General features: G+C 62.1%; 45 protein-coding genes and 3 pseudogenes. 12 read left to right on the plus strand and 36 right to left on the minus strand.

The window, feature by feature from the left end; translation table 11 throughout:
- Positions 1-290: pseudogene (locus ACGKZZ_RS15420) on the minus strand (cation transporter); the annotation flags it as partial.
- Between the two features lie 63 nt (positions 291-353).
- Between ACGKZZ_RS15420 and ACGKZZ_RS15425 the strand changes: the two are divergent.
- Positions 354-704, plus strand: a complete 351-nt coding sequence (locus tag ACGKZZ_RS15425; RefSeq protein WP_370284988.1) for an ArsR/SmtB family transcription factor — start codon at positions 354-356, stop codon at positions 702-704.
- Between the two features lie 289 nt (positions 705-993).
- On the opposite strand, the gene ACGKZZ_RS15430 is transcribed toward ACGKZZ_RS15425, so the two are convergent.
- From ACGKZZ_RS15430 to ACGKZZ_RS15470, 9 genes are all read right to left on the minus strand, one after another.
- On the minus strand, positions 994-1,512 hold the full coding sequence (locus ACGKZZ_RS15430; RefSeq protein ID WP_370284989.1) for a type II toxin-antitoxin system YhaV family toxin: 519 nt from the start codon (positions 1,510-1,512) through the stop codon (positions 994-996).
- A complete protein-coding gene (locus ACGKZZ_RS15435) occupies positions 1,509-1,835 on the minus strand; it encodes a type II toxin-antitoxin system PrlF family antitoxin (protein ID WP_005668772.1) in 327 nt (108 codons plus the stop codon). The genes ACGKZZ_RS15430 and ACGKZZ_RS15435 overlap by 4 nt, the downstream gene beginning before the upstream one ends.
- A 124-nt stretch (positions 1,836-1,959) precedes the next feature.
- Entirely contained in the window at positions 1,960-2,613 is a 654-nt protein-coding gene (locus tag ACGKZZ_RS15440; RefSeq protein ID WP_411224479.1) for a DUF6927 domain-containing protein, read from the minus strand.
- Positions 2,613-3,305 (minus strand): regulator, encoded by a 693-nt coding sequence (locus tag ACGKZZ_RS15445; RefSeq protein WP_370284991.1) that lies wholly within the window; start codon positions 3,303-3,305, stop codon positions 2,613-2,615. The genes ACGKZZ_RS15440 and ACGKZZ_RS15445 overlap by 1 nt, the downstream gene beginning before the upstream one ends.
- A 72-nt stretch (positions 3,306-3,377) precedes the next feature.
- The gene (locus tag ACGKZZ_RS15450) at positions 3,378-5,360 is read right to left on the minus strand and encodes a ParB/RepB/Spo0J family partition protein (protein WP_411224480.1); all 1,983 of its coding nucleotides are present in this window, start codon (positions 5,358-5,360) and stop codon (positions 3,378-3,380) included.
- 153 nt (positions 5,361-5,513) lie between these two features.
- On the minus strand, positions 5,514-5,903 hold the full coding sequence (locus tag ACGKZZ_RS15455; protein ID WP_043872247.1) for a DUF3768 domain-containing protein: 390 nt from the start codon (positions 5,901-5,903) through the stop codon (positions 5,514-5,516).
- Between the two features lie 87 nt (positions 5,904-5,990).
- Entirely contained in the window at positions 5,991-6,200 is a 210-nt protein-coding gene (locus ACGKZZ_RS15460) for a DUF6330 family protein (protein ID WP_043872246.1), read from the minus strand.
- Between the two features lie 23 nt (positions 6,201-6,223).
- Positions 6,224-7,162, minus strand: a complete 939-nt coding sequence (locus ACGKZZ_RS15465; protein WP_043872245.1) for an ArdC family protein — start codon at positions 7,160-7,162, stop codon at positions 6,224-6,226.
- A gap of 40 nt (positions 7,163-7,202) precedes the next feature.
- A complete protein-coding gene (locus ACGKZZ_RS15470; protein ID WP_043872244.1) occupies positions 7,203-7,688 on the minus strand; it encodes a hypothetical protein in 486 nt (161 codons plus the stop codon).
- A 337-nt stretch (positions 7,689-8,025) separates the two neighbouring features.
- On the opposite strand from ACGKZZ_RS15470, the gene ACGKZZ_RS15475 reads away from it, so the two are divergent.
- The gene (locus ACGKZZ_RS15475) at positions 8,026-8,322 is read left to right on the plus strand and encodes a hypothetical protein (RefSeq protein WP_043872243.1); all 297 of its coding nucleotides are present in this window, start codon (positions 8,026-8,028) and stop codon (positions 8,320-8,322) included.
- Positions 8,323-8,350: 28 nt separating this feature from the next.
- Here the strand turns inward: ACGKZZ_RS15475 and ACGKZZ_RS15480 are convergent, their stop codons facing one another.
- From ACGKZZ_RS15480 to ACGKZZ_RS15520, 9 genes and pseudogenes are all read right to left on the minus strand, one after another.
- Positions 8,351-8,641: a hypothetical protein gene (locus ACGKZZ_RS15480; protein ID WP_245629305.1), complete on the minus strand. Its 291-nt coding sequence runs from the start codon at positions 8,639-8,641 to the stop codon at positions 8,351-8,353.
- 5 nt (positions 8,642-8,646) lie between these two features.
- Positions 8,647-9,348 carry a VIT family protein gene (locus tag ACGKZZ_RS15485; protein WP_043872242.1) on the minus strand — a complete coding sequence of 234 codons (702 nt, stop codon included), beginning with the start codon at positions 9,346-9,348 and terminating at the stop codon, positions 8,647-8,649.
- A pseudogene (locus ACGKZZ_RS15490) lies at positions 9,345-11,254 on the minus strand (heavy metal translocating P-type ATPase). The gene ACGKZZ_RS15485 and the pseudogene ACGKZZ_RS15490 overlap by 4 nt, the downstream one beginning before the upstream one ends.
- Before the next feature lie 5 nt (positions 11,255-11,259).
- The gene (locus tag ACGKZZ_RS15495; protein ID WP_043872240.1) at positions 11,260-12,240 is read right to left on the minus strand and encodes an FAD:protein FMN transferase; all 981 of its coding nucleotides are present in this window, start codon (positions 12,238-12,240) and stop codon (positions 11,260-11,262) included.
- Positions 12,221-14,428 (minus strand): PepSY domain-containing protein, encoded by a 2,208-nt coding sequence (locus ACGKZZ_RS15500; RefSeq protein WP_043872239.1) that lies wholly within the window; start codon positions 14,426-14,428, stop codon positions 12,221-12,223. Before ACGKZZ_RS15500 ends, ACGKZZ_RS15495 begins: the two co-directional genes overlap by 20 nt.
- 11 nt (positions 14,429-14,439) lie before the next feature.
- Positions 14,440-14,910, minus strand: a complete 471-nt coding sequence (locus tag ACGKZZ_RS15505; RefSeq protein WP_043872238.1) for a DUF2271 domain-containing protein — start codon at positions 14,908-14,910, stop codon at positions 14,440-14,442.
- Positions 14,911-14,945: 35 nt separating this feature from the next.
- Complete coding sequence (locus ACGKZZ_RS15510; RefSeq protein ID WP_009503876.1) at positions 14,946-15,326, minus strand: PepSY domain-containing protein; 381 nt, start codon at positions 15,324-15,326, stop codon at positions 14,946-14,948.
- A 180-nt stretch (positions 15,327-15,506) separates the two neighbouring features.
- Positions 15,507-16,892 carry a ferric reductase-like transmembrane domain-containing protein gene (locus tag ACGKZZ_RS15515; protein WP_043872237.1) on the minus strand — a complete coding sequence of 462 codons (1,386 nt, stop codon included), beginning with the start codon at positions 16,890-16,892 and terminating at the stop codon, positions 15,507-15,509.
- Positions 16,849-17,166 carry a PepSY domain-containing protein gene (locus ACGKZZ_RS15520; protein WP_043872236.1) on the minus strand — a complete coding sequence of 106 codons (318 nt, stop codon included), beginning with the start codon at positions 17,164-17,166 and terminating at the stop codon, positions 16,849-16,851. The genes ACGKZZ_RS15515 and ACGKZZ_RS15520 overlap by 44 nt, the downstream gene beginning before the upstream one ends.
- A gap of 145 nt (positions 17,167-17,311) precedes the next feature.
- Between ACGKZZ_RS15520 and ACGKZZ_RS15525 the strand changes: the two genes are divergently transcribed.
- Entirely contained in the window at positions 17,312-17,971 is a 660-nt protein-coding gene (locus ACGKZZ_RS15525; protein WP_043872235.1) for a response regulator transcription factor, read from the plus strand.
- Positions 17,968-19,329 (plus strand): ATP-binding protein, encoded by a 1,362-nt coding sequence (locus tag ACGKZZ_RS15530; protein ID WP_043872234.1) that lies wholly within the window; start codon positions 17,968-17,970, stop codon positions 19,327-19,329. Before ACGKZZ_RS15525 ends, ACGKZZ_RS15530 begins: the two co-directional genes overlap by 4 nt.
- Positions 19,330-19,539: 210 nt before the next feature.
- Here ACGKZZ_RS15530 and ACGKZZ_RS15535 read toward each other — a convergent pair whose 3' ends face one another.
- From ACGKZZ_RS15535 to ACGKZZ_RS15555, 5 genes are all read right to left on the minus strand, one after another.
- Positions 19,540-21,603, minus strand: a complete 2,064-nt coding sequence (locus ACGKZZ_RS15535) for a ParB/RepB/Spo0J family partition protein (protein ID WP_411224481.1) — start codon at positions 21,601-21,603, stop codon at positions 19,540-19,542.
- 113 nt (positions 21,604-21,716) lie between these two features.
- Positions 21,717-22,850 (minus strand): helix-turn-helix domain-containing protein, encoded by a 1,134-nt coding sequence (locus ACGKZZ_RS15540; protein ID WP_411224482.1) that lies wholly within the window; start codon positions 22,848-22,850, stop codon positions 21,717-21,719.
- A gap of 203 nt (positions 22,851-23,053) precedes the next feature.
- Positions 23,054-23,977, minus strand: a complete 924-nt coding sequence (locus ACGKZZ_RS15545; RefSeq protein WP_411224483.1) for a ParB/RepB/Spo0J family partition protein — start codon at positions 23,975-23,977, stop codon at positions 23,054-23,056.
- Positions 23,967-25,112 (minus strand): plasmid partitioning protein RepA, encoded by a 1,146-nt coding sequence (gene repA, locus ACGKZZ_RS15550; RefSeq protein WP_411224484.1) that lies wholly within the window; start codon positions 25,110-25,112, stop codon positions 23,967-23,969. The genes ACGKZZ_RS15545 and repA overlap by 11 nt, the downstream gene beginning before the upstream one ends.
- Before the next feature lie 293 nt (positions 25,113-25,405).
- On the minus strand, positions 25,406-26,290 hold the full coding sequence (locus ACGKZZ_RS15555; protein ID WP_411224485.1) for a recombinase family protein: 885 nt from the start codon (positions 26,288-26,290) through the stop codon (positions 25,406-25,408).
- A gap of 226 nt (positions 26,291-26,516) precedes the next feature.
- On the opposite strand from ACGKZZ_RS15555, the gene ACGKZZ_RS15560 reads away from it, so the two are divergent.
- On the plus strand, positions 26,517-27,596 hold the full coding sequence (locus ACGKZZ_RS15560; RefSeq protein ID WP_184567950.1) for a hypothetical protein: 1,080 nt from the start codon (positions 26,517-26,519) through the stop codon (positions 27,594-27,596).
- A 280-nt stretch (positions 27,597-27,876) separates the two neighbouring features.
- Here ACGKZZ_RS15560 and ACGKZZ_RS15565 read toward each other — a convergent pair whose 3' ends face one another.
- Complete coding sequence (locus tag ACGKZZ_RS15565) at positions 27,877-28,071, minus strand: hypothetical protein (RefSeq protein ID WP_123618725.1); 195 nt, start codon at positions 28,069-28,071, stop codon at positions 27,877-27,879.
- Between the two features lie 103 nt (positions 28,072-28,174).
- Here ACGKZZ_RS15565 and ACGKZZ_RS15570 point away from each other — a divergent pair, with 103 nt between their 5' ends.
- The gene (locus ACGKZZ_RS15570) at positions 28,175-28,837 is read left to right on the plus strand and encodes a L,D-transpeptidase (RefSeq protein ID WP_027238623.1); all 663 of its coding nucleotides are present in this window, start codon (positions 28,175-28,177) and stop codon (positions 28,835-28,837) included.
- A 48-nt stretch (positions 28,838-28,885) separates the two neighbouring features.
- Here the strand turns inward: ACGKZZ_RS15570 and ACGKZZ_RS15575 are convergent, their stop codons facing one another.
- A complete protein-coding gene (locus ACGKZZ_RS15575; RefSeq protein ID WP_040182668.1) occupies positions 28,886-29,170 on the minus strand; it encodes a hypothetical protein in 285 nt (94 codons plus the stop codon).
- Positions 29,171-29,351: 181 nt separating this feature from the next.
- Between ACGKZZ_RS15575 and ACGKZZ_RS15580 the strand changes: the two genes are divergently transcribed.
- On the plus strand, positions 29,352-31,706 hold the full coding sequence (locus tag ACGKZZ_RS15580; RefSeq protein WP_184567948.1) for a heavy metal translocating P-type ATPase: 2,355 nt from the start codon (positions 29,352-29,354) through the stop codon (positions 31,704-31,706).
- 63 nt (positions 31,707-31,769) lie between these two features.
- Complete coding sequence (locus ACGKZZ_RS15585) at positions 31,770-32,282, plus strand: L,D-transpeptidase family protein (protein ID WP_184567945.1); 513 nt, start codon at positions 31,770-31,772, stop codon at positions 32,280-32,282.
- On the opposite strand, the gene lnt is transcribed toward ACGKZZ_RS15585, so the two are convergent.
- Genes lnt through ACGKZZ_RS15635 form a run of 10 tightly spaced genes read right to left on the minus strand, consistent with a single transcriptional unit; the run spans position 32,263 to position 39,751 of the window.
- Positions 32,263-33,786 carry an apolipoprotein N-acyltransferase gene (gene lnt, locus ACGKZZ_RS15590; protein ID WP_221384984.1) on the minus strand — a complete coding sequence of 508 codons (1,524 nt, stop codon included), beginning with the start codon at positions 33,784-33,786 and terminating at the stop codon, positions 32,263-32,265. The genes ACGKZZ_RS15585 and lnt overlap by 20 nt on opposite strands.
- A gap of 50 nt (positions 33,787-33,836) precedes the next feature.
- A complete protein-coding gene (gene lspA / locus ACGKZZ_RS15595; RefSeq protein WP_221384978.1) occupies positions 33,837-34,340 on the minus strand; it encodes a signal peptidase II in 504 nt (167 codons plus the stop codon).
- Complete coding sequence (locus ACGKZZ_RS15600; protein WP_184567944.1) at positions 34,324-35,106, minus strand: ZIP family metal transporter; 783 nt, start codon at positions 35,104-35,106, stop codon at positions 34,324-34,326. Before ACGKZZ_RS15600 ends, lspA begins: the two co-directional genes overlap by 17 nt.
- Before the next feature lie 12 nt (positions 35,107-35,118).
- Positions 35,119-35,574: a DUF411 domain-containing protein gene (locus ACGKZZ_RS15605; RefSeq protein WP_009807976.1), complete on the minus strand. Its 456-nt coding sequence runs from the start codon at positions 35,572-35,574 to the stop codon at positions 35,119-35,121.
- A gap of 3 nt (positions 35,575-35,577) precedes the next feature.
- Positions 35,578-36,951, minus strand: a complete 1,374-nt coding sequence (locus tag ACGKZZ_RS15610) for a M23 family metallopeptidase (protein WP_050525821.1) — start codon at positions 36,949-36,951, stop codon at positions 35,578-35,580.
- On the minus strand, positions 36,948-37,574 hold the full coding sequence (locus ACGKZZ_RS15615; protein WP_009807978.1) for an SCO family protein: 627 nt from the start codon (positions 37,572-37,574) through the stop codon (positions 36,948-36,950). Before ACGKZZ_RS15615 ends, ACGKZZ_RS15610 begins: the two co-directional genes overlap by 4 nt.
- A complete protein-coding gene (locus tag ACGKZZ_RS15620) occupies positions 37,574-38,041 on the minus strand; it encodes a copper chaperone PCu(A)C (protein ID WP_027238631.1) in 468 nt (155 codons plus the stop codon). The genes ACGKZZ_RS15615 and ACGKZZ_RS15620 overlap by 1 nt, the downstream gene beginning before the upstream one ends.
- A 23-nt stretch (positions 38,042-38,064) precedes the next feature.
- Positions 38,065-38,724 carry a DsbA family protein gene (locus ACGKZZ_RS15625; RefSeq protein ID WP_027238632.1) on the minus strand — a complete coding sequence of 220 codons (660 nt, stop codon included), beginning with the start codon at positions 38,722-38,724 and terminating at the stop codon, positions 38,065-38,067.
- Positions 38,721-39,143 (minus strand): disulfide bond formation protein B, encoded by a 423-nt coding sequence (locus ACGKZZ_RS15630; protein WP_009807981.1) that lies wholly within the window; start codon positions 39,141-39,143, stop codon positions 38,721-38,723. Before ACGKZZ_RS15630 ends, ACGKZZ_RS15625 begins: the two co-directional genes overlap by 4 nt.
- Positions 39,144-39,148: 5 nt before the next feature.
- Entirely contained in the window at positions 39,149-39,751 is a 603-nt protein-coding gene (locus tag ACGKZZ_RS15635; RefSeq protein ID WP_232617642.1) for an SCO family protein, read from the minus strand.
- Between the two features lie 171 nt (positions 39,752-39,922).
- Between ACGKZZ_RS15635 and ACGKZZ_RS15640 the strand changes: the two genes are divergently transcribed.
- The 4 genes and pseudogenes from ACGKZZ_RS15640 to ACGKZZ_RS15655 form a co-directional block, all read left to right on the plus strand.
- Positions 39,923-40,351 carry a MerR family transcriptional regulator gene (locus tag ACGKZZ_RS15640; protein WP_039965742.1) on the plus strand — a complete coding sequence of 143 codons (429 nt, stop codon included), beginning with the start codon at positions 39,923-39,925 and terminating at the stop codon, positions 40,349-40,351.
- Position 40,352: 1 nt separating this feature from the next.
- Complete coding sequence (locus tag ACGKZZ_RS15645; protein WP_056037240.1) at positions 40,353-40,679, plus strand: YnfA family protein; 327 nt, start codon at positions 40,353-40,355, stop codon at positions 40,677-40,679.
- Between the two features lie 189 nt (positions 40,680-40,868).
- On the plus strand, positions 40,869-41,477 hold the full coding sequence (locus ACGKZZ_RS15650; protein WP_369808880.1) for a cation transporter: 609 nt from the start codon (positions 40,869-40,871) through the stop codon (positions 41,475-41,477).
- A gap of 95 nt (positions 41,478-41,572) precedes the next feature.
- Positions 41,573-41,803: pseudogene (locus ACGKZZ_RS15655) on the plus strand (transglutaminase); the annotation flags it as partial.
- Positions 41,804-41,893: the final 90 nt, after the last annotated feature.

The raw sequence follows: 41,893 nt of genomic DNA on the forward strand, positions 1-41,893 counted from the left end.
TAGCTCGGGTCCTTGTAGGCCGGATCGGACGATGTATCGCCGTCCTCGATCTTCTCGAAACCGTAGCCGGTCGCGTCGAGCGCGGGCCGCACTTTCGGCAGATCGCCGTCCGCGATCCGCAATGTCATGATGTGGGTGGCGGCGGACACTTTCACGTCGCCTTCGGCCACGCCCGCAGAACGGGCCGCGCGCTCGATCTCGGCGGCATCTTTCGCGCAGTCCATGCCTTGCACCCGCATTCGGATCGGGGAGGAGGCTGTCGCCAACTTGCTGTTATCGGGCTGGCTCATGTGCGATCCTTTTTGTGGTGGCGGGCGAAAAGGTACGCTGCTAACGTATCAGTGGATAATGATATGACAGCGCAAAACATTCAAGACGATTTTTCGGCACCCGATACACTGGAACTGCGGGCAAAGCTCTTCCGGGGCCTAAGCGATCCCAGCCGTCTGACGATCCTCGATGCGCTGGTGTCGGACGAACGCAACGTGCAGGAAATCGTCGGGCATACGGGTTTGGGTCAGCCCAACGTCTCGAACCATCTGCGCTGTCTGCTGGAATGCGGGCTGGTCAGTCGCCGCAGCAAAGGCCGCTTCGTTCGGTATCGTCTGGCGGACAGGCGGGTCGCCGATCTCATCCGTGATGCAGATCAGCTACTTGCCTCGACAGCCAACGGAGTTGATGCCTGCCAAAGCTATACGGACTAACCGGCGCGACCTGCTGCAATGTCCTATCGGTGCGCCAAACCTGAAGCAGCCATCTGCGCATCCGCAGCGAATGCACCCTTTGTCCGCATCTTATCAGTTCGTACACGATGCAGCGAACGGCAGGTGTACGGATAGGGAGGGACTTCTGAGAATTTCATCGTACCAGCCATATGACACACCAATGTCGCCTATTTCACTTGGCCCAAGTATGACGGCGATTGAAACGCATAATGCCCCCTTACTGGCAGCCTTAGCGTGGGATTCCGCTCCTTCAGGCATTCGACCCCACTTACCGATCGGGCGCCGCTTCAAGGGAAGTTTCGAACCGCTTGCCCGCCGCTGCAGCTTCTTTCAAGAGCGCGTCGAAATTGTCAGGTGGGTTGCCATCTTCCAGCATCCCTTTGAACGTCGCATAGGCATCCGTCTTGCTGCCATAGGCGCGCAGGGTCTTGTCGTCGTTCACCCAGGCCACCACGATGACCTTCGCATCGCTGTTGAACCGATAGAACAACCGGTACTGCTGGAAGAATTTCGCCCGGAACCAGTGCTTGCGGTGATCGCCGAGTGTGCCGCCTTGCCGGAAGGCGGCGGCACCCGGATCTGCCGGTATGGCCTCGGTCACCAGCTTGAAGATGGCGGCCAGCCGTTTCGCGGAATTTTTCTTGCGCCAGGTCTTGGGATCGCGTGCCTTACGCGCCTCGACCTCCAGGGTCAGCCCTTCGAGCTGGTCCAGAAAGAGCGGATGCGCATAAATCGACCATCCGTTTACGACAAGGGGCGCTTGAGCGGGCACGCTATCGCCGCTCATTCATCCTCGAGCGATAGCGGCGCATCGAGATCGACATCAACGTCTCCGACCAGTGCTGCAAGACGGTCATGCAAAGCCCCATCGAACGCCCGAATGCGGTCCGGATGCGCCTTGATATCGGCCTCGACAAAATCGAGAAAGGCGCCGAGCACAGGATCTTCCTCGTCGCTGCGCACGGGCTCAATATAGACCCTGCCACTCGGCTCGGTGCAGTAGCGAATCTGGTCGCCCTTGCCCAGCTTGAGCTGCTTGCGCACACCCGCCGGCACGGTCGTCTGATACCGATCCGTGAGTTTCGAGACATCTTGTGCGAGGGCTGTCATGGCAGTCTCCTGAAGAAAAGGGTCTTTGCTGCTTGCGATAGGTAATGCATTTGCATTGCCATGTCAAGATAAGCCGCAGGATCTGCTGTCGCCGGGCAGGCCGATGAACCGTCCGGCGCAGGACCTAATGTCGCCCCGCGAGATACTCCGCCAGCACCGGGCTAGCCGCACCTTTCGCGGAGCTGAGCAGCTCCGAGCCCGCAAGCGAGGCCTTCGACAGGCGTACGAGCCCACCGGTTTCCTCGATGCGGTAGCAGCGGCGCTTTTGCCGCCCGCGCCTGTAGTGGGTCGCGGTGACAATCTGGCAGGTACTGCCATCGGTGAGCGTCACAGGTGCTGCGAGCTTGATCTTGTCGCCTTCCTCGTAGTCCGGGATCGCAGCCCAGTCCTGGCAGCGCTGGCGCCAGGCATGAGCATAGCTGTCTGGGTCTTTCAGCTCGGACAGCAGGGCCAACAGGCTCAGTGGCGCGCGGGATTCGACCGGTCCCGCGCTTTCCTCCATGTCCTTGTAGCCCCAGCAGCCGTCATCGTATCGGGTGAGGAAGACAGCCCCGAACGTGATGGAGCCATCCACATCGGTCACATAGGTCGCGTCTTCGATAGCGGTGCCGTCGAGATTGGTGACCCTTGCCGCCGCATACCAGGTGGAGCCGACCTTGCAGGCTTTGACCAGTTCGGTTTTGCGCGTGTCGCCCTCGAAAGTGCAGAGCCGGGCGATTTCCGCTTTCTCATCCGCGTAGGTTTTGACGCGGCGGTCGGTGTAGAAGAGCCATCCCATCAGGCCGCCCTCCGATCATTGAGTTCCATCAGCGCATCGAGCGGCACGCGGTAGGGCTGCATGGCGTCGAAATCCTCGCAGCGTTTATGGGAATAAGCTGAAGCACCAATACCCTGCCGCGCTTCGCGCTCTCGGGACATTGGCGCTGCATCATCTTCTTCGAATTCCCAAAACGCCGAATTGCCGCAGTTCTGCACGATCGCGAAGGTGTCGCAGGCATCCTTGAGGATGACCCTGAAGGTGCCACCGAGGCCCGAGGGCACTTCGTAGGTCCCGCCGATGAGATAATCCGAGGCCCGGCGCGCGAAGACACGGATGCTGTGGCCATCGGTGGCGAGCCGGATCGCCCCCTGCCCCCGGTCGATGAGCACCTGCACATCGTCGAGGATGTCGGTGTAGAACTGGCCGGTCAGATCGCGGAACGCAATGCGGCGCTGCGCCATCCAGTCGGTGTCCCGAAACGGGTTCATGCCGTCGGCGAAGGCGAAGGAGGGATCGGCCTTTTCGGTGGTGACGATACGGGTGGTCGTGCCATCGATGCCGTTCGAGCGCAGATGCACGCCATTGCCGACGATGAGGATCAGGGCCGGCCTGTCCACGGGACCGTTCCAGTTGGGCAGGAAGGTTTTGCAGGCGCGCGCATGGGCGATCTGCGCCGCGACAGCGGACGCAGAGAACTTGAGAATAGCCATGAGGATGTCTTTCGGTTGGGTATGGGAGGGTCGACCCGCGCGGGGAATGCCTCGCGCGGGTCGCGTGAGGACTCAGGCCGCTTGCGCGACCTCGCTGTCAGGCTCGGGGGTTTCCGCAGCGGGCTCCGCCTCATCACAGGCGATACCGGCGGTCTGCATCATCGGCGGGCACCAGGCGGCCACGGCAGCGCGCTGCGCGTCCGTGAGTGTGGCGAAGGGTTCGGCGAAGAGCTTGTCGCAGAAGGCGACGATCTCTTTCTTGCTCGACGAGGCGAGCGTCACCGCCTCCTGGGCGAGACCCAGATCCTCGCCGAGGATCTTCAGAAGCCAAGCCTTCTTGAAGCGGTTGAAGAGCGCCGCATTCGGCGTCCAGTGGGCGCGGATGTCGGGCATGATCTCGATCTCGAACGCATGCATCAGGCTGTCGCGCTGGCGGTCCCGCGCGAAGCAGGACTGCGTGGTGCTGGCCGTGGCATAGGCCACGAGCTTGGCCTTCTCGCCGACCTCCAGCGCGCGAAACGCCGCGAACTGATCGGCGGGCGCGCGGGTGTCATCGAGCCACGAAAGGTCAAGCGCATCATGCGCCGCCGCCACCTGCTCGAGCGAGGTCTCGTCGATCTCGTCCATCTTGGCATGGCTGCGGTATTCCTTGCGGGCATCGATCTTGATCGCCTGCGTGACACTCATGCCGCTGGCCAGAACGTCACTGACCAGCTTGAAGAGCGTCAGATCGAGCGTGGCTTCCGGATGCAGCGCCATCGCGGCCCCAAGCGCCATGGCTCGCTCGGTCTTGAGGTCCTCAGCCAGTGAGGCTGGATAAGTGATTTCGCCCGGGTCCGGGGCCTCCTCCCCGGTCGGGCTAGCCGAGGAGCCGCGCGCGCCCTCCTCTTTGATGGTGTCTTCCGGGCGGACGAGACCAACATGGAGCGTGATCTGCCCACCCTGCCACGAGGCGATCACCCCAGACCGTGCGAGGTCCTCGGCGCTGTAGGCCTCCTGCAGGTCGCGGGCTTCCTCTTCCAAGGCGTCCACGCGCTCGTAAAGCGCGTTGTAGGCACCGTCCTCGAGCCCCTCATCCTCCATCTCGAGCTGCAGTTTCTCGAGTTCGGCGGTGATCTCATCGATGCGCTTTTGCGCAGCCTCATCAGGCTCGATCGGGCCGGGATAAACGCGGCCGTAGTCGGCCATGGTCGCGTAATCATAGCGGACCATCGCATCGGCCCAGGCAAAGCCCAGCTTTATGCGGGCCTCTTCGGCAGCGGCACCGAGCTTCTCGAGCAAGATGGTCTCGACCAGCGCCGCATCCTCAAGCACGGAATGCTCTTCAAGAAGGTCAGCCGCGACAGCACCGCCACGCGCCTCGTAGTCTTCGCGCACGAAAGCCCCAATATCATCTTTGACTTGCACCCCGCGGGATTTGAGCGCCTGCCGGACGGTATAGGCCTGCAGATAGCCGCCGTCCTTCGTGAGCGCCTCGAAGACCTCGCGCTGCGCCTCCTGGCTCGGATGCTCGGCAAAGGCCTTCATCGTGTCGAGCGTGATCACCTTGCCCCGGGCCGCGGCGCGGATGTCGGGGTGGATCAGGCCATAGCGCAACCGGCCTTTCACGGCCGCCACCGTGGTGCCGAAGGTCTTTGCGATCGTCTCGGGCGTCTGGCCGTCGACCTCCATCATCCGGGCGAAGGCCTCGAACTCGTCGATGGCATTCATCGGCGCTTGGGTGATGTTCTCGGCGAGCGACAGCGCCGTGGTGACGTCGCAGTCTTCCGGCACGAGGCGGCAGTCGACATTGGTCTTCGCCGTGAACTCCTTGGTGGCCTTGTCCGCGACCAGCTCCTTCAGCGCGGCATGGCGTCGGCCACCGGCGAGCACTGCGTATTTGCCGTCGAGCTTCTGGACCAGGAGAGGCTGCAGGAGACCCAGAACGGCGATGCTGGCCTTCAGATGGGCGATGTTCTCGGGATCATAGGTTTCCGGCGCGTTGCTGCGTACATTGGCGGGATGCGGGACGAGATCGCCGATAGCAACGGTAAGGGGAGCAAAGCTTGTGGTCATGGGATATCCTTCCAGGAGGGTGAGGTGTGGCCCGCGCGCTTGCGCGTGACCAATCCCCGGCTTCAGGGATCACCACGACAAAAGGCCCACTTTGCCTTTTTGAGGGGCAGCGGGCCTTCATCGTCTCAGATGTCAGGGGAGGAGTCCCCTGCCCTACCAGTCGCGCGCCAGCATGATGGTCAGCACGCGGACGGTGGTGGCAGGATTGTCCGGGGTCTCAGCCCCGTAGCGGAAATCCGAGTCTGCTTCATAGAGATCGATTTTCCAGAACACGGTCTCGCCCCGGATCTCGACCGCGCCAAAATCGTGCCAGCCTTCAGGGTCATTCTCGGGCTCGAATGTATCGAACGCACCGGTGGCCTTCACCGCCTCGGCCATGAAGCCGTCATCGGCTTCCATAAGCGCGCGAGTGACATGCATGCGGCCCTGAATGGGCTGCACGGGCGGCACCCCAAGGCACGCGAGCTTGCGAAACGCGTCGTTTTGCGCCGCGATCACGGTCGGATCTGGACGGTCTGGCTGGGGTTGAACGGTCATGGACATGGGGATCTCCTTTGAGAAGTTGAAACACCCTTCCCAAAGCCCGCTTTCACTTTTCTGCTTGGCGAAAGGATCGAAGCAGAAGGCGCCTTACCCGAACAGCCCTCTGGCTCTGTAGTTCGGGTTGGGGATGGTTTCGATCCAGCCGCCTTGGTGCTTGATGCTCTCGAGCGCTGCCGAGAGCGGATAAGCGCCCTCGGACGGGCTCCACCAATAGGCACCGCGCTTGAAGACGATGATCTTGCGGCGGCCGTCGTTGAAGCAGGCCACCCGCAGCGTCTTGGGTTCCTTACGTGACATGCGAGTCTCCGTTCTCTGTGTGGTCAGGCGGCCTCGGCACTGCGCCCTGCCCTGCCCGTCTCCGATCTGGCGATCAGATAGTCGCAGGCGCGCTGCGCATCTGCGGCGTGCTTGAAGATCGCACCCTTGTCCGACCGAAGAACGCGCAACCAGTTGTGGAGATAGGCGGCATTCATCTCGAGCGTATGCGCCGTGAAGCCAAGCGTTTGACCCAGGAACACCGAGGTCAATTCTGCGACGATCTCTTCGCGCGCGTAAGAGGTGTTGCCGAATTTCGAGAGACCGAAATCTCGGTTCAGTCGATGCGGGGCTTTCGTGGCATGGGCCAGCTCATGGGCCCAGACCCCGTAGAAATTGCGCGGGTCCTGGAACCGCGTGATGGACGGCATGTAAACCTTGTCCACGGGCGGCAGGTAGTACGCTTCCGTTCCTGTGAAGACGGTCGTGATGTCGATGGCATCGAAAAACGCCTGCATGTGCGGGATGGGCTCGGACGGCGGATGCTCGGGCACGGGCTCCGGGTCAGGGTAGAAGCTGTCGGGCAAGCCCTCGATCTGGCAGGCATTGAACACACGGTAGGATTTCTGGAAGCGGAAGATACGGGCTTCCTCGGAGTGATCATCCCCGTCGCTGTGATCATGCTCATCGCCGGCGTCTCTCCGGCTTTGACCGTAGTAAACGACGACAGAGGACTTCTCGCCCTTGCGGACCTTTGCGTCCAACGCATTGGCCTGCGGCAGCGTCATCCAGAAGGGAGAGCTGTGGCCCGCCATCACGGTCCGCATCGTCAGCAGAAAGTTGTTCACCCCCTGGTAGGGTTCACCGCCCACGCGCAGGGGACGAGAGCTGCCACCTGCGGTCCAAGGCTTGCGCCACGGCAGGACGCCGCGCTCAATAATACGGATGATTTCGTTTGTGATGACCTCGGAGGCATCGAATTTGGGCGTGCGGGATCGGGCCATGGCTGGCGTCCTTTCGAGTTTTGGTAAGAGGGAGTGGTGACTAGGTTGACCGACAGGGCCGCGGATCGTTGGTGATGCTCGCGCCGAGCTGTTCGACCATGTCGATGTAGGTGGTCAGCGACACGGACCTGCCGGGACCCGAAGGTTCAGGGTCGTCCGATCCGTCCCGCGTCACCCGCGGCAGGTTCGCGAAGGCAATCACATCGGTGACGGGTCGGATATCGATAAACGGGGTCCCTCGTGCTACCGCAAGAGTGGCCAAGGGAAAGCGCTCGATTGGCGCGAAGGTTGAAACGGTGGTCCAACCGAGATGGAGGAATGTCCCACCCTCTCCGCAGATCACATGCGCGTTAGGCAACAGCGCCGCCTGCTTCAGATAACCGAGATCACGTAGGACGGTCTCGCGCTCGCGCCGTTGTGCCTGCCCCGTCTGGCCGGTTCGGCGTAGTTCCTTGTGTCGCCACCACGAGGCAGCGGTCGCGCGCAATACGCGCAAGACACCTGTTTGCATGAGAATGCCCTTCATCAGGAACGGCAGACCGGAATCCGGCCCGGACCCATCCGAGGGACCCCAAAGGCCCTCATCCGTCAGTCACAAAACCCGAAGGACACTTTCACTCTTTGGGGAACTGATGCCGGAGAATGTTGAATGCAAAGCTCATGAGAACCTAGGATCCTGCACTTTCCGGCATCAGACCCCATTGAAGAACAGGGGCAGGCCCGGACACGCTCTTTCGGGCACCTCAAAGGCCTGATCCTCCCCGACCCTCCTCTTCCTCTCAAACCCCATGATTTGCGCAGGCGGCTTGCTTTTGTTCCTGTTATGTTCTATTCTGAAACCAAGCTATGAAGGGAGAGCCCCGATGGAAAGCACCACTTACGCCCTGCCCGCGACGCCAAAGCAGATCGCCTATGCGCGCGCGCTGGCACTGCGCAACCAGACGCTTTTGCCGTGGGAGGTTCAGCAGGACCGCCGGTCCCTGAGCGCCTGGATCGACGCACAAGCCAAGCTCACATCCGCGACAGCGCTGAACAGCCTGCCCTCGTCCAAACAGGTCGCCTTCGCCGAACGCCTCGCCCGGATCAAACGCCGCGCCGTGCCGGATGAGTGTTTCCGCGACAAGGGGCTGATGTCGAAGTGGATCGACGGGAACAAATGAAGCTGGGCTGACCCTGCGGTGATCGAGACTACTTCAGCCGATCAACAACCGATGCCCCGCCCGACTTGGCAAGCGCGATCAGGCTGGACTGGATCCTGGATGTGAAGGCGGAACTGAACGTGCCGATGGGCGTGCGGTCCTCCCAGACATAGGACCGCTCCAGAATATCGGTGTTGATCTCGTCCAGCATGACCCATTTGCGGACATGGGTTTCTAACCCCACGCGCTGCGACTCGATCTTTGGCACCTCGATGATCAGCACGATGTTGACGAGCGTTGCCGCAACAAGCAGCCGGAGCGGGGTTCGGGTACACCCCATTGACTCTAGCCTACGGCGACCCCGAACAGCGCACCGACCCCGGCTGTCGCGGCCATGGCAAGCGCGCCCCATAGCGTGACCCTTGCGGCCCCACGAACGATGCCTGCGCCGCCGGCGGAAGCACCCAATCCGCCAAGAACCGCAAGGCCAAGGATCGTCGATCCCGCCACCAGGGGAGCGATCTGCGCCTCCGGGACCAGCATTACGACGATCAGGGGCAGCACCGCCCCAACGGCGAAGGTCAGTGCGGACACCAGAGCGGCCTGAATAGGGCGGGCGGCAACGGTTTCCGAAATGCCAAGTTCGTCGCGCGCATGCGATCCGAGCGCGTCACGTTCAGTCAGTTGCACGGCAACCTTTTCCGCCAGGTCGCGGTCCAGCCCCCTTTCAACATAAATCCGGGTTAGTTCCTCGAGCTCGGCCTCGGGCGTTTCCTCGAGCTCACGGCTCTCTCGGGCGAGGTCCGCCTGTTCGGCGTCAGTTTGCGAGCTGACCGAGACATACTCCCCCGCCGCCATGGACATCGCGCCAGCCATAAGCCCGGCCAGCCCGGCGATCATGACCTCGGGCTTGCCGGAGCCTGCGGCCGCGACGCCGACGACGAGGCTCGCAGTCGAGACAAGACCATCATTGGCCCCGAGAACGGCGGCCCGCAGCCAGCCGATGCGATGCACCATATGGATTTCAGAATGTGATAGACGGCTCATGGCGTGGCTCCTTGAACGATGTCAGCTTGCTCTGACATGATGGCCTGTGGTTTGCCCGTAGCTGGCTCCTGTGGCGCGATGCGCAGCGCGCGCAGGGCGTTCAGGATAACAGCGACGTCGATGACCTCTTGCAGAAGCGCCCCCTGCACCGGGGTGAGATACCCGAAAGCGGCGGCAATCATGCCGAGAACCGACAGACCGATACCCGCGACCACGCTTTCGACAGCGATCCGGCGCGACGCCCGCGCGATCTCGATCCCGGGCCCAAGCCGGTCGATCCGGTCGACGAGCAGCACCACGTCCGCCGCCTCGGCCGAGGCCGCGGCGCCCCGTGCCCCCATTGCCACGCCTACATCGGCTGCGGCCAGGGCGGGCGCGTCGTTGACACCATCACCCACCATCATCACCGGCCCGTGTTTACGCTCGGAAAGCACCAGTAACACCTTTTGATCCGGCGTCAGACCGGCCCGCAGCCCGTCGAGGCCCAGCCCCTCGGTCACGCGCTCGGCCACGTCCGCGCGGTCGCCAGTAGCCAGAAGGATGCGCGCGATCCCTTGACGGCGCAGACCGTCCAGCATGGTGCCCGCCCCCTCGCGCAGCGGGTCGGACATGACGAGGTGCCCGGCCATGTGACCGTCAACTGCCACTGCGACAAGGACCGATCCGGCGCCCTTGGCGGGGTGATCGCCCACCATCCGCCCGACACGGGACGCCACGAAGCCGTCGCCGCCGACGATCACCTCGCGGTCCTCCACACGACCCAAGACCCCTTCGCCCGGGATCTCAGCCACTTCTGTCGGAACGGGCAGTGTGAAGCCCCGCGCCTTTGCGGCAGCGACGATGGCCTGCGCCACGGGGTGTTTCGATGCCTGATCGAGCGCGGCGGCGAGGCGGAGGATGTCGTCCTCGGTCATGCCATCGTGGCTGTCGATCGAGACGATCTGTGGACGGCCATCCGTCAGCGTCCCCGTTTTGTCGAGGATCAGCGTGCGGATCCGCGCCATCGTCTCGAGCGGCCCTGCGCCCTTGATCAGCACGCCAAAATGCGCCGCACGCGACAGGCCGGCGACCAGTGCGACCGGCACAGCAAGGATCAGCGGACAGGGCGTGGCGACGACCAGAACGGCAACCGCGCGGATCGGATCACCGGTGAACCACCACGCCACGAAGGCGATACTGACGGTGACGACCAGAAAGCCCAGCGACCAGCGGTCGGCCAGCCGGGACATCGGCGCTTTGGACGCCTGCGCCTCCTCCACCAGGCGAACGATCCCGGCATAGGTGCTGTCCTTGGCTTCGCGCGTCGCCGTCAGGTCGAAGGCCTCGCCCGCATTGGTCGAGCCGCTCATGGCGTCGGCCCCGCGCGCCAGCCGGACTGGCAGGGACTCGCCGGTCAGCGCCGAGGTGTCGAGGAAGGCCGTGTCGGAGGCCACTGTGCCGTCTACCGGCACCACGTCGCCCTGCCGGATCAGCAGGCGATCACCGGGGGCGAGTTCGTCGAGCGGCACCTCCTCCAGCGCACCGTTGCGGTGCCGGGTCGCGGTCCGGGGCACGCGGGACAGGAGGTCCTGCATCGACCGACGGGCGCGCGGCCCTCTGCGAAGGCTTCGAGGAAGGTGCCGCCCGAATACATCACCGCAACGACCGCCGCTGCGAGCGTCTCGCCGAAGACGAGCGCCGCGGTCATGGAGAGCGCGGCGACGATATCGAGGCCCACCTCGCCGCGCCCAATGCTCCGGACGATTTCGACCACAAGCGCTGCGAGCGCGGGAACAACTCCTGCAATCCAGATCAGGTTCGCGATCTCTGGTTGGCCCGCAAGGTAGAATGCGAGTCCCACGATCAGCCCGGTTGCGGCCATCAGCAGGAGTGCGGTCTTGAAGCGATCGGTACGGGTCTGTTCCATGCGGCTCATCTTCCCCCGGCTGAGGCGATTGCCGCTGGTTCTTCGGAAAAAAGACGCCCGACTCCCACGCCCATTGCATTGCCTTCATCATCGCACAGAAGAAACAGGGCGTCGAGTCCACGTTGTCTCGCGAGGTCCGCACCCCTCTCCGCACCGAGCACCATGAGCGCCGTCGCCCAAGCATCGGCCTCGGCACAGGTGCGGGCCACCACGGTGACGGAGGCCGGCGAGGCGATCAGCGGCGCGCCACGTCTCGGATCCATGGTATGCGACAGGCGGCGCCCCTGAACCTCGACCCAATGGCGGTAGTCACCGGAGGTCGCCACGGCGGCGTCCTGCAGCGCCAGAACCGAATGCGGCGTCCGGCGATCAGGGTCCGGCGCTTCTACCGCGATGATCCATGCCTCGCCATCGGGGCGCAGGCCCATGGCACGCATCTCACCGTCGATGCCGACAAGGGCGTCGGCAATCCCATGATCGCGCAAGGTCTCGGCGAGCCGGTCGACGCCATAGCCCTTGGCGATGCCGTTCAAATCCAGCGCAATGGGCGCGGTCTTGCGCAACTGCATCCCCTCGATCTCCAGCACCTCCTGCGCCGGGCGGCGGGGGGCGTCCATCACGGCGCGGATACCCTCGGGCGCGGCGGCCCCGGGCCCGAAACCCCAGGCCGTCACCGCATCGCCCATGCCGATATCGAAGGCCCCGCCCGAGGCGCGCCCGATCTCGAGCCCGAGGCGCAGGACCGCCCGCAGTTGCTCCGGCACCACCACCCAATCGTCCACCGGCGCCGCATTGATCCGCATGAGCGCGCTCTCCGCGTTCCACGTCGACATCTGCTTGTCCACCTCGTCGACAGCCGCCTGAAGGGCGGCACGGATTGCATCCGTGTCGCGGCCCCGATCCGCGAAGAACAGCGCCGACCAGCGCGTGCCCATGGTGGGGCCGTTCAGGGCGATGCGCGCGCGCTCAGTAGACATCTTCGACATACCGCCCCTCTGCCTTTAGGACTGCGGGCGTAAGCCCGGCAGGTGCGAGGATCTCGGCCAACGCATCGCTCACGCCCGTGGCCATGTCGCGCCCGCCGCAGACCATCACACGCGCCCCGTCGCAGATAAGCCGGGCCACCTGCGCCGCGTCGGCGCGCAAGGCGTCCTGCACATAACTGCGCCGCGCGCCGCGCGAGACGGCGGTGACAAGCCGGGTCAACCGCCCCTCAGCCTGCCAGCCGGGCATCTCTTCGCCATAGAAGAAATCGCTGTCCGCATGCCGCATCCCGAAAAACAGGTGCACGGGCCTGTGCCGCGCATTGCCGCGGATGAAGCCCGCCAGCGGCCCGATGCCGGTGCCCGCCCCGATCAGGATCAGCGGGGTGCGACCGCGGTCGGCGTGAAAGCCGGGATTGCGGCGCAGGAAGGCCCGGACCGTATCGCCCGGTTCCAGCGCGGTCAGCTGGCCCGAGGCCAGACCGCCCGGATGCTTGCGCACCACGATCTCGACGAACCCGTCGCGCCGGCCCGAGGCAAGCGAGTAGAGACGTGGCACGGCGCTGCCCTGCGGCAGGACGCCGATCAGGTCGCCCGCCTGGAACCGTGCGAAGCCCGCGCCCGTCAGCCGCTGCCACGGCGTTGCGCTCGGCAGGGCAAAGCGCAGGATCGCGGCCCCCGCCTGCATCTCAGCCCCGTAGTTGCGCCGCGAGACGAGGGTCAATTGTTCGGTGCGCGGCAAGACGGGTTGGTGCGCAAGGTCAAGGGGTATGCCAAGCATCTCGCCAAGCGCGCGGCCCCAGCGCGCGAAATCCTGTGGCGATTGCCGGTCGATCGTGTCGAGCGGCAGAAGCTCGGGCCAACCTTTCGCCTTTGCCGCTGCCGTGACGTCCTTGGCGAAAGCGCAATAGGCCGGAAAACTCCGGTCGCCGAAGCCGAGAACGGCAATCGGAAAGTCGGGCGCTCGGTCTGTGGCGTTCAGCCGGTCGAGAAAGCCCTTCGCCGAGGCCGGAGCGGCACCATCGCCATAGGTCGCGGCGAGCAGGATGATGCGCTCGGCACGGGCGTAGCGCTCTGGCGCGAAGCCCGACATCGGGCCAACATGGACGCCCTGCCCCGCTGCCGTCAGCGCGGCATGCAGGGTCGCGGCGAAGCCCCAGGTGCTGCCACCCTCGCTGCCGACAAGAATGATCGTCTCGGCACGGCCCGCGGGCTGGTTGCCCCGGATGCGCGGCCGCCCGCGCCGCCCGGCAAGCCAGATCAAGACGCCGGTAACGCCCATCGCCGGCACTCCGAGCGCCATCATCCCGAGCACAAGGCCGAGCGTCGCGGCCCCCTGCCCCGTGTGCAGCATGTAAATGGTTTCCGAGACGCGCTCCCACCCGGTCAGGTCGGCCCATGCCACGAGCGCGCCGGTTCCCTGGTCAAGATAGCCGGTGCCCCAGTCGGTCTTCAGTGTGAACACGTCCGTCGCGTCGCCGGGATAGGGAAAGCTCAGTTCGCGCAGCTCGGCGACGGGGGTCTGCAGCAGCGTGGCCATCTGATCGAGAGCGAACCCAATTTCTCCGCTCACTTCGGTGGGATCAGCCGGCAGGACGCTACCGTCCGGCAGAAGATCGAAGGTGGAGGCTGTCATCCAGAGGGCGGTGGTGGAGGACAGAACGAGGCCGATGACGGCGATCCGGGCGATCTCGACATGCAGCCTGCCCGCGAACGGACCGCGCAAGGACGCGAACCAGTGCCGCCATCCGCCCGCCCGTCGCGCGACCAGCATAGCACCCGAGAGCGAGAGGACCAGCATCGCCGCGGCCCCGGCGGCCATGGCGATGCGCCCGCCATCCCCGAGGAAGAGCGAGCGATGAAAGTTGGTGAGCCAGCGAAGGGCCTGGTTCGGGTCGGCCGAGGCCACGCCCGCGCCCGTCGCCGGGTCGATCACGGCAGCACCCGGCGCGCCCTGATCGAACCAATAGGCGGTGATCCGACCGGAGGGCGACCGCCGGATCTGCTCGACGCCCGGATAGACGACCTGGATGCGGTCCGCGAGGGTGGCGACTGTCAGGCCAGTCTCCACCTGCGGCGCGGTGATGCGCTCGACTGTCGGAAAGACCGAGAGCGCGGCGCCGCTCAGGCTCAGGATCGTGACGAGCGCGAGTGCCAGAAGACCCGGCCAGCGATGGAGTGTACGGATCATGGCCCTGCCCCTCACATGTCGTAGGAGAAGTTGGAGATGTAGCGCCGCCCGCTCACCGGCGTGCCCGCGCCCGCCGTCGTCAGCGGCACGGCCACCTCGTTCGGGCTGTCGCGCATATCCTCGACCGCCGCGTCGATGTGCAGCGTGTAGCCCGTATCGAACAGCGCGTCGGCCAGATCGAGCGTGATCTCGAGACTGCGGCCCGCGCCGACGCTGGCGCCGGTGATACCGTTTACCTGCGCGGTATCGCCGCCCGTGGCACGGTACCAGTCGCTCAGATGCTCGTAGTACTTGGACTTGCCACCAGCCATCCAGAGACTGCCGACATAGGCGCCCGAGGCGTCGGTAACGTAAAGCGCGAGGTAAGCGCCGTCGCCACCATAGTTGTTAAGGGTGGTTGTGAGCGTCACGGGCCGTGCCATAGCGAGGCCGGGAAGCGTGAGTGCGGTGGTAAGCGCGAGCGTTGCGAGAAGTGATTTCATGGGAATGATCCTTGTTCAGGGTGCTTCGGAGCTGTTCAGTTCACCTGAACCTGCGGAGGGGCGCCGTTTCCGAAGAGGCCGTTCTGCGGAGGAGCGACCGTTCCAGCGGGCGCGGGATTGCGGGCGCCACCGCGGTCGTCGTCATCATCCTCGTAGTCCATCTCGACGATCTGCAGCGTCGCCGGATCGAGCTTCACCTCGATCTCGCGGCCATCCTGGTCTCGGCCTTCGATTTCGTAGCAGCCGTCGTCGATCTCGAAGTCGCGCACCGTCCAACCGTTCTGTTCGGCCATCTGCATGGCGGCCTCGCGCGGCTGCCACTGGTCACGGGGCGCATTGCAATCATCGTCGTCGGCCAGCGCAGCGCCGGCGGGCAAGAGTGCGATCAGGGCAAGGGCGGTCAGGGTCTTTTTCATGGCAAGGGGTCCTTTCGTTTGATGAGACCAATCTGGCACCCCGACCTGAGGGCATCCTGACGCCCCAGCGATTCCTGCTTCAGCTTGCCGTCAGGAAAATGGCCCCGCCGATGATGGCGGGGCCAAAAAGATGCGAGCGCAGGCTACAGGGCTGGCATGGCTATGCGCCCTGCCCCGCGTTCAGGCGAATTCGAACAGCTCGAAGCGGACACGGCGAGGCGTTTGGCCTTGTGCTTTCAAGCCCTTGAGAACCCCGTCCTTCAGACCGGTTGGGCCGCAGAACCACAGATCGGCTTGCCGGATCGCGAAAGGGACCGCGCCAATCAGGCGCTCGGCCGTGAGCCTGCCATCGCGCGTCGTGACGACCACCTCGAAACTGAACCTCGGGTTGCGGGCAGCCGCAGCGCGCAGCGTCTCTACCCCAATCGCCTCTTCTTGTGTCGGAACGCAGTAGATGAGGTGAATGTCGCGACTCTCCGCCTCTGTCAGGCTTTCCGCCCAGGCGAGGAACGGCGTGATACCGATGCCGCCGGCAAGCCATATTTGGCGCGCACCGCCCTTGCGGAAATTGAACCGTCCATATGGCCCTTCGACCTGCACGCGCGTTCCGGTCCGCAAGATGGCGGGCAGGCTTCGTGTCCAGCAACCCAACCCCCGGATGGAGAACGTCAGGGTGCCGTCAGGGCGCGGGGCGCTGGCGATCGTGAAGGGGTGCGGCTCGGACAGTCCTGCCTCTGGCGCGCGGAAGAAGGCGAATTGCCCCGGCCGCCACCGCATGGCCCGCCTCTCGGCGCGGAGGGTTAGCGTGGTGGTGTCCTTGGTCTGGCTGATCTCTGTGACGGTGAATTCTCTACGCCGCAGGTATGGGGCGACCAGCTCGGTGAATATCCACGCGATCACTCCGGCGATGCCGAATGTGTTCAGAAGCACCGAGAGCGATGGATCTACCTCTGTCGGCATGTCGACGAAGAACTGGTGAAAGACCACGATTGCAAAAAGGGCCCCCATGAAACGATGGCTGAACCGCCAGATCTGATAGGGGATTTCCAGCCCGATGAAGGGCAATCTCCGGAACCAGCTGACAGCAACCAGGGCGAGAAGCGCATTGAAGGCAAGTTCGCCCGCCTCTTCACCAAGTTCTCCAAGGGAGGTTTCACGCACCATACGCTCGAAATCCGGCTCGATCTGCTGGTGCAGGATCATCAGGACCATTGCGGAAATGCCGAGCCACTTGTGGACCCGGTACATGCGATCGAGACCGCCGAACAATGGTTCCACTAGTGGCGGCCGTGCGGCGAGGATCAGGGTCTGTGCCATCGCGACAACTGCCGCCGCCCCGACGGCAATGCCAAGTGCTGCATCCGCGCCATAAGGCGCATAGGTGTTGAACCCGAGCAGTGCCGCCAGCAGGCATGGCAGCGCCACCAGAACCGGGCCCGTCAGGGCTAGAGGAGAGTTGAGGGAAAGCCGGTGGAGTGACGGAAAGCCCGGCACCGGGACATTACCGTCGCGACGCGCTGCATCAGTCATCGTCGCGTCTCTCGTGATCCCGCTCGCGGCGATCATCCTCGTCGTCCTCGTATTCGAACTCGATTACCTCCAGCGTGGCCGGGTGGACAGTCACCTCGATCGCACGCCCCTCGGCATCCCTCCCGTCGATCTCGTAGCAGCCGTCATCAATCTTGATCCGGCGCACCGTCCAACCATTTTCTTCGGCCAGCATGGCAACAGCATCGCGCGGCTGCCAGTCGGCCATCGGCACGAAGCAATCGTCGTCAGCCAGCGCCGCGCCGACCGGAAAGACCGCGAGAAAGCCGATAATTGTCAATGTCTTCTTCATGGGGCACACTCCTAGTGGCTCGCCTCTTGATGCCATTCATGCGCCGCGAAGCTGACGGCAGCCTGAAGGGGCTCGACCCACAAGCTTCAGCTTCGTGTCAGCCAGACGGATCATGGAGGGACATCAGGAAAGGACGGGTACGACCATGCGCATATTGCTGATCGAGGACGACACGACTCTTGGCGCTGCCGTGCGCGACCAGATCGCAGCTGATGGCCAGTCAGTAGACTGGGTCACGCGGCTAGACGCGGCGGCAGACGCGATGAGCACAACCTCCTACGACCTGCTCCTGCTCGACCTCATGCTGCCAGACGGACGTGGTATCGGGTTCCTCAAGGGCCTCAGGACGCGTGGAGACGTGACGCCGGTCATCATCCTGACGGCGCTCGACCAGGTGTCCGATAGGATCGAAGGGCTCAATGCGGGCGCTGACGACTATCTTGTGAAGCCCTTCGACCTGTCGGAACTGTCGGCACGGATCGGATCGGTCGCGCGGCGCTACAGCGGCAACCCCAACCCGATCCTGACCCACGGACCGCTCGACATCGACCTTGCCGCGCGCAGCGTCCATCGGGATGGCAGACATGTGCCGCTGACGGCGCGGGAATGGGCGCTCTTCGAGGCCTTCCTGGCGCGTCCCGGGCAGCTCCTATCCAAGGCGCAGTTGGAGGAGAAGCTCTACGCTTTCGACGCCGAAGTCGAGAGCAACACCATCGAGGTGCACGTAAGCCGCCTGCGCAAGAAACTGGGGAGCGCCATCATCGAGACCGAGCGCGGCATGGGTTACCGGCTGGGCAAGCCATGATGTGGCCATCCAGCCTTCAGGTACGGCTCGGCTTGTCACTCGGCCTTGTGCTGACGATTCTCTGGCTCGCCGCCGCCACGGTTACCGCGGTGATCGTTCGGGGCGAGATGGATGAGGTCTTCGACAGCGCCCTGCGCGAAACCGCCGAGCGCATCCTGCCGCTGGCCGTGACCGACATCGTCGGGCGGGAAGATCAGGGTATGACGCAGCGTCTCGCGCCGATCCGTGAGCATGACGAGTTCTTCACCTACATCGTACGCGATGCCGAGGGACGCATTTTGCTGCAATCCCATGCGGCGGACCCTGCCGTGTTCCCTCCATACGATGGTCCGGGATTTGGGCAGAACGCCACACATCGCCTCTACAGCGACGCGGTGCTCCAGGGGACGATCAGCATCACCGTGGCCGAACCGTTGGCGCATCGCGCTTCGGTTGCTCGGGAAATCCAGATGGGCCTCGGCCTGCCGCTGCTGGTTGTGCTGCCGTTGGCGCTCGCGTCGATTATTCTCGCTGTGCGCTTCAGCCTCGCCCCTCTCCATCGGTTCCGTACGCGGCTTGAAGCGCGCGGCGTGCGCGACCTGTCAGAAGTACCCGCGGCCGACCTGCCGACGGAAATCGGCCCGCTGGCCGCAACCTTGAACAGCCTTTTGGCTCGGCTGCGCGACGCGTTCGAGGCTGAGCGAAGTTTTGCAGCCAATGCGGCTCATGAACTAAGGACACCATTGGCGGGCGCTATCGCCCAGGCGCAGCGACTGCGGTCAGAGACCAAAGATCCGACCATCGACGCGCGCGCCGCCGAGATCGAGGCGACGCTCAAGCGTCTCACTCGGCTGTCCGAGCGTCTCCTGCAGCTTGCGCGGGCCGAAGGCGGTAGACTTCGGATGGACCAGAGCTCTGATGTCAGAACGATCACTCGGGTCGTGGTGGAAGATATTGCGCGCAGCACAGAGAACGGGCGCCTTATGTTGAACTTGCCGGACACGCCTGTCTTGTCTGATATCGACCCCGACGCATTGGGAATTCTGTGCCGGAATCTGGTGGAAAACGCCCTACGCCACGGGGCGCAGAATGCCCCAGTCGAGGTTACACTCACGAGCGACGGGCAGTTGATCGTGGCGAACGAGGGCCCCGCGGTAGCAACCGAAACACTCGAACGCCTGACAGGGCGCTTCGAGAGGGCAGATGCAAAAACTGATGGTAGCGGGCTTGGCCTCGCTATCGTTGCAGCAATCGCAGAACGGATCGAAACCTCTCTCTTGCTCCAGTCACCACGTCCCGGTGAAACTTCTGGATTTCAGGCATCCGTCAGATTGCCAACTGATGCTCCAAATGCCCATGTGAAAGATCGGGAGCACTGACCTTGAAGTCTCACGTCGCAGCGCCCCGAAGGGCGCGGTGTCGATGATGGTTGTAGCAGACATGATTCCTCATTCCGAATGTGAGTAATCGCACTCATCTTATTGATATTGTTATATTATAGGGTGATTGGGGGCGGAATGCCCGCCCCCCTGTTGGAACACGTTACTCTGCGGCCAGCATCGACGCGCCTTGAGCAGGCAGGTCATCCGTCAGGAATGCGGGAACGTCAGCTTCACTGACGCTGTCGGCCAGTTCGGCATCGACATCTGGCCCCTGCCCTTCAGCAAGCGCTCGGCCTCACTGGCCATCTCGCCCTTTTTCAGGTGGTCGAGAAGCTGGGCAGTCCCCTCCCCTTTCGCCTCGCGCACCGCCTCGAGGATGCGGACCTTGGGCACGCGGTTGAGATAGGTGTCGACCGTCGGCTCCCAGCCCGCCTCGACCATGTCGAGATCAACGGCTTGCCCCACGATATCCGCCTGCGCCATGCGCCGGGTCAGACCACCTGCAGAGATGCCTGCCCCGTAAGGGTTCACCTTCTCGTGCAGCGCGTTGACGCCGAAGCTGAGGCAATGCGCCAGCAAGGCCAGCCGACTGCCCTGATCGAGGACCGTCAGATAGTCCCAGAGCGCTGCATCATCGCCAAGCGGCAGATCGGCTTCCCATTCCGCGTGACGCTCGTCGACCAGCTTGGCGACCACGCTGTCCTTCAGATCGGGCGCTTGCGCTGACATGTAGACCTGACGCACTGAGGCCTCGAGACAGCTGCCCGAAGCAGAGGAGGTGCGGAAGGTGTCCGTCACCAGCTTCAGGAGCAGCAGCGTCAGCGCGACATCCGGCGAGCGCCCGATCGCTTCACGCAAAGCCAGCGTCCGGTGGGCCGTCAACTCCATGACCAACCGCTCGGGCAGTGGCCTCAGCGCTCCGTCATCCTCATCCTCCGGTAGGTCGCCGCCAATCGGCTGGCCACCCGACGTGATGACGGTTCCGCCATGAGCGGCACTGCCATGGCCATCGGTGAGATCACGATAATACCCCTGCCCCGCCACCGCAGGATCCGTACCATCCTGGACCGCGGTCTCGTCAACGGGCTCATCCTCTGGACGCACATAGCCACGATAGACTGCCAGAGCGCCGTAGCGGTCGAGCGTGACGAACGCACCTGCCCGTCCGATCTCTGTCTGATGATAGATCAACGGCCAGGTCTCGATCTTTTTCATCACCGTTTCCAATACGCCAAGCCGCGTGTCGATCTCGTGGGGGATGTCATCCTGCCCCGCGTATTCGTCTTCCAGCGCCCGATACTCGGCGAGCAGCTTTGCATCGGCCGCACCTTCGTCATCCGTCATCGGTGCCGGATCACCGGACAGGGAACGCAGGCCGTGGCTGTAGCCGTAAGGCAGGTCTTGTGCGACCTCGATCCACTTCCAGCCCTCAACCGCAACCGTCTCAGCCTCGGCCTGGAGTTTTTCTGTCACCAGCCGATCGAGCAGGGCAGGGTCTTCGAGCCAACCACCGTCATCGCCTTGGAACAGTTCATGCAGCATCGTGCCGCCCGCCGCTTCATAGGCCTCAATACCCACAAAGACCGCACGCCGGTCTGACGCCCGGACCGAGGTCTCGGTCAGCATGCGCCGGATCTGGAATGGCTCCTTGTTCCAGGAAGAATGGATCACATCCCAGACCTGAACCTGACGCGCGTGATCGGGGTTCACGGTGAAGGCCATGAGCTGCTCCAGCGTCATGCCATCCTCGGCATAAATCTCAAGCAGGGCAGGGGCGACGGAGGCAAGTTTGAGGCGCTGCTTCACAATCTGCGGCGTCACGAAGAAGGCGGCAGCTATCTCTGCATCGCTCTGATCCTTGTCCCGCAGCGCCACAAACGCGCGGAACTGGTCGAGCGGGTGCAGGGCGACGCGCTGCATGTTTTCTGCAAGGGAATCGTCCTCGGCGAGGATGTGGGACGCTGCATCGCGGACGATGCAGGGAATGGGCGTGGTCTTTGCCAAACGCTTCTGCTTCACCAGCAGCGACAGCGCTTGGAACCGGCGGCCACCGGCGGGGATCTCGAACTTGCCGGTCTCGGTGCCATCGTCAGCCAAGACGGGCCGCACGCTCAGGCTCTGCAAGAGGCCGCGGCGGGCGATGTCTTCGGCCAGTTCCTCAACGGACACGCCAGCCTTGATGCGCCGCACGTTGGCCTTTCTCAGCACCAGCTTGTCGAAAGGGATATCCCGCGACGGCGACAGGATGATTTTCTGGACAGCTTTCGTCATCAGATCTTCTCCACGACGGGCGTCGGAAGCCACTCTCCCGATCTCACTTCCCGTCACCTTCAAACCAACACTCCTTTCGCTCTCACGGTGGTTCTTGACCGCGGTCAAGAAGCTCATGTGGGAGCAAGGTGTGTGCGTAGGACCCTTTCGAAATAGGCGTCGGGGTGTCTGATCGTGTCTGCTCTTGCTATCAGGTAGTCGAAGACGAGAAGCAGTTTTCCTGCGCCAGCTTTCTGGATGCCATGCCGCAGTTCGTCTTGGCTTATTCTAAGCAATCGACCGAGGTCGTATAGAATGCGGGTAAGGGCTTCTCCAGTGCGCGGTGGTTCTGGGAAAAATCCCGCAACATGGGTGAAGTCTTCCCATGCCATGCGTGCTGGGTCTCGGTTCATCGTGGGTTTGCATTTTGTGGTTTGTTCACAGCGATTGACCGTAGAGCGAGTAGTCTTTTTAGTATCTTTTTTTATAGACTCTATGTGCCGGACATTTTGTCCGTTTGTGGCGGGCAGATCGTTGGAATCTAGTGCATGAGGTCGGTGCTCGACAGCTTGTAGATTATCTTCGGAACCAGCTTTTGCTGCGGCATGGTGTTCACCGTAGCTTGCGTCGGTATCGGCTCCGAGGGCTCTAAGTTCCGAGATAACGCTCAGGACTGCATCAACGGTTAATGTTGCTCGACGTAGGACATTTCTGATCATGTTGAGGCTAGAGAGCTTTGCTTCATCGAAGCGTGTCTGTTGGAGTAGCGAAGCACGTAGGGCCAACGCCTCAGCCTTCAGTGAGCGCAAGCGCTCGCGTTCTTCGGTGAGTCGCAAGGCTTGTGTCGCGAGCGAGCCGTACCTCTGTATCAAGGGCATCAGGTCGATACCGAAGGCATCTCTGATAACGCCTCCATACCTCAGCGGAAAGCGTTTGCCATTTGCTGAGTTCTTGCGTTCGATCAGTTCAGCATCTGAGAGGCGTCCCAGGCTGCGTCGAAGTGTTCTCTCATCGAGTCCATTGGCGCGCTCTGACAGAGACGCGTTCGATGGGAACACGACAGTGAGCGTAAGTCGCTGGCTGTCCTGAATCTCACGTTCTTTGCGGGGTAGGAAGCTAATGAGCGCGGTCAGAACGGCGAGGTCATTGGTTGTGAGACCCAGCTCCTTCCTCAGTATGCGAACCGGGCCCAGAAGCTCATAGGGGGTCGGGCAGGGCAAAGATGTCCGTTCCGCCAGGGCGGTTGTTGTTTCAGTTGCATGTCTCATGGTGTTTCGGAAGAAAAAGCTTCCCCGTTCACCGCGAGCGGTGTTGAAATCGATTCGTTTTGGGGGTATCAATCAGGTGTCGAGACTGATTGAGGCCCTTCGGAAGCACCGCTTTCGGGGGGTCTTTCTTTTTCTAGCCGGTCCTCCTTTCGTTTTCTGCTCGTTGCTTTTGATGTCTTGACCGCGGTCAAGACACGGGGTCGTCACTCTGGCCCGTCTTGACCGCGGTCAAGAAGCTCAGTGACCAGCTTCCGGACTGCCTCCTCAACACGAGGGACAAGATCGGCGTCCACATCGATGGTTATGCGGTTGCCCTTTCTGCCGATCTTCACGCGCTCACTCGGATGTGTCTTCTGCGTCGATGGTTTGGTGGCTGTCAGCAAGGCAACCGCCGCTTCGAGACGGTCGGGGCCCGGTATGTTGCGAGGGATTTCGCCGGCAACTTCTCGGGCTCTCGCGACGTCTTTCTCGCACAGCCTGAAAAGCTTTTCCCAAACCCGTCGGCCAACGCCGTGTGCAGGTCCGATAGCCTGGATCAGTTCCATCGGGATGCCCGTAGCGATACGGTTCATCCGCGAGACGAGCGACTCATCGATCTGAAGTGCCCGATACGCGATCGTTTGAGCGTTCTTGCGCGTTTCGTCGGTTTTCCCAAGTTCTCGAATGATCCCGGCGACAAACAGAGCCCTTTCGATGAACGATGGGTCTTGGCGCGCATTATTCTCTACGCCTTGGGCAATGAGAGCTTCCTCGTCGGTCATCTCCATGACCGTGGCGCGCACTTTCTGACCAAGTTGGCGACAAGCGAGAAGCCGACGGCGTCCATAGACGATCTCAAGCGCACCGTCCTGGGTTCGGCGAACCAGCACTGGAACCTTTTGACCGTGCTCGCGGATCGACGAGACAAGTTCATCCAGACCATCGCTTGGATCGATGCGGTCCATGACCGCGGACATCCGTATGGCGGTCGGGTCGATCAGCCGCGTGGCGTGTTTATCCTCTTCGAGCACGGATGCTTGTGCGCGAGCTACGGTAGGGCTCGTTCGCTTCACATCCAGATCCTCGTCCGAAGGCGGCGTTTTGCCCATCGCGTTCTTGAGTGAGTCCCCGAAGACTTTACGCGCCATGGCTACGCCCCCATGCTTTCAGGATTTCGCATTCGACTTCGTCGGTCACGCGCGAGACGGACTCGATCGCGCGCTCGTAAGTTCTGCGATTCACGTCGCGAGGTTCGACCTCGAAGATGCTCTGCTGGGTGTTCGCAGCATCACCCACGGCTGTTGATTTCAGAAACTCGGCAGACAGCACGGCATCCCCGAGGACTGTCCGAAGCAGAGACGAAATCTGCACCTGCGGACCATCCGTATTTTCGTAGCGGGTGATCAGAACTCGCACGAAGTTCAGTCCATGTTCCGGGGCGTGTGCCTCGACGACGCCCATTAGGTTGCTGGCCATGCCCAGAAAGCTCGCCAGCGACATGACATCGAGCATCGACGCGTTGAGCGGGATCAGGACCCCGGTCGATGCAAAGAGGGCAGAGATTACCGAGAAGTTCAGCTGCGGCGGGGTGTCAAATATCACCACATCATATCGGTTGAGGACGGGCTCAAGCGCTTCCCGGATGCGGCTATGGAACGTGGTGGCGCCGTGTCTGAAGCTCAGGGCTACCTCGAACTCGTACTCCATGATGTCCATGGATGCCGGGATCAGATCCACGGTCGGGAAGTTCGTTCTGCGAATTATCTCTGCTGCGGGCAGTGGATCATCGGATCGGATAAGATCGTATGAAGTCGGCATATCCGGATCGAGCTCGGGAGTAACCCCGAACAGGTTTGTCAGACTTGCCTGGCTGTCGAGGTCGATCAGCAAGACCCGGTAGCCGCGGAGACCCAGTAGTTGTCCCACATGGGCAACAGATGACGTCTTTGCCGAACCACCCTTCAGGTTGAAGATCGTCAAGACCTGACAAGCCTCTCCCTGTCTTCTGTGCGGGTGTTCTTCTGGCTTGATCCTTCCAGTCTCGAGAAGTACGCGTTGTGCCTCGACCATCTCCTCTGCAGAGAAGCTACGGCGGTTGCCGCCCTCCAGAACACCTTCGGGGAAGCCTTCGAGGTTTGACACATGATGGCGGAAGGTGTTCTGATTAATGCGAAGAAGTTCAGCCGCTTCCCGCATGGCGAAGCGGCGGAGGCCCTTCTGAGCGTCCGGTGGGAAGGTTTCCTGCGCATGTTCGCGCAACCGACTACCAAGCCGCTTGGACATGACTTCAAATCTCTGGGAGGCCCGTATCCCGTTCATCACTGCCCTCAAGTCTTTATTGTTTTGCAAAGCTTAACAGATATTGTGGATAAATCCAGACCAAACCGTTGAGCGGCCTGAGCGCGTTGAAGGCGCTGATTTCTGTCGACGGTAAACTGTTAAAAATCAGCGTCTTGGGCGACTGCGCTCTCACTCTACTTCAACACCTCGTTGCCAGCTACGAAGCGACCACAAGATGTATTGTGAGTGCGTACAGAAATCAGTCGGCAGAATCGGATGGACGATTCTCGGGGATCTCAGTCGAGCAACCCCAGCCTCTCGGCCCGCTCCAGCAGCATCTTCACCGACGAAGGCTGCCAGCTTGTCCGCCCGCGGGGCGTGCGCTCGCGCATCGCTTCGAGCCGGGTGCAGATCGCCTGAAGCGTGGTGTCGGGATCCGCGCCCTTGATCGCGGCAACGATGGCAGGCAGGCGGTCGTCGGTTTCGCGGCGCCCGGCGCGGGCCAGCACCTCGGCAGGCAGGAACCCATCGCGAACATAGGCCTTCACGGCGCGCAAAAGACGGCTTTGTGTCCAGCGACGCGCCTCGGGCAAGGGGCCGTTGATGATGCGCACCACGTCTTCCCAGGCCAAGTCGGGCCGCAGGTGGCGGACATGGGGCACCCAGTCTTGGGCCGTCTCGTTCAGACGCTCCATGTAGCCGTCCTGTCTTGCCAGCCGCACCTTGCGAAGAGCAGCAGGGTCTTTGGCACGCAGCCCAGGGTTCCCGCCCACGCGGCCCTTTGTGCGCGCGCTGGCGAGGCCGGCCTTGGTGCGTTCCCGGATCAGGGCGCGCTCGAACTCGGCCGCAGCGCCCAGGACCTGCAGCGTGAACTTGCCTTGCGGGGATCCGGTGTCGATGGGGTCCTGGATCGAGCGAAAGAACGCCCCCTTGGCCTCCAGCCGCTCGATCACCTCCAGCAGATGCGACAGCGACCGCGCCAGTCGGTCGATCCGAACGACGACCAGCGTGTCGCCCTTGCTGATCCGTTCAAGCACCCGCGCCAGCACCGGCCGCGCACGATTGCCGCCCGAGGCCTGTTCTTCGTGGATTTCGGCGCAACCCGCAGATTTCAGAGCCTGCGACTGGGGCAGGGGGGTCTGATCCTCGGTAGATACACGAGCATAACCGATCAGGGGCATCCAAACAGTCTTTTTGCAGTTTCATGTATCGCCAATAAACGACCGTTTGTAAACGAATGCAACCGCTCTCTCTGTGGTGCTGCTCATCAAAAACCCCTTGGATTCCATACGCTGAGCGTGATCAGAGAGATCTCGCAGACCACCGCGCGCACGTGCTATATAAGGTGTGTGGGCGCACCCTGACAAAACACTTGGGTAAAATGCAAAAGTGCCGTATTTTGCACATATGAAGCCTCAAGTATCTACACATTATGATAGTTTTGACGATCCTCTAGTGGATTCGGAGGGGCTTGAAGAGACGTCTGAGGACGACCTGTGGTTCCTGCCCGGTCCGATGGAAGTGGAGCCGGATTATCTGCCGCCCGGACCGAGAGCAGAGCTGCGTGAAACCGCAGTCCTCGACGATTGGCGGAAGGCAGAGGCGGTTAATGCCGCGCGTCTCGCCCGTGTGGCTGGTCGGATCGGCGCGTTGGATGACCGGCTGCGCCGTGGCCCGAAAGGCTGGCGGCACAGGCTCGCGCTGATGGAGGCGGCAGACCTCAGCTGGTTTGTGGGTGACCGTATTGGCCCGGATCGGCTGGCGCTCTGGATATCCATGCGCCTGTCCGGCGTGCAGGACAACACTGCAGCGCTCGCGCGTGTCGGATGGGCAGTGCGGCGTCTAACAGGCGGTCCCGGCCCAGAGGTGGACCTGTCCGCCTTCCTCGATCGCCGTGACCCCGAAAACATAGCAGGTGAAGCCGAAACCTTTGCGGATCGCGCGGGCGGTTGGCTTGACCTGATGGCGCAAGCCGTCGACCTGCACCCGATCACACGCGCCTGCATGGGGCTTCACCTCTGGAGCCTTGCGGGCCTCGGGCAACAGGGCGACCGGATGGAAGCGGCGGTTACCGCCGCACGCATTGCCGCCAGCGAAGGCCCGAATTCGAATGGAGGGGCCATCTTTGCGCCTCTGGCTATGCGCGGGGCAGGGGGGCTGCGCGCCAGTGGCCCACCAGCTGAGCGCTTGGAGCGTTGGCTCGAGGGAATGGAAACAGCATGCCTGACCGCGATGCGGCACCTCGACGATATCCAGGCATGGTCAGCGCGGGCGGAAACCATGATGGCCCCGCTCTCTGGCAAGACACCACCAGCATTGCGCGCCGTGCTGGCCGAATGGCCCCTCGTCTCCGCCCCAATGGCCGAGACCCTGACCGGTGCCAGCCGCGCCGCCGTCCAGCGCAACCTCGTCTGGATGGAAGCGCGGGGTTTGATCTGCGAAGTGACCGGGCAGGGCCGGTTCCGGATGTGGCGCACCACGACCTAAGAGATGAGCGTCATCGCTCGGTATCCTGACGGGTGCGTGCCAGTCGGCCAAAGTTCCGGTAGGAGGAGGCAAAGCCCGCCGGAACCTTGGCAATCAAGGTGCTCGAATTTGGAGATACTCCTCGCCAGTGCGCAAGGCCGCTGTGGCCGGCGCTTCCGTGCGGTTGTGCCTTCACCATCTATGATGACTGGTGAAGGCGGCGAGCAAGACGCCCGGTATTTTGGACACTGCGCGGCCCTGTTTGTCGTTGCTGCTTTGCCTGCCCCCGTCACCGTGCAAGTCAAAGTTCACCACACTGCCGTTCGCTGCTCAGGCGAAGCGGGCGATATGGCCTTCCTCCATAGCCAGCTTCGACAGGATCTGACTCTGCAGCAACCGTGGTCTCGGGAACAGGCCGGGTCAGGCTGGGCGGCGCGCCGATCTTTTCGTAGTAGCGGATGGTAAATTGCGGATCACAAGGATCGTGTGTTTTCACGAAAATATGTCCTTGAACCTCTAGCCACTAGAAGTCCTATCTAATCAAAGTGAACAGATACCGTTCTTGCCATAGATTCTGGTGGGAACCGAAAGGGTAAGACATGCTGACAAGACGACACTTCATTCAAACAACAACGGCGCTATTCTCCGCGTCTGTTTCCAGCCCCCTGTTGGCCGATACCTGGCCCGCCGAGGCACAGAAGGCTGAATGGGACGCGCAAGTCACGCCGCCCGGATTCGATCCGGCCACGTCAAACCCTTGGGGCCTACACCCGCGCTTTTTGCCCCAGCGCGTGGTCGCGAAACCCGGACTCGTGCCAGGAGACATCCATGTCGATGCGGTCGCGCGGTATCTCTATCATATCGAGGAGAGCGGGACCGCAATGCGCTACGGTGTGGCCATTGCCCGGGGCAACCTATACGAGCCTGGGGTCTACACGATCAAACGCAAGGTGAGGTGGCCGCATTGGACACCGACCCAGAACATGATCGAGCGGGATCCGGAAAACGCACGATGGGCCGACGGGATGGAACCCGGCCCCGAAAACGCTTTGGGATCACGAGCCATCTATCTGTACGTCGGAGACCGCGACACTTATCTTCGAATACACGGCACGCCCTATCCGAGAAGTATCGGCGGTCGAGCCAGTTCGGGTTGCGTGCGGATGGTCATGGCTCACATTAACGAACTTTATCCCAACGTTGAGATCGAATCGACGGCACATTTGTACTCGGCGGAGGACAGTGTCACCGCGCGAAGTTGAGTGTGGTGCGTAGGTCTGAGGCGCGTTGATCCAACGTGTGGCGCGTCCTCAAGCTTCGCGTGCCACGCAGATCGGATTACCGTTCGCCGTGCGCAACGGCAGCAGCGTCGTTTCGACCGGCCCGCTGTGTTCGTACCAATAGCAGCCGTCTTCCGGCACGAGGCGCGCGGTTGCAACATCCTGATCCGGAGCAGCCATCGCAACCACGGCTTCGGGAACGTTGCCCGTCTGGTCTGCCGTGTCGTTCGGCCCTGTCGGCTGGATGGCGCATCCTGTCGTGAGCAAAAGCGCCACCGCAACCATCATTTTTTGCTTCAGCATCAAAACCTGCATCGAGTTTCCTTTCTTTTCTGTTTTCTTAGTATCGGCTTTTTATGCCTCACGCCGTGATTGAGGCTGTCGTCGGACCGTCTAGCAAGAAAACAAACGGAAATACCACCGAACTTTTCTCTTGAAGCTCTAGCTACTGTAGGGGCTATGTCATTACAAAGCACCCGAATCCAGAGGTCCGTTCATGCCGTCCGACACCCACCGCCACGATCACGATCACGCCGAAGATGCCCAGGCAAGCGGCGGCAGTTGCTGTGGTAGCGCCGGAACGTGCGGCGACATCGCACCGACGACGCCCGCCCCAACCGGCGGGCGCAGTTTTCAGGTGTCCGGCCTCGATTGCGCCGAGGAGGTCGCGATCTTGAATAAGGTAATCGGCCCGCAGATCGGCGGGGCCGAGCATCTCGCGTTCGATGTGATCAACGGGAGGATGACCATTCTCGACAGCGCAAAGAGTGTATCGGACGACGAAGTTGCGGAACTTGTCGCGAGCACCGGCATGACCGCGAAGCCGTGGAATGCCGAGAACGCGTCGGTCGACCAAGCGGCCCATCTTGCACGACAGCGGCTGTTTACGGCTCTCAGCGGCGGCTTCTGGGCGGCGGGTTTTCTCTGGCACATCGTCGAGACAGGTATGGGCGGGGCGCTCGGCCTCTTCGCGGGGCACGGCGAAGCGCCGATGCCGCTGGCCGAGGCAGGGCTTTTTGCAGTTGCTATCCTATTCGGCGTTTGGCTTGTGGCACCGAAGGCATGGTCGTCCGCACGTCGGCTGTCGCCCGACATGAACCTGCTGATGGTTGTCGCAGTCGCCGGAGCCATCGGGCTCGGTGAATTCTTCGAGGCAGCGACAGTGGCTTTTTTCTTTTCGCTGTCCCTCTTTCTCGAAAGCTGGAGCGTTGGGCGCGCGCGGAACGCGGTGTCGGCGCTCCTGGATCTTGCGCCACCCACCGCGCGCGTGATCCGCGATGACGGAAGCGAGACCGACATGCCGGCGGCGCAAGTCGCCGTAGGCTCAAGCTTTATTGTACGCGGTGGCGACCGTATCCCGCTCGACGGCCTGGTGACGGGTGGCGCGGGCGCGGTCGACCAGGCGCCGATCACAGGCGAAAGTGCTTTGATACCCAAAGAGGCCGGAGACGAGGTCTATGCGGGCACGATCAACGGCGAAGGTACACTAACGGTGCGCGCCACGAAGGCCGCCTCGGATACCGTCTTGGCCAAGATCATCCGCATGGTCGGCGACGCTCATGCCCGCCGCGCGCCCGTGGAACAGTGGGTGGCAAAGTTCGCCCGCATCTACACGCCTATCGTCATGGCTCTCGCCGTCGCAATTGCGCTACTGCCGCCGCTTATCTTCGGCGGAGCCTGGGATTACTGGTTCTACAATGCCCTCGTGCTGCTGGTGATCGCTTGCCCATGTGCTCTGGTCATCTCGACCCCTGTCTCCATCGTCGCAGCGCTCACCGCTTCGGCGCGGGCGGGCGTCCTCATCAAGGGCGGTGCCTATGTAGAGGCGCCGGGCAGGACGACGGCGCTGGCCATGGACAAGACCGGCACAATCACCATGGGCCAGCCGGAAGTGGCGGCGGTGCACCCGCTGGGCGGGGCTTCAGCGCAAGATCTGATGACCCTCGCCGCAGGACTGGAGGCACGTTCGTCGCACCCTTTGGCGCGTGCCATTCTCGCGCGGGCGGAGGCCGACGGCGTCAAGGTGTCCGCCGCAGAGGATACCCGCACCATTCCCGGCAGAGGACTTGAAGGACGCACTGACGGACGGTCGATCTGGCTGGGGTCGGACCGGTTTGCCGAGGAGAAGGGTTTCGGCGACGCCATTCCGAAGGATCTGCGGGAGCGGATCGAAGGCGCCGGCAGCACCCTTGTCGCTGTCGGCGATGAATCCGGTGTGACGGGCATTCTTGAACTGCGCGATCGCATCCGCCCTGATGCCAAGGGCATCGTGGCGCAACTTCACGCGCAGGGCGTGAAGACCATCGTCATGCTGACCGGTGACAACGAGCGAACAGCGCGCGCCGTTGCCGCCGAGGTCGGTATCGACGAGGTGCGCGCTGAGCTTCTGCCCGAAGACAAGGTGACAGCCATCGAAGAACTGGTCAAAACTCATGACATGGTTGCCATGATCGGCGACGGGGTGAACGATGCTCCCGCAATGGCGCGCGCGCATTATGCCATCGCGATGGGTGCGGTTGGTTCTGACGCGGCAATCGAGACGGCGGACATTGCCCTCATGACCGACGACCTCGGCAAGGTGCCTTGGCTGATCGGTCATTCGCGCCGGACAATGTCGATTATCCATCAGAACATCGGTATTTCCTTGGCGACCAAGGGAGTTTTCGTTGTCGCTACCGCGTTCGGAATGGCATCGATGTGGGGCGCTATTGCAGCCGACGTGGGTGTGTCATTGCTGGTGGTGGCGAACGCCCTGCGCCTGCTTAACAGCCAAGAGGCCAAGGCACCGCCGTCCGGTGGCGAGCAGGTTGGGCCACAGATGGCAAAGGCCGCGCTTGCCCACGGACATTGATCACGCAGCATTTGCAAGGTAACATAATGTCCATATCAGACCTCACGAAAGAGGCATCGAGCAGTGAAAACCATCCGATTTCCCCGCCGCGCCGTCCTGTTGGGTGGCTTAGCGGCCTTTTTGTCGGGCTGTGCCGGCAAGTTCCGCAGCTATGACGGACCCGAAGTGACGCGACTTCGGCTCTACAAGGGACAGCGTTTGCTTTTTCTCGACGGATCCGATCGCGTGCTGCAAACCTATCCGATCGGGCTGGGCTTCGCTCCTCAGGGTCACAAGCAATTCGAGGGAGACGGTCGGACCCCGGAGGGCACCTACATAGTCGATAAGCGCAACCCTGAAAGTACGTATCATCTTTCAGTTGGCATCTCTTATCCAAATGAGGCCGACATCGCCTTTGCCGCAGCGCAGGGCCTTTCCCCCGGCGGCGACATCTTCATCCATGGTGGTCCACGCCCCGGCATCGACCCGACGGACATCCGCGACTGGACAGCTGGCTGCATCGCAGTCACAGATCGGCAGATCGAGGACATCTATGCAATGGTGAAGGACGGAACGCCTATCCACATCTTTGCATGACGGTCTTTCTCATGCGGCGGTAGTTAGCCGTCGCATTGGCCGCCAGAGCCCAGCTCCACGAAGCCAAGATGAGCGCCAGCAACATCCAGTCCCCGAAAAGCGCATATGGCGTAGGCGGCTGCGCTGAGGGAAGATCAGCGTCGATGATGCCCCTTTCCCCGGTATCGAGCCGCGCAATGATCTCTCCGTTCGCGTCGATGACCGCAGAGATGCCCGTATTCGCGGCTCGGATGACAGGAAGGCCTTCCTCTACGGCGCGCATACGTGCGGAAGCCAGATGCTGCTCGGGTCCGATGCTGGTTCCAAACCAGGAATCGTTCGTCGCGTTAAAAATCCAGTCGGGTCGGAACATGTCGTCGACCACATGGCCCGGGAAAATGATCTCATAGCAGATCGCCACGGCGACCAGGGGCATACCCGGAAGCGCAAGGGTGCGCGGACCCGGTCCGGGCGTAAAATCGCCCAGCCCCGCCGTCAGCCGCTCGATCGGCAACCAGCCGCGGAATGGCACGTATTCGCCAAAGGGCACGAGATGGTGTTTCGCGTATCCGGTCAGGATCTCATTGGTATCGTCAAAAGCCTGGACGGTGTTGAAATATCGGGTGTCATCCTCGCTCAGTACACGGTCCGGCACTCCGGTTAGCAGCACGCTGCCGTCCGGTAGCGCAGCGGCAATGCGGGATCGCGCCTGGGCATCCTCATCGAGGAACCCGGGAAAGGCGGTTTCCGGCCAGAGAAGAACGTCGAAATCGCCGGGCTGGGTTGAAAGCTCGAGATAGAGCGCGAAGGTCGCCTCGCGGTTCTCGGGCGCCCATTTCTCCTCTTGGGGAACGTTGCCCTGAACGATGCGCAGGTCGACATCCGGTGGCTGTGGTGCATCCGACTGGAGGCGAAGCGTGCCGACGGCCCACATCGTCACGATGCCGGCCAGCGGCATGAGCGAGATGATCAATCGTTGTCGCCCGACCGCCATGAGAGCCGCGCCGGGGAGTGCCGCTACGAACACGGTGAGAAAGCTTAGCCCATAACTTCCCACCCAGGCGGCGGGCTGGCGAAGGGCGGCGTAATCGACAAGAGCGTAGCCGGCGAGGTTCCACGGAAAACCTGTCAGAACGTGACCGCGCAACCACTCGGCCGCGGTCCAGGAGGTCGCGAACAGGAGACAGGCCAGGAGACTGCCCATGGCTCCGCGCCGCGCGATTTCGACGAAGAGCACGGCGGCAATGGCCGGGAAAATCGCGAGACCTGCGGACAATCCCGCGACGGCCGGGATCGCCAGCGCCCCGAAACGCTCGGGTTCGACGTAGAAACTTTCCGCGATCCACGAAATCCCGAAACCGAACTGGCCGAGACCAAACGCCCAGCCGACGAGAAAAGCACGCCCGAAGGAGAGGTCGCGAAGACCGACAAACAACGCAGAATAGGCAACGGGAACAAGAAGGAGAATCGAGAAAGGCGGGAAGGTTAGAACGGTCAGCGCCCCGGCGGCGAAACCAAGCGTCATCCGCGAGAGCAGACGTTTGCGCAGAGCGAAGCAGTTCAGAATTACCGGCTTCACGACTTGATCGGACGCCGCGCACTGACCCAGGGTGCGGCGAGCAAGAGCCCCACGCCACTGACGACAAACACATCGGCCATGTTGAAGGCAGGCCAATGCGTTGAGTTGATGTAGAAATCCAGGAAGTCCGTTACAGCCCGATACCGCACACGATCAATGACATTGCCCAAGGCTCCACCGATGATCGCTCCGTAAGCGAGCGTTTCAACCGCATTTTCGGCGCGAAACAGCATAACCCCCAGCCAGCCGCAGATGGCAAGAGCGAGAGCTATGAGGCTCCACCATGGTGCGCCGCCAAGTAATCCGAAAGTGACGCCATCATTGCGATAAAAGACAAGGTTAAAACCTGGAAACACGGCGATTCCAGTGCTTAAGGAGGCCGCATTCGCCACAACAATGGCTTTTGTGATCTGATCGATTACGAAAGCGGTAAGCGCCGCAAAAATGCCGATCACCGGAGATAGTTTATGCACTGGCATTGCGTCACCCCAACCAAACATCGAGAAAAAGCATCAAAACGAGCCCGACGGCCAAGCCGAGCGTTGCCTTGTTCTGATGGCCGCTTCGATGGGTTTCGGGGATGATTTCGTGGCTGATGACATAGAGCATGGCGCCTGCGGCAAAGGCCAAGCCCCATGGCAGCAGCGGTTCCGACAGTGTGATGATGCCCGCCCCGAGCAAACCGCCAATCGGCTCGACCATGCCCGTTAGCGCGGCGATGCCCCATGCGCGCAGCTTCGGATATCCTTCGCCCAACAGGGATACCGCGACGGCCAGCCCTTCAGGCGCATTCTGAAGCCCGATGCCGATAGCGAGTGGCAGACCGCCCTCCATACCTCCGGAACCGAAGCCAACTCCGACCGCGAGGCCTTCGGGGAAGTTGTGGATCGTGATCGCGATGATGAACAGCCAGACCCGCCGTAAGGACGCCGCTTCGGGCCCTTCGCGTCCCGTTCTGAAATGCTCGTGCGGCAGCCTTTCATTCATCAATGCAACGGCCCCCATGCCCAAAAGGATCGAGACGCAAACGATGACCGCAGGCATCGCGCCGTTTTCGAACATCGGCTCCGCCGCATCCAATGCCGGGATGATCAGAGAAAAGAACGAGGCTGAGAGCATGACGCCGGCAGCGAAGCCGAGCGACAGATCGCGCGTCGCCCGCGACGGGATGCGCCCGAACAGCACGGGAATTGCTCCGACTGCCGTGAGCGATCCGGCGGCAAGGCTTCCGAGAAAGCCGAGCATTATCGGAGACAGGTTTTCCATAAGCGGGCCAGATTATCCTTCGGCGTAGCTTGAAAAGACTTCGGTCGACCCGTCCTCGCGGATGAGGAAGACATCATAAGCTTCACGGTTTTCTTCCGGCCCCATGCCGGGCGAGCCATAGGGCATTCCCGGAACGGCGAGGCCGACGGCGTCCGGGCGTTCCTCAAGAAGGCGGCGGATATCAGCGGCCGGGACATGGCCTTCAATCACGTAGCCCTCTATGAGCGCGGTATGGCAGGAGACCATGCGCTGCGGCACGCCGTTGTCGAGCTTGAAACGAACCAGCGACCCGCCAAACATGTTCTCGCCCGTCGGCGCGAATCCGTTTTCCTCGAGATGGTTCATCCAGGACAGGCAGCAGCCGCATCCGTTGGTCTTGCGGACGTCTATCGCTGTTGCCTCTGCGAGGGCCTGGGCCGCCGGGAACAGGGCGAGCGCGATGGTCAGAGCTTGGGTCATGCGTTTCATGGGTCAGAGCCTTTCGGTTGTCGTCTGGGCAATTTCGCTGTCAAGGTTTTCAGTCAGAAGCGCGCGCGCCTCGGTCAGACGCAACAGCGCGGCGGTATCATCCACCTCTTTCTCTGCGGCTTCTGCGAGCCGGTCGTCAGAGAGAGGGTCAGTCGGACGCCCATCTACGAGGACTTCGTAGTGCAGGTTGGGACCTGTCGCTGTGCCGGTTGCGCCAACGCGGCCGATCACATCTCCCGCCGCCACGCGTTGGCCCTGTGATAGGCCCTCCGGCACGGCGCTGAGATGCGCGTAGCGCGTCATGGTCTCGGAGCCGTGGGAGATTTCGACCACGCGTCCATAGCCGCCTCGCCAGCCGATGAAGCTGACCCGGCCCGGTGCCGTCGTCCGTACCGGCGTCCCGCTTGCCGCGGCAAAATCGACGCCGGTGTGCATCCGGACGTTTCCGTAGACCGGATGTGTGCGGCGCCCGAACACCGAGCTGAGGCGCGCGCCCTCGACCGGCTGTGCAAAGACGCGAAGCACCTCGCCATCGACGTAGATCGTCGCCTGACCGCTGCCGTCGTCCGGCCAAACGATCTCGTAAAGCGAATCGCCGATTTCCAGTGCGGCGAAGGCGAGGTCCGGCTGTCCGATCTTGTCATCGCCGACGCGCGTCTCGCGCCAGAGAAGCCTTAGTGTCTCGCCTCCAGCCATCTCACGGCGGAAATCCACGGTTCCACCCAGCATTTGCGCAAGGTCCACGGCAAATCGGGCGGGGATGCCGGCATTGTCGAGTGCCGCGAAGATCGAGGTGTCGATCACGGCCTCCCCAGCAAGGGTTACGACCTCCGGATCCGGCGCCACGACCTGCGTGGACACCTGCTCGCCAAAAAGCACCTCGATCCGCACCCCGTCCTCGACGGCGAGCGAGACGGTGCGGGGGCTGCCATCCATAGTCGAAACAACAGTGACCGAATTCCCCGGCCGCAACCGTCGCAGATCGTATTCCGCGCCAAGCGCAAGGGCGACTTCCGCCCGGTCGGCTCCCGCAAGACCGGCTTCGGAAAGCAAGGAGTCGAGCGTTTCACCAGAAGATATGTCGCGAGACCAAGTCAACAGGGGCGGTTCGATCGCCTGCATCGGCCTGTCAACAACAGCGGCCTGCAGCAGGGGGAAGGGGCCGAGGCGGGGTGTATCTTCCGCCCACGCCGTAGCTGGCAGCGACAACGGAATGTCCAGGCTCCGGGGAGCTTCAGGACGCTGGGGCATCCAGCTACCTGCCTGGGCAAGTTCTGGCGGCACGGATTCTTTCGACAGAACATCGAAGAAGGCGATAGCCGCCCCCGAAACGGTCCCCGCAAGCGCGACACCTGCCGCAAAAGTTCTGAGCCTCATGTCGCCCCCTCCGTTTCTTCTTCCAACGCGCGGCGGATCTTCGGTACCGCGAATTCCCTCGGTTCATGATAGTCAATCATGGTGACGAACCGTCCAGCAGCACCGAACAGGAAGACGCTGGCCGTGTGGTTCATCGTGTAGTCGCCGCCTTCCGTGGGCACCCGCTCGTAGGCAGCGCGGAAGCCGTCCGCGATGCGCGCAATCTGCCCCTCCGGTCCCGTCCAGCCGCGGATCGCTGGGTGGAAATAACTGACATATTCTGCCATCGCCTCGACGGTATCGCGCTCGGGATCGACCGTGATGAAAACCACGTTCAGCTGTTTGGCTTCGTCTCCTAAATCGTCGAGCCAACCTGAAATGTCCGAGAGCGTGGTCGGGCAGACATCGGGGCAGTAAGTGAAACCGAAGAACGCCATCGTCGGTCGCCCGATCAGGGTTTCCGGCCCGACCTCGTTGCCTTCATGGTCAGTCAGGCGGAAATCCATCTCGGTCAGAGCCATAGGCCGCTGCTCGATAGGTTCGGGCGCACCGGGTCCGTCGACCCGCCACCAACCGACGAAGAGCGTCAAGGCAATTGCACCGGCACCGGCCGCGCCGTATCCTGCGATCGTCCTTCGTCGCATTAGTCTTCCGGTCCGCGTGCGGCGATGCCAAGGATCGGCACCTCGACTGTCACCTCGCCCCCGTCGACAAAAAGTAGGGTCAGCGGAAAGGTTTCCCCTTCCGTCATGGGTTGTTGTAGCCGCATCAACATCGCGTGGAGGCCGCCCGGCTCAAGCGCGACGCTCTCGCCCGGGGCGATCGCGATCTCACCTGCCGCGCTCATGGAACTCACACCTTCGGCATTGGTCTTCGTCTCGTGGATCTCGGGCATCATCGCGAGGGGTGTTGAAAGACCAATCAGCGTCACCGGCTCGTCGCCAGTGTTGCGGATCGTCATGTAGACGGCCCCGGGGCGGTTCATCCCTATGGAGGCGCGGGACCAGGCGCTTTCGACGACGACATCCACGGGTCCGGCTAGTGCGGGTACTGAGAGCCCTCCAAAGGTCAAGAGCGCGGCCAGTGTGCCCGTCATAATAATCTTTTTCATCGTTTTGGTCCTGCCTTTTCCATTCAGCTTTGCACGGCGGCAACTTCCGCGGCCACTAATCGACGCAGTTCTGCCTCCCCGAATGGATCGAGCGACTTGCCGTTTACAAAGAAAGTAGGAGTCTGGCGAACTCCCACGGTTTCGACGTCCGCACGATCCTGATTCAGGATCGCAACGACATCCGGTGCCAGCATTTGCGTGCGCGCGGCCTCTGCATCGAGTCCGGCAGTGGCGGCGATCTGGAGGATCAGACCGGGCTCAGGCGCGCCGTGCGACGCCCATCTCGGCTGATCCCGCAGAACGGCTTCGAGCACCGGCTCGTAAACGCCTTGCATGCGTGCTGCCTCGAGCACGCGGATCGCTTCCTCGGATGCCTCGCCATGAAACGCGGTGTAGCGGACAACGACGCGGACGGCATCTCCATGCTGTGCCATGATGTCCTTCACGATCGGATGGAAGGCGCGGCAAGCCTCGCAGGCCGGGTCAAAGAATTCGACAATCGTGACGGGCGCGTCGGCAGGTCCGAGGATGGGCGAGTAAGAGCGGATCATCGCGTCCGCGAGTTCCGGCGCAACGGTTTTTGCTTCGGCCGCGGGGCCGGGGCGAGTCGCGTACCAAGTGGCTCCGCCGAAACCGGCAACGCCGAGGGCGAGAACGGACAGGATTAAGCCGCGTCGATTCATGTTTGTGTTTCCTTCAATGAAAGTGCCGACAGGAACCCGATCAGTGCGAAGGCGACCAGCGCCATCAGCGGGATCGGAATGCCGAAGACCAATTGGTTATCATCGGTGCAAGAGGGGCCGGTGGCCGTGCAGGGCTGGATGCGTTCGGGGATCAGGCCCGCGTAGAGGCCCATGTGCCACAGGGCGACCACGCCACCACCAAGCGCCAGAGCGATGCCATAGCGCCCGACGCTGCCGTCTCGCCACCAAAGGCCGAGGCCGAGAATGATCGCGAGCGGGAACATGAAGGCGCGCTGGAACCAGCACAGCACGCAGGGTGTCTGCCCCATCACTTCGCCGATGAAAAGTACAGCAAGCGAGGCGACGAGGGCAACGATCCATGCCAGCCCGAGGGCGGTTTCTGCGGGTACGCGGTTCATGTCGGTCAGATCCTCTCTTCCAGATCGGCGAGAATCTCTTCAGCGGACGTGCCATAGGGCCATGAGTCTGCAAAGCCTGCCTCGGGATCGAATAGAAACAGATGTGACGTGTGGCCCATTGTGTAGCCATCCGGAGCTGTAGCCTCTTCGATGCGTTCAAAGAAGATCGGAAACGTTTCGGATGTAGCGGCGATCTGTTCGGGCGTACCTGTCAGCCCGATGATGTTCGCATCGAACAGCGGAACGAATTCGGCGAGTGCCATGGGCGTGTCCCGTTCGGGGTCGATGGTTATGAAAATCGGCTGGACCCTCGCGGCATTGTCGCCCAGACCGTCCATCACCGCCGCGACCTCAGACAGTGTCGTCGGGCAGACATCGGGGCAGTTGCTGAAGCCGAAAAATACCAACATCCAACGCCCCGAAAAGTCTTCTTCCGTGCGAACCACACCTTGGTGGTCCGTCAATTCGAATGCAGCGACAAACGCTGGATCGTTGTCGGTTCGGGCGCGGTCAGCGCGATAGTCCGACCAGAGCAAAAGCCATACGAAGGCAAGCGACGCGACGCCTGCCAAAACCCAAAGAAATTTCTGTGCCGATGTGAGGGACAATCCTGTGCGCCTGATTTTGATTCTTGATTATTGCCGCGTTTACATCCTCTAGCTACTAGAGGTTCAAGCGCGAAATCACGTTGTGGCTTAAACTCACGCGTCTGTGAATCCGGCACTTGTCTATTGGGGCGGCAAAACCTACAAAGACTGTAACTTTTCATGGAGGCGAAGATGCTCACGATCGGCACTCTGTCAAAGAAGACCGGCACAAAGGTGCAGACCATTCGGTACTACGAGCAGATCGGGCTCATGCCCGAACCCGGCCGGACTGAAGGCGGACAGAGGCGCTATGACAATGCACAGCTCGACCGACTGTCCTTTATCCGCCATTCGCGACAACTCGGCTTCTCGCTTGATGCGATCCGCGAGCTGCTCGACCTCAGCGACCAGCCCAATCGGCCCTGCGAAGAAGCCGACGCGATTGCGCGTCGCCAGCTAAAGCAGGTGGAGCAGCGCATGGCCCGTCTGAAGGCGCTGCGCACCGAACTGAAACGCATGGTTCACGAATGCAGCGGTGGACGTACCGCCGATTGCAAGGTGCTTGAGGTGTTGCGGGATCATTCCGAATGTTTGACCGAACACGACGAGATCGGTGCCTGAGATGCCTGCCGCGCTTGCCTATCCGCTTGCGGCCTTGGCCGAGATCGCCGGGTGTTTCGCGATCTGGAGCTGGTGGCGCCTCGGCGCATCCGCGGCTTGGCTCGTACCCGGTATTGTAGCCTTGGTGGTATTCGGGTGGCTTCTGGCGCAAGTCGAAACGGTTGCTGCGGGCCGCGCCTTTGCCGCCTATGGCGGAGTCTACATTGCGGCTTCGGTACTGTGGATGTGGCTTGCAGAGGGTCACAGACCGGACAGGTGGGATACGCTTGGCACAGCCGTTTGCTTGCTCGGCGCAGCTATAATACTGGCCGCGCCACGAACCAATTGAACTTTATGGTTTGAACTTGAAACCGTCTCAAATCGCGATCTCATCGCCCCATAAAAAGGGCTATACTCTACTTTGGTTGAGACGCCTGACTGACAGCTCCCGGCGGTCGTACATGGAACTGACCATTATTAATCAATCCGGAACTCTGATCTGCCCGAGAGGTTGAAGGATCATAGTCGACCAAGCGGAATGGGAAGTATGACTGCAGGAAAAGGAGCAAGCGAAAGACGCACCCTTTGGATTGTTCTCGGTCTAAACGTGGGTCTTGCCATGGCCTTTTTTGCGACCGGGGCCTTCGGGGATTCCAGTGCCCTGATCGCAAACGGGCTCGACAACCTTTCAGACAGCTTGGTCTACGCAATCAGTCTGTTTGCATTGTCGCGGTCTGCGAAATGGAAACGTGGTGCGGCGAATGTCTCGGGCTGCTTGCTGATCGTGTTCGCCATCGGGATCCTTTACGATGCTTGGCGCCGCTATGTCGGTGGGTCGGATCCCCTTGGCACCGTTATGATCGTCATGGCGCTGAGCGCGGCGGCCATCAACTCAGTTTGTGTCTGGTTGCTCGCTCGGCTCAAAGATCCGGACGTCAACATCCGCGCGGCCAATACTTTCAGCTGGAACGACTTTGCGGCAAACCTCGGAATCGTGGTCGCAGGTGGCCTCGTTGCCTGGCTGGGAACGAACTGGCCCGACCTAGTCGTCGGTGTGATTATCGCCGGGATCGCGGCCTGGGGCGGTGTCAATATCCTACGCGACGCACACGGTGAACACCACAAAGCAGTTCACACGGACAAGTAGTTGCGAGAGATCGTTTCTAAAAGAAGGGGTTGAAGCTACAGTAACTATAGAGACTAGTCTGTTCCAAGACGATTCGAGGAGCGACTCCGTTGCAGATAACCAACCCCCTACTTGCACCCACCAAACTACTGGATTTTGATGCCGCGCCTCTTGCGCATCTAATAGAGAGCCGCAGCTGGCGCGACTTATCCGAATACGATCGGATCGGAGCTGCCTATGATTTCGTTCGAAATGAAATCTCGTTCGGATACAATCGAGCTGACGACATCCCCGCATCCGAGGTACTTTCCGACGGCTACGGGCAGTGCAATACGAAAGGCACGCTGTGAACCGGCATGCAAGATTGACCCCTGTATTGGGGTAATCGGCGTCCAAAAGTGACCCCCCTGATATTTCTGTTCAGAAGCTTCCTCGAC

This window comes from Marivita sp. S2033 (assembly GCF_046592965.1).
In the GTDB taxonomy this organism is placed as follows: domain Bacteria; phylum Pseudomonadota; class Alphaproteobacteria; order Rhodobacterales; family Rhodobacteraceae; genus Marivita.

What these genes read in the sequence shown, in the direction of transcription:
- ACGKZZ_RS15630 (WP_009807981.1), bottom strand. Translation starts at nt 39,143, where the DNA reads ATGAACCGCGTACCCGCAGAAACCGCCCTCGGGCTGGCATGGATCGTT.
- ACGKZZ_RS15605 (WP_009807976.1), bottom strand. Translation starts at nt 35,574, where the DNA reads ATGAAACGCATGACCCAAGCTCTGACCATCGCGCTCGCCCTGTTCCCG.
- ACGKZZ_RS15615 (WP_009807978.1), bottom strand. Translation starts at nt 37,574, where the DNA reads ATGCGACGAAGGACGATCGCAGGATACGGCGCGGCCGGTGCCGGTGCA.
- ACGKZZ_RS15445 (WP_370284991.1), bottom strand. Translation starts at nt 3,305, where the DNA reads ATGGCTATTCTCAAGTTCTCTGCGTCCGCTGTCGCGGCGCAGATCGCC.
- lspA (WP_221384978.1), bottom strand. Translation starts at nt 34,340, where the DNA reads ATGTTTGGTTGGGGTGACGCAATGCCAGTGCATAAACTATCTCCGGTG.
- ACGKZZ_RS15485 (WP_043872242.1), bottom strand. Translation starts at nt 9,348, where the DNA reads ATGAGCCGTCTATCACATTCTGAAATCCATATGGTGCATCGCATCGGC.
- ACGKZZ_RS15555 (WP_411224485.1), bottom strand. Translation starts at nt 26,290, where the DNA reads ATGCCCCTGATCGGTTATGCTCGTGTATCTACCGAGGATCAGACCCCC.
- ACGKZZ_RS15495 (WP_043872240.1), bottom strand. Translation starts at nt 12,240, where the DNA reads ATGTCGAAGATGTCTACTGAGCGCGCGCGCATCGCCCTGAACGGCCCC.
- ACGKZZ_RS15540 (WP_411224482.1), bottom strand. Translation starts at nt 22,850, where the DNA reads ATGAGACATGCAACTGAAACAACAACCGCCCTGGCGGAACGGACATCT.
- ACGKZZ_RS15505 (WP_043872238.1), bottom strand. Translation starts at nt 14,910, where the DNA reads ATGAAATCACTTCTCGCAACGCTCGCGCTTACCACCGCACTCACGCTT.
- ACGKZZ_RS15465 (WP_043872245.1), bottom strand. Translation starts at nt 7,162, where the DNA reads ATGGCCCGATCCCGCACGCCCAAATTCGATGCCTCCGAGGTCATCACA.
- ACGKZZ_RS15645 (WP_056037240.1), top strand. Translation starts at nt 40,353, where the DNA reads ATGCCTGCCGCGCTTGCCTATCCGCTTGCGGCCTTGGCCGAGATCGCC.
- ACGKZZ_RS15510 (WP_009503876.1), bottom strand. Translation starts at nt 15,326, where the DNA reads ATGAAAAAGACCCTGACCGCCCTTGCCCTGATCGCACTCTTGCCCGCC.
- ACGKZZ_RS15435 (WP_005668772.1), bottom strand. Translation starts at nt 1,835, where the DNA reads ATGACAGCCCTCGCACAAGATGTCTCGAAACTCACGGATCGGTATCAG.
- lnt (WP_221384984.1), bottom strand. Translation starts at nt 33,786, where the DNA reads ATGACGCTTGGTTTCGCCGCCGGGGCGCTGACCGTTCTAACCTTCCCG.
- ACGKZZ_RS15640 (WP_039965742.1), top strand. Translation starts at nt 39,923, where the DNA reads ATGCTCACGATCGGCACTCTGTCAAAGAAGACCGGCACAAAGGTGCAG.
- ACGKZZ_RS15525 (WP_043872235.1), top strand. Translation starts at nt 17,312, where the DNA reads ATGCGCATATTGCTGATCGAGGACGACACGACTCTTGGCGCTGCCGTG.
- ACGKZZ_RS15610 (WP_050525821.1), bottom strand. Translation starts at nt 36,951, where the DNA reads ATGAGGCTCAGAACTTTTGCGGCAGGTGTCGCGCTTGCGGGGACCGTT.
- ACGKZZ_RS15475 (WP_043872243.1), top strand. Translation starts at nt 8,026, where the DNA reads ATGGAAAGCACCACTTACGCCCTGCCCGCGACGCCAAAGCAGATCGCC.
- ACGKZZ_RS15600 (WP_184567944.1), bottom strand. Translation starts at nt 35,106, where the DNA reads ATGGAAAACCTGTCTCCGATAATGCTCGGCTTTCTCGGAAGCCTTGCC.
- ACGKZZ_RS15650 (WP_369808880.1), top strand. Translation starts at nt 40,869, where the DNA reads ATGGGAAGTATGACTGCAGGAAAAGGAGCAAGCGAAAGACGCACCCTT.
- ACGKZZ_RS15425 (WP_370284988.1), top strand. Translation starts at nt 354, where the DNA reads ATGACAGCGCAAAACATTCAAGACGATTTTTCGGCACCCGATACACTG.
- ACGKZZ_RS15535 (WP_411224481.1), bottom strand. Translation starts at nt 21,603, where the DNA reads ATGACGAAAGCTGTCCAGAAAATCATCCTGTCGCCGTCGCGGGATATC.
- ACGKZZ_RS15470 (WP_043872244.1), bottom strand. Translation starts at nt 7,688, where the DNA reads ATGAAGGGCATTCTCATGCAAACAGGTGTCTTGCGCGTATTGCGCGCG.
- ACGKZZ_RS15575 (WP_040182668.1), bottom strand. Translation starts at nt 29,170, where the DNA reads ATGCAGGTTTTGATGCTGAAGCAAAAAATGATGGTTGCGGTGGCGCTT.
- ACGKZZ_RS15560 (WP_184567950.1), top strand. Translation starts at nt 26,517, where the DNA reads ATGAAGCCTCAAGTATCTACACATTATGATAGTTTTGACGATCCTCTA.
- ACGKZZ_RS15530 (WP_043872234.1), top strand. Translation starts at nt 17,968, where the DNA reads ATGATGTGGCCATCCAGCCTTCAGGTACGGCTCGGCTTGTCACTCGGC.
- ACGKZZ_RS15545 (WP_411224483.1), bottom strand. Translation starts at nt 23,977, where the DNA reads ATGGCGCGTAAAGTCTTCGGGGACTCACTCAAGAACGCGATGGGCAAA.
- ACGKZZ_RS15580 (WP_184567948.1), top strand. Translation starts at nt 29,352, where the DNA reads ATGCCGTCCGACACCCACCGCCACGATCACGATCACGCCGAAGATGCC.
- ACGKZZ_RS15500 (WP_043872239.1), bottom strand. Translation starts at nt 14,428, where the DNA reads ATGATCCGTACACTCCATCGCTGGCCGGGTCTTCTGGCACTCGCGCTC.
- ACGKZZ_RS15620 (WP_027238631.1), bottom strand. Translation starts at nt 38,041, where the DNA reads ATGAAAAAGATTATTATGACGGGCACACTGGCCGCGCTCTTGACCTTT.
- ACGKZZ_RS15430 (WP_370284989.1), bottom strand. Translation starts at nt 1,512, where the DNA reads ATGAGCGGCGATAGCGTGCCCGCTCAAGCGCCCCTTGTCGTAAACGGA.
- ACGKZZ_RS15515 (WP_043872237.1), bottom strand. Translation starts at nt 16,892, where the DNA reads ATGATCGCCGCGAGCGGGATCACGAGAGACGCGACGATGACTGATGCA.
- ACGKZZ_RS15520 (WP_043872236.1), bottom strand. Translation starts at nt 17,166, where the DNA reads ATGAAGAAGACATTGACAATTATCGGCTTTCTCGCGGTCTTTCCGGTC.
- ACGKZZ_RS15440 (WP_411224479.1), bottom strand. Translation starts at nt 2,613, where the DNA reads ATGGGATGGCTCTTCTACACCGACCGCCGCGTCAAAACCTACGCGGAT.
- ACGKZZ_RS15625 (WP_027238632.1), bottom strand. Translation starts at nt 38,724, where the DNA reads ATGAATCGACGCGGCTTAATCCTGTCCGTTCTCGCCCTCGGCGTTGCC.
- ACGKZZ_RS15460 (WP_043872246.1), bottom strand. Translation starts at nt 6,200, where the DNA reads ATGTCACGTAAGGAACCCAAGACGCTGCGGGTGGCCTGCTTCAACGAC.
- ACGKZZ_RS15480 (WP_245629305.1), bottom strand. Translation starts at nt 8,641, where the DNA reads ATGGGGTGTACCCGAACCCCGCTCCGGCTGCTTGTTGCGGCAACGCTC.
- ACGKZZ_RS15570 (WP_027238623.1), top strand. Translation starts at nt 28,175, where the DNA reads ATGCTGACAAGACGACACTTCATTCAAACAACAACGGCGCTATTCTCC.
- repA (WP_411224484.1), bottom strand. Translation starts at nt 25,112, where the DNA reads ATGTCCAAGCGGCTTGGTAGTCGGTTGCGCGAACATGCGCAGGAAACC.
- ACGKZZ_RS15450 (WP_411224480.1), bottom strand. Translation starts at nt 5,360, where the DNA reads ATGACCACAAGCTTTGCTCCCCTTACCGTTGCTATCGGCGATCTCGTC.
- ACGKZZ_RS15455 (WP_043872247.1), bottom strand. Translation starts at nt 5,903, where the DNA reads ATGTCCATGACCGTTCAACCCCAGCCAGACCGTCCAGATCCGACCGTG.